Raw genomic sequence first — 57,308 nt, forward strand, 5'->3', positions numbered from 1 at the left:
TCGAGGATGCCTTCCGGTACTTCGTTGCCGTGTTTGTCGAGGATCGCGTCGATAGTCATCAGGTGGCCAACGTTGCGCACGAACAGCAACGAACGGCCGTGCAGCGTCACGTCCTGGCCGTCGACGCCGGTGTAGACGCGGTCGGCGTTCATGGTGCGGGTGAAGGTCTTGCCGCCCTTGGCCACTTCTTCGGCCAGGTCGCCCTTCATCAGGCCGAGCCAGTTGCGGTAGATCACCACTTTGTCATCGGCATCGACGGCGGCGACGGAGTCTTCGCAGTCCATGATAGTGGTAAGTGCAGCTTCCATCAGCACGTCTTTGACACCGGCGGCATCGGTCTGGCCAACCGGGGTGCTGGCGTCGATCTGGATTTCGAAGTGCAGGCCGTTGTGCTTCAACAGGATCGCGATCGGCTCGGCCGCAGGGCCCTGGAAACCAATCAGCTGCGCATCGTCACGCAGGCCGCTGTTGCTGCCGCCCTTGAGGCTGACGATCAGCTTGCCGTCGACGATCTTGTAGCCGGTGGAGTCGACATGGCTGCCGGCGCTCAGCGGCGCGGCTTCGTCGAGGAAGGCACGGGCGAAGGCGATCACCTTGTCGCCACGCACTTTGTTGTAGCCCTTGCCCTTTTCGGCGCCGTCGGCTTCGCTGATGGCGTCGGTGCCATACAGCGCGTCGTACAGCGAGCCCCAACGCGCATTGGACGCGTTGAGGGCGAAGCGGGCGTTCATCACCGGCACCACCAGTTGCGGGCCGGCCATGCGGGCGATTTCGTCATCGACGTTTTGGGTCGAGGCCTGGAAGTCTGCGGCTTCTGGCAGCAGGTATCCGATGTCTTGCAGGAAGGCTTTGTAGGCCACCGGGTCATGGGCCTGGCCGGCGTGGGTCTGGTGCCAGGTATCGATCCGCTCCTGGAAATCGTCGCGTTTGGCGAGCAGGGCTTTGTTCTTCGGTGCCAGGTCGTGGATGACCTTGTCGGCGCCGGCCCAGAACTGGTCGGCAGTGATGCCGGTACCGGGAATGGCTTCGTTGTTCACGAAGTCGAACAGGACTTTGGCGACCTGCAGGCCACCGACTTGAACGTGTTCAGTCATTGCTTGCCTCACTCTGCGGAGCTAATGCGCTGTTTCGGATTTTCATTATGTAGTGCACGGGAGGGCATACTACATGATGACTTGCGGTTGTGAAAATTAGACTAAATACGTCGTTTAGCGACCCACTTTGGTCGTACGGTCACAGCGGAGAACCGGATGTTCTCAAAAAACTATTAGATTGTTCCAGATAAATATAAAAATGGTACACGATTTGTTTTCGCGGGCCCCCGGGTCCACCTTGTAGATTGAATTCAGAGGGCTTCGCCATGGACCATCTTGTACTCACTATTATCGCCGCCGACAAACCCGGCCTGGTGGAACGTATCGCGCAGAACATCGCGGCCCACGGCGGCAATTGGCTGGAAAGCCGAATGGCGCATATGGCCGGGCAGTTCGCCGGGATCCTGCGGGTCAGCGTGCCTGCCGAGAGTCGTCAGGCCTTGGTGGGGGCTTTGGAGGATTTATCCACACACGGTATTCGCGTGCTGGTGGGCGAGGGCAGCAGTGGCCAGGCATCGGTGTCCAAGTCGATCGTGATGACGCTGCTGGGCAACGACCGCTCGGGCATCGTGCGCGAGATCACGGCGCTGTTGAGCAAGCAGGGCGTCAACCTGGAGCGCTTGAGCACCGATGTGCGCCCGGCACCGATGAGCGGTGATCCGCTGTTCAGCGCCGAGGCGCTGTTACAGGTGCCGTCGAGCTTGTCCTTGGAGGCGTTGCAGGAATCCCTGGAAACCCTGGCGGATGATCTCATGGTGGAACTGCACCACGAGGAATAACCACCCACAAGGTTATGCATGGAAATCTTGCATGGGCCTGTGGATAACCTGTAGAGACCCGGCGCCAGGCCACGTCCACCGGGCTTCTCCGCCAACTGAGCAAAAAACGAGCAGTTTCAAAGGCTTGTGCACAAATGGCGGGGACCAGGTTGTGGATAACCTTGGGGTGGATCTCTGCAAGCCAGGCCGGCTGGGGCTTGCAGAGGTTTGTACGTTATTTGATCAGCGTTTGCGCACGCTCAACCAGGCATCGACGCTGTATACCACCAACCCGGCCCAGATAAAGGCAAACGCGATCAGCGTGCTCGACGCCAGGTGCTCTCCGAACAGCAGCACCGCCTCCAGTAACACCAGGGTCGGTGCCACATACTGCAAAAAGCCCAAGGCGGTGTAGGGCAAATGCCGTGCGGCGGCGTTGAAGCACACCAGCGGGATCAACGTCACCGGGCCGGCCGCCACCAGCCACCAGGCTTCGGATGTGCTCCAGAACGCCAGTTGCGCACTGTGGGCCGACGGGTTGAACAACAACCAGGCCACCGCAATCGGCACCAGCATCCAGGTCTCCACCACCAGCCCCGGCAGTGCCTTGACCGGCGCCTGCTTGCGGATCAGGCCGTAGAAACCGAAGGTCAGCGCCAGTACCAACGATACCCACGGCAAGCTGCCTACCTGCCAGACCTGTTGCGCCACACCCACTGCGGCCAGCCCCACGGCCACCCATTGCAGGCGACGCAGGCGCTCGCCGAGCAACAGCATGCCCAGCAGCACATTCACCAGTGGGTTGATGTAGTAGCCCAGGCTGGCTTCGAGCATGCGCCCGCTGTTTACCGACCACACATAGGTCAGCCAGTTACCGGCGATCAACGAACCGCTGAGGGCCAGGATTGCTAGGCGCCTGGGGTTGTCGCGCAGTTCGCGGAACCAGCCCGGGTGCTTCCACACCATCAGCAGCAAACCACCGAACAGCGCTGACCACAGCACCCGGTGCACGATGATTTCGGCGGCGGGGACACTGGCGATGGCTTTGAAGTAGAGCGGGAACAGACCCCAGATGACATAGGCGCTCAGGCCCAGGATGTACCCCTTGCGGGGGTTGGCGGCTTGCATGCGGAATCCTTGCTTAGGCAGCTAACAAAGGGCGATTGTAAGGATATTTGTCAACCAATGGGATTACCCTTCTGTAGGAGCGAGCTTGCTCGCGAAGATCGTTAACGATAACGCGGGCATCCTGACTGCACGCGGCGCCCTCAGGTTTTTCGCGAGCAAGCTCGCTCCTACAGGAGCGAGCGGCGATTTCAGAAGAGTTTGAGGGGTTCTTCGTTGAGGGCTGAGAGTTGCTCGCGCAGCGCCAGCACCTGGTCGCCCCAATACCGCTCGCTGCCGAACCACGGGAAGCTGTGGGGGAACGCCGGGTCATCCCAGCGCCGTGCCAGCCACGCGCTGTAGTGCATCAGGCGCAACGCGCGCAGCGGCTCGATCAGCGCCAGTTCGCGGGGGTCGAAGTCGTGGAATTCCTGGTAGCCGTCCATCAGCTCCGACAGCTGGCCCAGGCATTCCTGGCGATCACCGGCGAGCATCATCCATAAGTCCTGCACCGCCGGGCCCATGCGGCAGTCGTCGAGGTCGACGATGTGGAACATCTCATCGCGGCACATCATGTTGCCGGGGTGGCAATCGCCGTGCATGCGGATGTTCTTGTGCGGCGTGGCTTTGTAGACCTCTTCCACGCGCTTGAGCAGGTCGCGGGCCACCGACTCGTAGGCTGGCAGCAGGCTCTTGGGAATGAAATTGCCTTCGAGCAAGGTATTGAGCGAGTCGTGACCGAAGTTCTTCACACCCAAGGCTTCGCGGTGTTCGAACGGGCGGGTGGAACCCACGGCGTGCAAGCGGCCGAGCAGTTGCCCAAGGCGATAAAGCTGGTCAAGGTTGCCCGGCTCCGGTGCGCGGCCGCCACGGCGGGGGAACAGGGTGAAGCGGAAACCGGCGTGTTCGAACAGGCTTTCGCCGTTATGAATCATCGGCGCGACCACCGGCACGTCGCACTCAGCCAACTCGAAGGTGAACCGGTGCTCTTCGAGGATCGCTTCGTTGGTCCAGCGCTGGGGGCGGTAGAACTTGGCGATCAGCGGTTCGGAGTCTTCGATGCCCACCTGATACACGCGGTTTTCGTAGCTGTTGAGCGCCAAGACGCGGGCATCGCTGAGGAAACCGATGCTTTCGACAGCGTCGAGTACCAGGTCGGGGGTGAGGGTTTCAAACGGATGGGCCATGCGAACTCCTGCGCGCAGCAGGGCGCCGCGTCCGGCCGGGTATGGTAACGCTGTAGGAGCGAGCTTGCTCGCGAAAAACCTGAGCACGCAGTTGGGTGTCAGGTTCCGCTGCGTTATCGTTGACGATCTTCGCGGGCAAGCCCGCTCCTACAGTGGGGCGGTCTATCAGGCACCGACTATCCCGCCATCATCCCGCCGAATCGCCATCACCGACGAACGCGGCTTGCCATTCGGCAGATGCTCCGGCCAGGTCGAACCCCCGGTTTCACCCGGGTGCTGAATCCCCACAAACAGGGTTTTCTGATCCGGCGAGAAGCTGATGCCCGTCACCTCACAGGCCACCGGCCCGACCATGAAGCGACGGATTTCACCGGTGCTCGGGTCGGCGCAGAGCATCTGGTTATTGCCCATGCCCGCGAAGTCGCCAGCGTTGCTGTAGTCGCCATCGGTGAGGATCCACAGGCGCCCGGCCTTGTCGAACCCCAGGCCGTCGGGGCTGTTGAACATGTTCTGCGGGTTGATGTTGGACGAGCCACCTTTTGGCGTGCCGGCATGCACACCTGGGTTGCCGGCCACCACAAACAGGTCCCAGCTGAAGTCCGCGGCGCCATGGTCATCGGCGTTGGCCTTCCAGCGCAGGATCTGGCCGTAGACGTTTTTCTCGCGCGGGTTGGGCCCGCCCACCGGTTGGCCGTCTTCGCCGCGCTTGGCGTTGTTGGTCAGGGTGCAATAGACCTGGCCGTCGGTGGGGCTGACCACGATCCATTCCGGGCGGTCCATGCGCGTGGCTTTGACCACACTGGCGGCCAGGCGCGCGTGGATCAGCACTTCGGCCTGGCTGGCGAAGCCGGTGCTGGCGTCGATGCCGTTTTTGCCATGGGTCAGCTCGACCCATTGCCCTTTGCCCTTCGGATGATCGGCGTTGCCATCGCCCGCATCGAAGATGGCCACGTACAAGGTGCCGTGGTCGAGCAGGTCTTTGTTGGCCTTGGGGTTCTTGTGGTTGATCTTGTCGCGGCTGACGAACTTGTAGATGAACTCGCCGCGTTCGTCGTCGCCCATGTACACCACGGCGCGGCCGTCACGGGTTTCTGCCAGGGCGGCGTTCTCGTGCTTGAAACGGCCCAGGGCGGTGCGTTTGGCCGGGGTGGATTGCGGGTCGAACGGGTCGATTTCCACGACCCAGCCGTGGCGGTTGAGTTCATTGGGGTTCTTGGCCAGGTCGAAGCGCGGGTCGTGCAGGTGCCAGTTGATCTCTTTGCTGGCGGCCACCACGCCGTAGCGTTTCTGCCCGGCATCGAAGGTTTGCTGGGGGTTGCTGCTGCCGAAGCAGTCGGTGAAGTTCTCTTCGCAGGTCAGGTAAGTGCCCCATGGGGTCTTGCCGTTGGCGCAGTTCTGGAAGGTGCCGAGGGCTTTTTTGCCGGACTTATCGGCGCTGGTTTTCAACCATTCATGGCCGGCGGCGGGGCCGCTCAGGCGGATCGGCGAGTTGCCGTGGATGCGGCGGTTGTAGCGCGAGTCCTGGACGAATTGCCAAGTGTCACCTTTGCGCCGTACTTCGATCACCGACACGCCTTCGCTGGCCTGGGCCTTGTGCACGTCTTCGGCCGATTGCGGCGCGCCGCCGTGGGCGAAGAGGTAGCGGTAGTTGGTGTATTCGTTGTTGATCGCCATCAGTGCGCGGTTGTCGTCGCCGGGGAAGGCGAACAGGCTCATGCCGTCGTTGTTGTCGCCGAACTGTTGTTCCTGGGCCTTGGCGGTGCCGTTGCCGGACGGGTCGAAGGCCGGCGCGCTCTTGTGCAGCGGCTGGCCCCAGCTGATCAGCACCGAAGCGCTGTAGCCCGGTGGCAGGGTGATGGTGTCGCTGGTGGCTGCGGCGATGCTGGTAAAGCCCAGCAGCGGGCTGGCGGAGGCGGCGTTGACGGCCAGGGCGCTGCGGCTCAGCAGGTTGCCACCGAGGAACATCGCCGCACCGCACAGGGCGCCGGCACCGATAAAGCGGCGGCGGGTGAGGCCGACCATCTGTTCGAGGTCGATGGCTTGGTTTTCTTCTAATAGGTTCATGTCAGGCTCCCTGCGGTTTTTGCAGACACCATAAGGAGCGGGCGTGACGAAATTGTTGCAGTTTGAAGAGCTACTCGGCTCAGACCGGCGTGCCGAGCAGCACATTGCTGGCGGCAAATTGCACTTGGAGCGTCCTGCCAGCGGCAGCGCCCAGGGCCTCGAGCGCGGCGGGCTGCGCCAAGGCGCATAAAACCTGGCCATTGGGCAGGGCGATGCGCACTTCGCTGGGGCCGTCCTCGGCGGCGAGAATCGCGTCGACGGTTCCGCTCATGCAATTGTGTCCAGGTGTTGCGGGTTCGTCGGGCGTCAGTAGTTCCAGCCAGCCGGCCTTGATCAGCGCGACAACTTCCACGCCGACCTCCAGCTCCAGCCGTTGTGTACTGTCATGGGTGATTTGCGCCGCCAGGGTCAGCCCTCCGGCGAGCTGCAAGTGAATCAGGTCGTTGCGGCCAAGCTGTTCAATCGCAATGACCTGGCCGTGCAACTGGTTACGGGCGCTGGTGCGCAGCATCAAGCGTCCGAGCAGGTTGAAGTCGCTGGCGGCCTCGTCCGAGCCGAGCACTTCGGCCTGCAACACTTGCAGGCGCTGGTAGAGGCGCAACACCCGTTCACCCTCGGCCGTGAGTTTGGCGCCGCCGCCGCCCTTGCCGCCGACACTGCGTTCGACCAAGGGTTTTTGCGCCAGGTTGTTCAGCTCGTCAATGGCGTCCCAGGCGGCCTTGTAGCTCAAGCCCGCACTTTTGGCGGCGCGGGTGATGGAGCCCTGCTCGGCGATATGCCCCAGCAGGGCGATACGCTGGGGGCGGCGGACAATATGTTGGCTGAGCAGCGTCGGTAGGGACATGGGCATTCGCTGTGGTGGGATGAGCGGACGTTGCAGCCGCGAGGCATGAGAGTCAAGTGCCAGGCTTTGGTGTGCGGGCCAGGCAGTACACGTCTACCTGTCGCGCGCCGGCGTTGATCAATAACCGCGCCAGGCTGTGGGCGGTGGCGCCGGTGGTGAGCACGTCGTCCACCAGCGCCAGGTGGCGGCCGCGCACCTCGGCACCCGGGGCCAGGGCGAAGGCGTTGAGCAGGTTGCGTTTGCGCGTCTTGGCGTCGAGGGCTTGCTGCGCGACGGTTTCATAAGGGCGTAGCAATAGATGTGCATCGTGGGGAAGGTCGAGGTCGGCGCTGAGCCAGCGCGCCAGCATCAGCGCCTGGTTATAGCCCCGTTCACGCAGGCGCCTGCGGGCCATGGGCACCGGCAGCAGCATGTCCGGGCGGGTGAGTGAGTGGTTGTCGAAGCGATGTTGCAAGTAGTGCCCCAGCAAGCGCCCCAGCATATGCCCGAGGGGCCAGCGTGCCTGGTGCTTGAAGCGACTGATCAGGGTGTCCACCGGAAAGCTGTAGGTCCAGGGGGCGATCACGTGTTTAAAGGCAGGCGGTTGTCTCAGGCACTGGCCGCAGACCAGGCCGTCCATCGCCAGAGGCAAGGCGCAGACTTCGCAATGCTCCATCAGCCAGGGCAGCTCGGTTTCGCAGACGTTGCACACACAGTCGGCGGTTTCAGTCGTCTCGTCGCAGATTAAACATTTCTGTGTGTTTTTTGACCAGATGTAAACTTCGTGTTTGCGGCTTGGTTGACAGTGCATGAATCTTCCTTAAATATGCCGAGCATCCGTGTCGTGTCTGTGGGTATTGCCCTTCCCGCAGCGCTTGCCAAAGCATAATCAAGGAATCGCCCATGAGCGCCAGCACCACCGCCACCTTGCGTCACGATTGGTCCTTAGCCGAAGTCAAAGCGTTGTTCGTGCAGCCGTTCAATGACCTGTTGTTCCAGGCGCAGACCGTGCACCGCGCGCATTTCGATGCCAACCGTGTACAGGTGTCGACCCTGCTGTCGATCAAGACCGGTGCCTGCCCGGAAGATTGCAAATATTGTCCGCAGTCGGGCCACTACAACACGGGCCTGGAAAAAGAAAAGCTGATGGAGGTGCAGAAGGTCCTCGAAGAGGCCGCTCGCGCCAAGGCCATCGGTTCGACCCGTTTCTGCATGGGCGCCGCCTGGAAACACCCGTCGGCCAAAGACATGCCCTATGTGCTGCAGATGGTCAAGGGCGTGAAGGCCATGGGCCTGGAAACCTGCATGACCCTCGGCCGTCTCGACCAGGACCAGACCCAAGCCCTGGCCCAGGCCGGCCTGGATTACTACAACCACAACCTGGACACGTCGCCGGAGTTCTACGGCAGTATCATCACCACCCGTACCTACAGCGAGCGCCTGCAAACCCTGGCCTATGTGCGTGAGTCGGGGATGAAGATCTGCTCCGGCGGCATCCTTGGCATGGGCGAGTCCCTCGACGACCGCGCCAACCTGCTGATCCAGTTGGCCAACCTGCCGGAGCATCCGGAGTCGGTGCCGATCAACATGCTGGTGAAAGTCGCCGGTACACCGTTGGAAAATGCCGAGGACATCGACCCGTTCGATTTCATCCGCATGCTGGCCGTGGCGCGCATCCTGATGCCGCAATCCCATGTGCGCCTGTCGGCGGGGCGCGAAGCCATGAACGAGCAGATGCAGGCCCTGGCGTTCTTTGCCGGTGCCAACTCGATCTTCTACGGCGACAAACTGCTGACCACCGCCAACCCCCAGGCCGACAAGGACATGCAACTGTTCTCGCGCCTGGGCATCCTGCCGGAAGCCCGTGAAGAGCATGCGGATGAAGTGCACCAGGCGGCCATCGAACAGGCGTTGGTGGAGCAGAAGAGCAGCGAGCAGTTCTATAACGCCGTTGTTTGATTCCCACCTGTTTTGACCGAGTTGCACCTGCCACCCCGAGGCCTGCATGTCTTTTGATCTCTCCGCGCGCCTCGCTGCCCGCCGTGCCGAACACCTTTACCGTCAACGCCCGCTGCTCCAGAGCCCCCAAGGCCCGGAGGTGGTGGTTGACGGTCAACCCCTCCTGGCATTCTGCAATAACGATTACCTGGGCCTGGCCAATCACCCGCAAGTGATCGAGGCCTGGCGCGCCGGGGCGTCCCGTTGGGGCGTGGGCGGCGGTGCCTCGCACTTGGTGGTGGGTCACGCCACGCCGCACCATGAGCTGGAGGAGGCGCTGGCCGATCTCACCGGCCGCCCGCGTGCTCTGCTGTTTACCACCGGCTACATGGCCAACCTTGGTGCGGTCACGGCGTTGGTGGGGCAGGGCGATACGGTGCTGGAAGACCGTCTCAACCATGCCTCGCTGCTGGATGCCGGCTTGCTGTCCGGTGCGCGCTTCAATCGCTATTTGCACAACGACGCGATCAGCCTGGCCAAGCGCCTGGAGAAAGCCACCGGCAATACGCTGGTGGTCACCGATGGTGTGTTCAGCATGGACGGCGATCTGGCCGACCTGCCGGCACTGGTCCGTGCAGCCAGGGCCAAAGGCGCCTGGTTGATGGTGGATGATGCCCATGGCTTTGGTCCGCTGGGTGCTAATGGCGGCGGGATCGTCGAGCATTTCGGCTTGAGCCAGGACGACGTGCCGGTATTGGTCGGCACCCTGGGCAAAGCGTTCGGCACGGCGGGCGCGTTTGTCGCGGGCAGTGAGGACCTGGTCGAAAGCCTGATCCAGTTTGCCCGGCCGTATATCTACACCACCAGCCAACCGCCGGCGCTGGCCTGCGCCACCCTGAAAAGCCTGGAGCTGCTACGCACCGAACATTGGCGGCGCGAGCACCTCGACCGCCTGATTCGTCAGTTTCGCCAGGGTGCCGAGCAACTTGGCCTGGACTTGATGGACAGCTTTACACCGATCCAGCCGATCCTGATCGGCGACAGTGCCAAGGCCGTGCGTCTGTCGCAGATGCTGCGTGAGCGCGGCCTGATGGTCACGGCGATCCGCCCACCCACCGTACCCGCCGGCAGCGCGCGTTTGCGCGTGACCTTGACCGCAGCCCACAGCGAAGCGCAGGTGCAGCTATTGTTAAACGCATTAGAAGAGTGTTTCCGCTTGCTTGGCGCCATGGAGCCCGACCATGCGTGATCGACTGATCCTGCTGCCCGGCTGGGGTCTCGGCGTATCGCCGCTGGAGCCTTTGGCCGCCGCCTTGCGTGGCCTGGACGCACACCTGCAGGTGCAGGTCGAGCCATTGCCGGCGCTTGCTTCCAGCGACCTCGATGAATGGCTCGACGAACTCGACGCTACCCTGCCCGACAACGCCTGGCTGGGCGGTTGGTCCCTGGGCGGCATGCTCGCTGCCGAACTGGCGGCGCGGCGCGGCGAGCGTTGCTGCGGCTTGCTGACCCTGGCGAGCAACCCGTGTTTCGTCGCCCACGACGGCTGGCCCCATGGGATGCCCGCCGCGACCTTCGATGCGTTCCTGGCCGGCTGCCATGCCGACTCCCAAGTCACCCTCAAGCGCTTCGGCCTGTTGTGCGCCAAGGGCGCCGAGGACCCGCGCGGGCTGTCGCGCCTGCTGGTCAGCGGCGCGCCGCATTCAGCGTCCAGCGTGTTGATGCCCGGCCTGGAACTGCTGGCCCAACTGGATACCCGCGAAGCCTTGCTGGCTTATCGCGGCCCACAGTTGCACCTGTTCGCCGGCATGGACGGATTGGTGCCCGCCGAAGCCGCCAGCGACCTGCTTAAGCTGCTGCCGGATGTGGAAATCGGCCTGATTGAACAGGCTGGTCACGCTTTTCTTCTGGAAGACCCCCACGGTGTGGCGGGGGCCATCCAGGCTTTTTTGCATGAGTGCGTCGATGACTGATTTATCCCAGCCCTTCCTGCCGGGCGCCTTGCCGGACAAACGTCAGGTGGCGGCGTCGTTTTCCCGTGCGGCGGCCAGTTACGACAGCGTCGCCGAGTTGCAGCGAGCCGTAGGGCATGAGCTGCTGGCCCGCCTGCCATCAGCGTGCGCGCCACAGCGCTGGCTGGATATGGGCTGCGGCACGGGTTATTTCAGCCGCGTGTTGGGCGAGTTGTTGCCCGCCAGCCAAGGTGTGGCGTTGGATATTGCCGAGGGGATGCTCGATCACGCCCGGCCTTTGGGCGGTGCTGAGTATTTCATCGCGGGTGATGCCGAGCGTCTGCCTTTCAAGGATGGTAACTGCGGGCTGATCTTTTCCAGCCTGGCGGTGCAGTGGTGTGCGAACTTCGAGGCGGTGCTCAGCGAGGCCTATCGCGTGCTGCAACCGGGTGGCGTGCTGGCGTTCGCCAGTTTGTGCGTCGGGACGCTGGATGAGTTGCGCGAAAGCTGGCGGGCGGCGGATGGCCTGGTGCACGTCAATCGCTTCCGCACTTTCGAGGCGTACCAGCAGTTGTGCGCGGCCAGTGGTTTGCGCGTGGTCAGCCTGGAACGACGTCCCCATGTGCTGCATTACCCGGATGTGCGCAGCCTGACCCATGAGCTCAAGGCGCTGGGGGCGCATAATCTCAACCCAGGCCGCCCGGGAGGGTTGACGGGCCGTGCGCGGATTGTTGCACTGGTAGACGCCTACGAGCAGTTCCGTCAGGCCGAGGGACTGCCGGCCACGTATCAAGTGGTGTACGCCGTCCTGGAGAAGCCCCTATGAGCGCCGCTTATTTCATCACCGGCACCGATACGGATGTCGGCAAGACCACTATCGCCGCCGGCCTGTTGCACGCCGCCCGGCTAACCGGCAAAAGTACTGCGGCGGGAAAACCCGTGGCTTCCGGTTGCCAGGTCACGGCCAAGGGCTTGCGCAACGCTGATGCCCTGGCGCTGCTGGCCGAGTGTTCATTGCCGTTGAGTTATGCCGAGGTCAACCCGCTGGCGTTCGAACCCGCCATCGCGCCCCATCTGGCCGCACGGGAGGCCGGCGTCGCGCTGACGGTGCAGTCGTTGTTGAAACCCATGCAGCAGATTCTGGCGCGTCAGGCGGATTTCACCCTCATCGAAGGCGCAGGCGGTTGGCGGGTGCCGTTGGCTGACCAGGACAACCTGTCGGACCTGGCCATGGCGCTGCAACTGCCGGTGATCCTGGTGGTGGGTGTGCGCCTGGGTTGCATCAGCCATGCCTTGCTCACCGCCGAAGCCATCACCCGGGACGGTTTGCCCTTGGCCGGTTGGGTGGCGAATATCATCGACCCCAAGACCTCTCGTCTGGAAGAAAACCTCGCGACCCTGGCCGAGCGTTTGCCCGCGCCATGCCTGGGCCGAGTGCCCAAGCTCAAGCACGCCGGTGCCGAGGCGGTAGCTGAGTACCTGCAACTGGACCTGCTTGACTGATTCTGGCTATCGGCACGGCATTATGCCATTAGTGTTTTTAACGGGCTTTTTGCCAGTATGTCTGCTTCAATTCAACTTCACGATTCTCTAAAGGCAGGTTAAAGCCATGGAAATCTCTGGCAGCAGCGCGTTTTACTCGGGGCTGAGCACTATTCAGGCCGGGCAGAGCCGTGTCGACCAGGCCGCCGGCAGGATTGCCAGCGCCGCGACCACCCAGCCGTCGGACGCACAGAGCGACCGGTTGCAAGCCAATGACCGCGCCCAGCCGACGAATTCGGCGAGCAATATGGTTGAAATGGCCCAAGGCAAGTTTCAAGTGGAGTTGGGCGCCAAGGTCGCCAAGGCTTCAGACGAAATGCTCGGTACCCTGATCGACACCTTCGCTTAACCCCTCTTTCGTACGACCGGCTTCTTCCTGGGGCTGGTCGCCTTTGTGCAATCCTCCATTTTCTTCTGAGCACCTTGTGGCATCCCGCCGCAGGCCTCGCCATGCCTGGCATTGACCCGCGTCATGACAAACGGTGTCTGGACGACGCTTGACATCCCCAGGTCGTAAACGTATGTTTCAAACACCTGTTTGACCGCCACAACACATCCACGCGGTTGTTCATTCCAGATACATCAGCAGAGGTTTATCGCTATGCCTGACTACAAGGCCCCCTTGCGTGATATTCGCTTCGTTCGTGACGAACTGCTCGGCTATGAAGCGCACTATCAGAGCCTGCCGGCTTGCCAGGACGCTACCCCGGACATGGTTGACGCCATCCTCGAAGAAGGCGCCAAGTTCTGTGAGCAAGTGCTGGCACCGTTGAACCGCGTGGGTGACATCGAAGGGTGCACCTGGAGTGAGTCTGGCGTAAAAACCCCTGCTGGTTTCAAAGAAGCCTACAAGCAATTTGTCGAAGGCGGCTGGCCAAGCCTGGCCCACGACGTAGAGCACGGTGGTCAAGGCCTGCCGGAATCCCTGGGCCTGGCCGTGAGTGAAATGGTCGGCGAAGCCAACTGGTCGTGGGGCATGTACCCGGGCCTGTCCCATGGCGCGATGAACACCATTTCCGAGCACGGCACCCCCGAGCAGCAAGAGGCTTACCTGACCAAGCTGGTGTCGGGCGAATGGACCGGCACCATGTGCCTGACCGAACCACACTGCGGTACCGACCTGGGCATGCTGCGCACCAAGGCCGAGCCTCAGGCTGACGGTTCCTACAAAGTCTCCGGTACCAAGATCTTCATCTCGGCCGGTGAGCACGACATGGCCGACAACATCGTCCACATCGTGCTGGCCCGCCTGCCGGACGCACCGGCGGGTACCAAAGGCATCTCGCTGTTCATCGTGCCCAAGTTCCTGCCCAACGCCGACGGCTCGATCGGTGCGCGCAACGCCGTGAGCTGTGGTTCCCTGGAACACAAGATGGGTATCCACGGTAACGCCACCTGTGTGATGAACTTCGACGCGGCCACCGGTTTCCTGATCGGCCCGGCGAACAAAGGCCTGAACTGCATGTTCACCTTTATGAACACCGCTCGCCTGGGCACCGCGCTGCAAGGCCTGGCTCACGCCGAGATCGGCTTCCAGGGCGGCCTGAAATACGCCCGCGATCGCTTACAGATGCGTTCCCTGACTGGCCCGAAAGCGCCGGAAAAGGCCGCTGACCCGATCATCGTGCACCCTGACGTGCGCCGCATGCTGCTGACCATGAAAGCCTTCGCCGAAGGTAACCGTGCGATGGTGTACTTCACCGCCAAGCAAGTGGACATCGTCAAATACGGCACCGACGACGAGGCCAAGAAACAGGCCGACGGCCTGCTGGCATTCATGACCCCGATTGCCAAGGCGTTCATGACCGAAGTCGGTTTTGAATCCGCCAACCACGGTGTGCAGATCTATGGCGGCCACGGCTTTATCGCGGAGTGGGGCATGGAGCAGAACGTTCGCGACAGCCGTATCTCCATGCTGTACGAAGGCACCACCGGCATCCAGGCACTGGACCTGCTCGGCCGTAAAGTGCTGATGACCCAGGGCGAAGCGCTCAAGGGCTTCACCAAGATCGTGCACAAGTTCTGCCAGGCCAACGAAGGCAACGACGCGGTCAAGGAGTTCGTGGCACCGCTGGCTGCGCTGAACAAAGAGTGGGGCGAGTTGACCATGAAGGTCGGCATGGCCGCGATGAAAGACCGCGAAGAAGTGGGGGCCGCTTCGGTGGATTACCTGATGTACTCCGGTTACGCCTGCCTGGCTTACTTCTGGGCCGAAATGGCGCGCCTGGCTGCCGAAAAACTCGCCGCCGGTACCAGCGAAGAAGCGTTCTACACCGCCAAGCTGCAAACTGCGCGCTTCTACTTCCAGCGGATCCTGCCGCGGACCCGTACCCACGTGGCCACCATGCTGTCGGGCGCCAGTAACCTGATGGACATGAAAGAAGAAGACTTCGGCCTGGCTTACTAAGCCTTACCGGGTTCATCTGAAACCGTCGCTTCCCTTGGGAGCGGCGGTTTTTTCATTGGGGGATAAAAAACACAGTGCAGCGCTCAGGGATTGCCTCCGGCTGCCGTTACAGTGATGGCAATGTGATACATGACGGGCAGGGTGTGCTTAACTGTTCGCATCAAGGCACAGTGCTACTACTTTTTGCGGGTCGGAGTTTTACCCTTGTCACGCGTGTCTGCTTTACGTTTCAGTCACTTCCTCCCTTCGTTGCTGCTGTTGCTGGCCGGGCTCTCGGCTGCGTACGTCAAGGACCTCAGTGTCTTTTTCACCTCGCTGTTCAATGTGCTGCCGACCCTGGTGCTGTTGCTGGGCGGTTCGTACTGCGCGGTTTATCGCCGCCAGCGTGAATTGTTCCTGATGATCACGGTGTACATCGCCTACTTCCTGCTCGATACCCAGACCGATTTCTATCGCGACAATGGCCGCGTGCGCGAAGACGCAGCCGTGGTGTTTCACCTGTGTTGCCTGTTATTGCCGCTGCTGTTCAGCATCTACGCGCTCTGGCAGGAGAAGACCCATCTGTTCCGCGATTTTGTTGCCCGTTGTGCGGTGCTGCTGGCAATCGGCAGTGTGGCGCTGGCCTTGGAGCAAAGTTATCCCCAGGCGCTGCTGAACTGGTTGGCGGAGATCCGCTGGCCCGCCCTGCATGGGACCTGGATGAGCCTGATCCAGCTGTCATACCCGATGTTCCTGGTCGGCTTCCTCACTCTGGCGGCGCAATATTGGTACCAGCCGCGCCCGCTGCATGCGGCGCAACTGGTCGGGTTGCTGGGGATGTTCTGGATGTTGCCGCAGACCTTCATCCTGCCGTTCACCCTCAACATCATGTGCAGCCAGGTCATGCTGATGATCGCCGCCGGTGTGGCCCATGAGGCTTATCAAATGGCGTTCCGCGACGAACTGACCGGCCTGCCGGGGCGCCGTGCCCTGAACGAACGCATGCAGCGGCTGGGGCGCAACTATGTGCTGGCGATGACCGACGTCGATCACTTCAAGCGTTTCAATGACACCCATGGCCACGATGTGGGCGACCAGGTGCTGCGCCTGGTGGCGAGCAAGCTGTCCAAGGTCAATGGGGGTGGGCGTGCCTACCGCTATGGCGGTGAAGAATTCGCCGTGGTGTTTGCCGGCAAGACCCTGGATGAGTGCATGCCGCACCTGGAGGAAATCCGCGAGATCGTCGCCAACTACGACATCAAGTTGCGCAACTCGGACCGCCCTCAGGATGATCAACAAGGCCGTCAACGCCGGGCGGGCAGCGGCGCGTCGAGTGTGTCAGTGACGGTCAGCATTGGCGTGGCCGAACGCCAGATCGACCAGCGCACGGCGGAAGAAGTGCTCAAGTCCGCCGACCAGGCGCTGTACGCCGCCAAGGGCGCGGGGCGTAACTGTGTGGTTGCGGCCGGGCAGACCCGCCGTGGCGCGGTGCGCATGCAGAGCGCTGCCGGTTGAGTGATGGCGCTGTATTCAGCGGTTCTACAATGATTGTCCGAGGCGCTGGCCGGCAGTAGGTTGAAAGGATCTGCCGCCGGAGACATCGCCATGCCTGAGTACAAAGCTCCCCTGCGCGACATGCGCTTTCTGATCGACAACGTATTTGATTTCCACGGCCACTACGCTGCCCTGGGCGCCACGGATGCCAGCCCGGACATGGTCAGTGCAATCCTCGAAGAAGGCGCCAAATTCTGCGAGAACGTGCTTTCGCCACTCAACCGCAGTGGTGATGAAGAGGGCTGCCATTTCGACAACGGCGTGGTGACCACGCCCAAGGGCTTCAAGGAAGCCTTCGCCCAGTACGTCGAGGGCGGCTGGCACGGGGTGGCGGCAGACCCGGCCTACGGTGGCCAGGGCCTGCCGCAATCGTTGGGCCTGGTGCTCAGCGAGATGATCGGCTCCAGTAATACCTCATGGGGCATGTATCCGGGCCTGACCCACGGCGCGATGTCGGCGATCCACGCCCACGGCACCGAAGAGCAGAAGGCCACGTTCCTGAGCAAACTCACCGCAGGCGAATGGACCGGCACCATGTGCCTGACCGAAGCCCATTGCGGCACCGACCTGGGCCTGATCAAGACCCGTGCCGTGCCCCAGGCGGATGGCAGCTACGCGATCACCGGCAGCAAGATCTTCATCTCGGCCGGTGAGCACGACATGAGCGCCAATATCATCCATCTGGTGCTGGCCAAGCTGCCGGATGCGCCGGCGGGCACCAAGGGTATCTCGTTGTTTATCGTGCCCAAGTTCCATGTGGATTCGGCTGAGCGCAATGCGGTGCACTGCGGCTCTATCGAGCACAAGATGGGCATCAAGGCCTCGGCCACGTGCGTGCTCAACTTCGACGGCGCCAAGGGCTTTTTGATTGGCGAGGCGAACAAAGGCCTCAACTGCATGTTCACCATGATGAACCACGCCCGCCTGGGCACCGGTATGCAGGGCCTGTGCAATGGCGAGGCGAGCTTCCAGGGCGCGATCAAGTACGCCAACGACCGCCTGCAAATGCGCGCGCTGACCGGCGCCAAGGCCCCGGAGAAAGCCGCCGACCCGATCATCGTGCACCCCGATGTGCGCCGTATGCTGCTGACCATGAAAGCCTTCAACGAAGGTAACCGCGCACTCACCTATTTCACTGCGCAGTTGCTCGATACCGCGCACCTGAGCAGCGACGCTGGCCAGCGTCAGGAAGCCGAAGACCTGTTGGCGTTCCTCACTCCCATCTGCAAAGCCTTTATGACCGACACCGGGCTGGAGGTGACCAACCACGGCATGCAGATATTCGGCGGCCATGGCTACATTCGTGAGTGGGGCATGGAACAACTGGCGCGCGATGCGCGGATTGCGCCGATCTACGAAGGCACCAACGGCATCCAGGCCCTCGACCTGCTGGGGCGCAAGGTGTTGGGCAGCCAGGGCAAGCTGCTGCGCGGCTTTACCAAAATCGTGCATAAGTTTTGCGCGGCGAATGCCGAACATGCGCAGCTCAAGGGCTATGTGGTGCAGCTTAATCAACTGAATCAGGAATGGGGCGAGCTGACCGCCCAGGTCGGTATGGCCGCGATGAAAAACCCGGATGAGGTGGGCGCAGCGGCGGTGGATTACTTGATGTACAGCGGTTACATCATCCTCGCCTACCTGTGGCTGCGGATGGCCATTGCAGCGCTGGCGCACGATGACACTGACTTCGCCAAGGCCAAGCTGGCGACCTGCGACTTCTACTTCAAGCGCCTGCTGCCACGTACCGCAACCCATCGCGCCGCCGTGGAAGCGGGCAGCGAATGCCTGATGAGTCTGCCTGCGGAGTCGTTTGCGTTGTGATGACTTAAAAATACCAATCAGTCACAAGTGGACCCTATGTGTCTGAAAAGTTGTTCGGGTACACTCGGAGCCTGTAAAACCGATCCTATCGAATCACTTTTCACGTTCTCACGAGGTTTGCCATGGCTGATTACAAAGCGCCGCTGCGTGATATGCGCTTCGTCCTCAACGAAGTCTTTGAGGTCGCCACCACTTGGGCCCAATTGCCGGCATTGGCAGACAGCGTTGACGCCGAAACCGTAGAGGCCATCCTCGAAGAAGCCGGCAAGGTCACCGCCAAATCCATCGCCCCGCTCAGCCGCGGCGGCGATGAACAGGGCTGCCGTTGGGATAACACCGCGGTGTTTACTCCGGAGGGTTATCCACAGGCCTACAAGACCTACGCTGAAGGTGGCTGGGTCGGCGTAGGCGGCGACCCCGTGTTTGGCGGCATGGGCATGCCCAAGGCGGTATCGGCCCAGGTCGAGGAGATGATCAACTCGTCAAGCCTGGCGTTCGGCCTGTACCCGATGCTGACCTCCGGCGCCTGCGTGTCGATCAACACCCACGCCAGCGAGGAACTCAAGGCCATCTACCTGCCGAAGATGTATTCCGGCGAATGGGCCGGCTCCATGTGCCTGACGGAAGCACACGCCGGTACCGACCTGGGGATTATCCGCACCAAGGCCGAGCCGCAGGCAGACGGTTCCTACAGGATCAGCGGGACCAAGATCTTTATCACTGGCGGTGAACACGACCTCACCGAGAACATCATTCACCTGGTACTGGCCAAACTGCCGGACGCACCGGCCGGTCCCAAGGGGATTTCGCTGTTCCTGGTGCCGAAGTTCATGGTCAATGCCGACGGCAGCCTGGGTGCGCGCAACCCGGTGAGCTGTGGCTCCATCGAACACAAGATGGGTATCCAGGCATCCGCCACCTGCGTGATGAACTTCGATGAAGCCGTGGGTTACCTGGTGGGCGAACCCAACCGTGGGTTGGCGGCGATGTTCACCATGATGAACTACGAGCGCCTTGGCGTGGGTATCCAGGGCCTGGCGTCCGGCGAGCGCTCCTACCAGAACGCGATTGAATATGCCCGCGACCGCCTGCAAAGCCGTGCGCCGACCGGTGCCCAGGCCAAAGACAAAGTGGCCGACCCGATCATCGTCCACCCCGATGTGCGCCGTATGCTGTTGACCATGAAAGCCGCCAACGAAGGCGGTCGCGCGTTCTCCACCTATGTGGCGACGCAGCTGGACATCGCCAAGTTCAGTGAAGATGCCGCTGCCCGTGAGCGGGCCGATAACCTGGTGGCCTTGTTGACTCCGGTCGCCAAGGCGTTCCTCAGCGACCTGGGCCTGGAAACCACCGTGCTCGGCCAGCAAGTGTTTGGCGGCCACGGTTACATTCGCGAATGGGGCCAGGAGCAACTGGTGCGTGATGTACGCATCACGCAGATCTACGAAGGCACCAACGGCATCCAGGCACTGGATTTGATGGGGCGCAAGATCGTCGGTAGCGGCGGTGCGTTCTACACCTTGTTCGCCGACGAGATTCGCCAGTTCATCGCCTCGGCGGGGCCTGAACTGGCTGAGTTCAGCCAACCGTTGAGCGCAGCGGTGGATAACCTGGACGAATTGACCGCCTGGGTGCTGGATCGCGCCAAGACCAACCCGAACGAGATCGGCGCAGCCTCGGTGGAGTATTTGCATGCATTTGGTTACATGGCCTACGCCTATATGTGGGCACGCATGGCCAAGGCCGCGTTGGGCAAGGAGGCTGAGGAAGACTTCTACGCCAGCAAACTGGGCACCGCGCGCTTCTACTTTGCGCGTCTGTTGCCACGTATTCACTCGCTGAGTGCGTCGGTAAAAGCCGGTAGCGAATCCTTGTTTTTGCTGGATGAGGCACTGTTCTAAGGGCTTGGAGGGCGTGTAAGCATTCTCTTACATGACGTACTGCTAATCGTCCTCTATCGCCAAATTGGATCCACGGATAATCTACTTCACATGGACGTCGCGCAGGAAGCGCAAAGCAACAACACGGACACGTAGGATTCTGCCAGGATGGCGGAGTGAAATGGATGTCAGGGAAACAGTCTGCAAAGCCCCGCTTCGGCGGGGTTTTCTTTTGCCTGCGAAAAAGTCAGGCGCCGAATTTCAGGGCAGGGCCTGCGGCGCATTCATCACGTCTTCCAGCAAGGTGCGCAGCAGCGCCATGGTTGCCTGCTGGCGCTGTACATCGCGACACACCAAACCTACCTTTAGTGGCACCCTGGGTTCACTCAAGGGCTTCCAGAGCAGCGACTGGCTGTTGTGTTCGTCCTGGGAGCGTCCCGGCAGCACCGTGGCCAATTTGGTGTTAGGCAAGCTGTCGAGAATCCCCACCATGGTATTCAACTCCGCCTGTACCTGCGGCCGGCGTCCGAGGTTGGATAACTGACCCTGCCAGATCTGTCGAACCTGGAACTCTTCCCCCAGCAACAACATCGGCAGTTCGGCGGCCTGTTTCAGCGAGACTTTCTTGAATTCGCGCAGGGGATGGTCCTCGGGGATGACTACCTTCAATTCATCTTCGTACAACAACACGCCGTGCAGCCCCGGCTGGCGTGGCGGCAGATAGCTGATGCCGATGTCCAGCGAGCCGTTAAGCAACCGCCGTTCAATCTCGATCCCGGTCAATTCGTAGATCTGCACCACCAGGTGCGGCTGGGCCTTGCGCACGCGCTCGAGCATTTGCGGGACCAGGCTGGTGTGCACGGTTTGCAACACGCCGATGGCCAGGGTGCACATGGCCTGGCCCTTGAAGTTACGCAAGGCTTCGACGGCTTGCTGCATGCCATCGATCAGCGGCAAGGCATGGTTGTACAGGGTATGGGCGGCCAGGGTGGGCAGCAGGCGTTTGCTGCTGCGTTCGAACAGGCTTACATCGAGGTTGCGCTCCAACTGGCGGATCTGTTGTGAGAGCGCCGGCTGGGAGATCGACAGGCGTTCAGCGGCACGGCCCACATGGCCTTCTTCATACACCGCGACGAAATAACGCAGTTGCTTAAAATCCATAAGGCTTACTTATCGAAAAAGCTGGAAAATCGAAATGGCCGGTAGCCCCCGAGGCGCCTAGTCTAGCGCCTATTCGCAGGGCTTACAGGGCCGGATCGGGCAATGAACAGCGTTTATGTTGATGGCGTTTACATAGGCAAGGCAACACACCCGCAGACAGTGATTGCAGGGAAAACCGACCAAGGTCCGGTTGCCACTGGGGACAAGCTGTGAATCTCTTCAATATGCGTCGCCCCGTGCCCAGCCTGGACGACCTGGTGCTGGAGGCTTCACCCGATACGCTGTCCAGCGAGGCGCTGATGCCCACCGTGGCGAGGCCGCCTCAGGTTTTCGTGCGTGGTCAGGGCTCCTGGCTGTGGGACAGCGACGACCGTGCCTACCTGGATTTCAGCCAGGGCAACGCTGCCAACAGCCTCGGCCACAGCCCGCAGGTCTTGATCAAAGCCCTTGCCGACCAGACCCAGGCCCTGATCAATCCAGGCCTGGGTCTGCATAACCGCGCTCAACTCAATCTTGTCGACCGCCTGTGCCATCGTACCGGCAGCGACCAGGCCTACCTGCTCAACAGTGGCGCAGAGGCCTGCGAAGCGGCGATCAAGCTGGCGCGCAAGTGGGGCCAACTGCATCGCGGCGGGGCCTACCGCATTATCAGCGCGAGCAATGGTTGCCATGGGCGCAGTTTCGCCGCACTGGCGGCGTCGGCCGGCAATCTGGAAAACCGCTTTGAACCGCAATTGCCCGGCTTCAGCCATGTGCCCTTCAACGACCTTCCGGCCCTGCATGCTGCGGTCGATGCACAGACAGTCGCCATCCTGCTGGAGCCGGTCCAGAGCGAAGCCGGTGTGATCCCCGCGACGGAACATTACCTCAAGGGGGTTGAACGGCTGTGCCGCGAACTGGGGATCCTGCTGATCCTCGACGAAGTGCAAACCGGCCTCGGCCGTTGCGGCACCTTGCTTGCCGAACAGCAATACGGTGTGCGAGCCGACATCATCACCCTCGGCAAAGGCCTGGGCGGCGGCGTGCCGTTGGCTGCGCTGCTGGCGCGCGGCAACGCCTGTTGCTTCGACGTGGGTGAGCTGGAAGGTACCCATCATGGCAACGCATTGATGGCATCGGCCGGGCTGGCGGTACTCGATACGGTGCTGGAGCACGGCTTCCTGGAACACGTACGTGAATCCGGCCTTTACCTGGGCGAAGGCCTTGCCCGACTGGCCTACCGCTACGACCAGGGCCCATTGCGCGGCCACGGCCTGATGTGGGGCCTGACGTTGTCGGATGATTCTGCAGATGCAGTGGTAAAAGCCGCCCTGCACGAAGGCCTGATCCTCAACGCCCCGCAACCTGACTGCCTGCGCTTCACCCCGGCGCTTACGGTGAGCAAAAGCAACATCGACGAAATGCTCCTGCGCCTGGCCCGCGCTTTTTCCCGGGTGCGCACCGCCCAGTTGCAATGCCGCAAGGGCATCGCCGTTTAACCCACATTCCTGAACCGTCTCGCGGTATACGCGGCGCCTCCAGCCTGATTTTTTCGGCTGGGGGCGTTTTTTTGCGTGTGAAATTTTTGGATTGAAAGCGTTGATTGATCGCCTGTGAAAACAATGGCTTTTTAGCGTGCGTCGATAAGGACTGTCGACGGAGCACGGGTTGCTCCACTTCTAATCTATACCACTGGGTGGTATGTTTGTGGGAAGGGATATCCATGAGGCTTAGGTTATTTAAAACACGGCAGTTTGCTGATGCGGCCAGCAAGTCCTGGATCTACGATTCGGAGTTGAGGGAGGCATTTGGCCAATTGCTGAGGGGGCAGGCAGATAATCTGGGAGGCGGTGTTTGGAAAAAGCGCCTCAACCAGAATAGGCATCGCTCCATAGTGTTGGCCAAGGGCAGGCAATACTGGGTTTATCAGTTGCTGTTCGCCAAGCAAGACCAAAGCAATATCAGTCAGAAAGATTTGGCTTGGTTTCGGGCGATGGCAAAAGTTTATGAAGGCTTAAACGAAACGCAGATCCAGCAGCTCTTGGATCTCAGGGAGTTTGTGGAGATACATCATGACCAAAAAATATGAAAGTGAAGCGCTGGAGTCCATTCACCAATCCGCCAAAGCGCTTTATTCCATCGGTGCCATTAGTAAAACTACCCTTCGTGAATACGACGAAGCGTGCTTCTCCGCCGTCCCGGAACAAATCCCTGCCGAACAGATCAAGCAGCTACGTGAAAGTAGCCATGTCAGCCAACCGGTGTTTGCTCGTTACCTGAATACCAGCGCCTCCACGGTGAAGAAATGGGAGTCTGGCGAGAAGCAACCCAGCGGCATGGCGCTCAAACTTCTTAGCATCGTGCAAAAGCATGGGTTAGAAATCCTGGCCTGAAGGATGGCCCGGTGCCAGATCCCACTGAACCCTCACGAACGCCCAAGGTCGATTAGCTACACGGCTCACACGAGCCGATTTTCTGGAGCTGACCCATGGACATCATTCGTATCATCATCGCCATTCTGCTGCCGCCACTGGGTGTGTTCCTGCAAGTGGGTTTCGCCGGCGCGTTCTGGCTGAATATTCTGCTGACCTTGTGCGGTTACTTCCCAGGCATCATTCACGCCGTGTACATCATCGCCAAGCGCTGAGCCCGTCAGCCTTTTGCGATGAGCCGTGAATTGCGCTCATTTCGAAAGGCCAGTTGCTCGATGGTCTGGGTAGCGTGCTCGGCTTCTTCCCGCGCCTTGAGGATGATGCCGTGCTGCTCGGACTTGCTGCACACCGGGTCGGCATTGCTCGCATCCCCCGTGAGCATGAAGGCCTGGCAACGGCAGCCACCGAAATCCTTTTCCTTTTCATCGCACGAACGACACGGCTCGGGCATCCAGTCGTAGCCGCGAAAGCGGTTGAACCCGAAAGAGTCGTACCAAATGTGCTGCATGCTGTGGTCGCGCACATTGGGAAACTGCACGGGCATCTGTCGGGCGCCGTGGCAGGGCAGGGCGGTGCCGTCTGGCGTCACGGTCAGAAAGATACTGCCCCAGCCGTTCATACAGGCCTTCGGGCGCTCCTCGTAGTAGTCCGGTGTCACGAAGATCAGCTTGCACGGATGGCCTTCGGCTTCGAGCTTGGCGCGGTATTCGTTGGTGATGCGTTCGGCGCGCACCAGTTGTTCCTTCGTCGGCAATAAACCCACGCGATTGAGTTGCGCCCAGCCATAGAACTGGCAGGTGGCAAGCTCGACAAAATCCGCTTCCAGCGCAATACACAGCTCGATGATGCGGTCGATCTTGTCGATATTGTGCCGATGGGTGACGAAGTTCAGCACCATCGGGTAGCCATGCGCCTTCACTGCGCGGGCCATTTCCAGCTTTTGCGCGAAGGCTTTTTTCGAACCGGCCAGCAGGTTGTTCACCTGTTCGTCGCTGGCCTGGAAGCTGATCTGGATATGGTCCAGGCCGGCTTTCTTGAAGTCGCTGATCTTCTGCTCGGTCAGGCCGATGCCCGAGGTGATCAGGTTGGTGTAGAACCCCAGCTTGCGCGCCTCGGCGATCAACTCGGCGAGGTCCTGGCGCACCAGCGGCTCACCGCCGGAAAACCCCAGTTGCGCCGCGCCCATCTCGCGGGCCTCGCGAAATACCTTGACCCACTGCTCGGTGCTCAGCTCCTTGCCCTGCTCGGCAAAGTCCAGCGGGTTGGAGCAATACGGGCATTGCAACGGGCAGCGGTAGGTCAGCTCGGCGAGCAACCACAGCGGCAGGCCGATGGCGGGTTTCTCAGGCAAGGGTGATCCAGTGCTCAGCACGGGCGACCTCCATGAATTGCTCGATGTCGTCACCCAGCTCAGGTACGCCGGGGAACTGTTCTTCGAGCGCGGCAATGATCGCCGCCACGTCGCGCTCACCGTCAATCAGGCCTCCAATCAGCGCGGCGCTTTCGTTGAGCTTGATCATGCCTTCGGGGTAGAGCAACACATGGCCTTTTTGCGCGGGTTCGTACTGGTAGCGGTAGCCCTGGCGCCAGGTCGGTTTTCTGCTGCGATCGAAGCTCATAGGGTGATCCCTTTATGCCACACCCGCTGCTCGGTCACGCTGTGATACGGCGGGCGTTTCAGTTCGTAGGCCATGCTCATGGCATCCAGCATGCTCCACAGGATGTCGAGTTTGAACTGGAGAATTTCCAGCATGCGCTCCTGGCCTTCACGGGTGGTGTAGTGCTGCAAGGTGATTGCCAGCCCATGCTCCACATCGCGCCGCGCCTGGCCCAGGCGCGTGCGGAAATACTCGTATCCGGTGGGGTCGATCCACGGGTAGTGCTGCGGCCAGCTGTCGAGGCGCGACTGATGGATCTGCGGCGCGAACAGCTCGGTGAGCGAGCTGCTGGCGGCTTCCTGCCAGCTGGCGCGGCGCGCAAAGTTGACGTAGGCGTCTACCGCAAAGCGTACGCCGGGCAGCACCAGTTCCTGGGAGCGCAACTGGTCGGGGTCGAGGCCGACCGCCTGGCCCAAGCGCAACCAGGCTTCGATGCCGCCGTCCTCACCCGGTGCGCCATCGTGGTCGAGCAGGCGCTGGATCCACTCGCGACGGATCTCGCGGTCCGGGCAGTTGGCCAGGATCGCCGCGTCTTTCAGCGGGATGTTCACCTGGTAATAGAAACGGTTGGCGACCCAGCCCTGGATCTGCTCGCGGGTGGCACGGCCTTCATACATCGCCACATGGTACGGGTGATGGATATGGTAGAAGGCGCCTTTGGCCCGCAAGGTGGCTTCGAACTCGGCGGTGCTCAATGGTGTGTCAGTCATGTCGTCTGCTCCTACAATTCAATGCTCATGCCGTCGTAAGCGACTTCGACATTGCGCCGCACCAGTTCCGCGCGCTCGGGAGAATCTTCATCGAGGATCGGGTTGGTGTTGTTGATGTGGATAAGCACCTTGCGCTGCTTGGGCAACTGCTCCAGCACTTCGAGCATGCCGCCGGGGCCATTTTGCGCGAGGTGGCCCATCTCACGGCCGGTGCGGGTGCCGACGCCACGGCGCTGCATTTCATCGTCGTCCCACATCGTACCGTCCACCAGCAGGCAATCGCTGCCGGCCATGATCTCCAGCAACGGCGCGTCGACCTTGCCCAGGCCCGGGGCGTAGAACAGTTTGCCGCCGGTGCGCAGGTCTTCGACGATCAGGCCGATGTTATCGCCTGGGTGCGGGTCGAAGCGGTGCGGCGAGTAGGGCGGGGCAGCGCTGCGCAGTGGCAGCGGGGTGAAGCGCAGGTTGGGGCAGGCCGGGATAGCGAAGCTGGCATCCAGTTCGATGCGGTTCCAGGCCAGGCCGCCGTTCCAGTGGGTGAGCATGGTGAACAGCGGGAAGCCGGTGCTCAGGTCTTCATGGACCATGTCGGTGCACCACACCTGGTGCGGGCAACCTTCGCGCAGGCTCAACAGGCCGGTGGTGTGGTCGATCTGGCTGTCCATCAGGATGATGGCACTGATGCCGGTGTCGCGCAGTGCGCGGCCTGGCTGCATCGGCGCAAAACCCTGGAGTTGCGCGCGGATATCCGGCGAGGCATTGCACAGTACCCAGTTCACGCCATCGTCGGAAATGGCGATGGACGACTGGGTCCGCGCCTGCGCCCGCAGGCTGCCGTCACGAAAACCTGCGCAGTTCACGCAGTTGCAGTTCCACTGCGGGAAGCCGCCGCCAGCGGCGGAACCTAGAATCTGGACAAACATGGCCGCTCCATCAAGCAAAGCTCAAAACAAAAACGCCCCGGGCGAACCGAGGCGTTGTATTACCCAGCGGCTTAGCGGCTGGCGAAGTACATGGTGACTTCGAAGCCGATGCGCAGATCAGTGTAAGCAGGTTTGGACCAGGTCATATTCTTACTCCTACGAAGGGATGGGACGTTTACTACCAAGTAATACATATAGTCCACCTCCAGTCGGAGATGTTCAGATGTGTGCGTGGGAATGTTACGCAATTCTTTTCAAGTTAGCGCTGTCTTGGTGGAAAAAGCCTGTTGCAGGGTTGGCAATGATCAGCTCGCTGGTTGCCAGCTCTCGTCGACAGGCGGGCCGTTGGCGATGCAGCGCCAGCCGCCGGTCGCATCCTGCAGCTGTTGGGCCGCGTGTTGCAGGTCCTCCCGTGTGCGGGCCTGGATCAGCTGTTGAAGCCGGTACAGGTAATCCGACGGATGGCCCGCCAGGCGCGCGTGCCAAAGCAGTTCGGCGCTTTGGGTGATCGGTAACGTCGCAGCGCAGAACTGCTGTGCCAAGGCGTGATTGCCCACGTCATCGGTGCCGTCGATCAACAACGGTAGGTGTTTCAGGAAGGTTTGCAGGTGATCGACGATACCTGCCAGTGAAACGCTGGGTGATTGCACACCCAACAGCAGGCCGGTTTGCCCGTTGATCTGTCGGACACCGCTGAATACGGCGTAGCCCAATTGCAACTCGACCCTCAGGCGTTGGTAGAACGGCCCTTGGAGCAGGTGCCCAAGCAGCCGCCATGAGGCTTCATCGGCCAGGGATTGGCTGGGTGCCGGGCAAAACAGCAGCACGGCGGCTTCGGTTGAGTGAGTTTTAACCGTATGCCACCCACGTTGACCGCCGAGGTGTTGAAGAGAAGGTTCGAAGTGTGCAGGTTGCCCAGGCAGACGGGCGGCGGCTGCCTTTATCAACGTTTCACATGCGGCGGGCAGACTCAGCCCCAGGCCGTGCCAGCGCGCAGTGGCCCAGGATCCAGGCTGTTCGCTGGCGTCGGCACGGCCGGTGGCGCAGCACGTGGGCAGGGCCTGGAGCAGTTCCCGGATAGCGATCATGGGCGCAGGTGCCGGGGCAGTTTCCTGCGGCAGGTTCAGGCGCTGCGCCAACGCCTCCAGCACGGCCGGCATCGGCTCGTGCAGCCCGGTCATCTTCACCAGCCAATCATGGCCGGTGGCTTCGAACGATAATTCGACGCCCGCCTGGCGCGCATGCTCACGCAATGGCTGCAAGGTGTTTTCCAGCCCGGCAGGCGCTGGCGCGTCGAAGCGCCACTGCACGTACAGCGCGCCTTCATCGCCGTCATCCGCCAAGGCCTGGCTGAAGGTCAGCGCCGATACGTCCCTTCGCCCCCGTGAACGATCCTGGGCAAACGTGCGCAAGCCTCGGTGAGCGCTGGTTTGGCCACGGATCAGGCCGGCGCGTTCTTCTTTGACCGGTGGGCGCAGGAACGGGTTGTTCGGGGGCAGTTGCCAACGGTGTTCGGCGGGCGGCAATTGCAGTGAATCAAGCAGGGCCTTGAGCGCAGCGGCGCCCTGTTCGCTGAGGTCTTCGCTGTCATTTCGAGCCAATGCCAGGGCGCCCTGGACCTGTTGTTGGCGAGCGTTCAGCAGGGCGAACTCTTCGCGCAGTGGCGTCCAATCACTGTGTGCGAAAAAGCTCAGCCAGTCGTGCAGCAGCGCCTCAATGGGTGTGGTCGGTTCGTCCTTGTTATCGAGTGTAAAGTCGATGTCCAGCACGGCTTGTCCGGCGAAGTGGTACAGCACCGATGCCTGCAGGGCGCTGGCCAAGTGTAGGGTTTTCAACTCGGCGAGCAGCCCGCCCGGCGCAGAGGCATTGAGCCAGGTGCAGAGGAAATCCAGGGCTTCACGGGGCGCGTCACAGGTGATGATGTGGTGCAGGTGGTTGTTGTCGATGTGTTGATAGCGCCAAGCCTGGCCTTGCATCAAGACCGGTGGTGAGGCCTGCGGATGCAAGGGGCCAGCGATCAGTGGCGCGCTGAAACGCTGCGCCAGGGCTTCCAGCTCATCCAGCGTCTGCGGGCCGGCGAGGCTCAAGGTCATCTGCCCGCTTTGATAGAAATGTCCGTGGAATTCCCTGAGTGCCTTTTGAAATTCCTCGCGCTCCACCGGCAGGCTGTCACGGTTGCCCGCGTGAAAACCGCGCAGCGGATGATCCGCTGCCAAGCCTTCGAGCAGCGCCACCTGCTGCTGTGCCTTGGCATCCTGGGACCAGGCGACGTACTCGGCGTGCAGCACTTCGCGCTCGCGCAGTTGATCTTCCAGAGTCAGGCGCGGATGGGTCAGCATGTCCGCCAGCCGCTCCAGCCCGTGGGCAAAGACTGAAACCGGTAGTTCAAAGAAGAAGTCCGTGGTGCGCTCGCGGGTGCTTGCATTCACTTGGCCGCCGTGGCGCTGCACGTAGGCCATCAGCCCTTCGCCTGCAGGAAATCGCTCGGTTCCCAGAAACAACAAATGCTCAAGAAAATGCGCCAGCCCCGGCCAGGCCAACGGCACGTCGTGGCTACCGGCAGCCACCCGCAGCGCCGCCGCGCAACGTTTTAAGCGCGGTGCATGGCGCAGGGAAACCCGCAGGCCATTGGCCTGGGTCAGGTGAACGGGATAAAGGTGGGCCGGGGCGGGCATGGGCACTTCCAGAACGGGGCAAGTGCCTATGCTAACAAACCCATTCAGTCAGGGCTTGTACAGCGGGCCGTAAAGCTCGGGACGCCGGTCTTGCAGGTAATGGTTGGCGGCGCGGGCGTCGAGGATCGATTGCCGGTCCACTGTCCCGACAATCAAGGCTTCATCCAGGCCCGCCAGGGCAATTCGCTGGCCATCCGGTGCGGCAATGCTGCTTTGCCCGCAATACTGGATATCGCCTTCGTGCCCGCAGTAATTGGCGTAGGCCACGTAGCACTGGTTCTCGAAGGCCCGCGCCCGCACGGTGACATCGGCGACAAAGTCGAACGGCACCATATTGGCGGTGGGCACCAGGATCAGCTCGGCACCGGCCAGGGCCAGGCGTCGGGTGTTTTCCGGGAACTCCAGGTCATAGCAGATCAGGAACCCCAACTTCCATCCGTTGAGTTCCACCAGCGGGAAATCATCGTCGCCGGCACTGAACATCGAGTGATCCAGATCCCCGAACAGATGGGTCTTGCGGTAGTTGCACTGGCGCTGGCCGTGGGCGTCGATCAACTGCACGGCGTTGTAGATCTGCCCGTCTTCGGCCCGCTCCGGATAGCCGTACAGAATGGCCCGCCCGGCGTTTTGTGCGATTTCGGCAATGGCTTGCGCAGACTCCCCATCCTGCGCTTCGGCCAATGCACCTACGGCTTCGGCGCCGATGTTGTAACCGGTGAGGAACATCTCCGGCAGCACCAGCACATCGGCATCGGTCGCTTCATGCGCGAGCTGGTGCAGGCGCTTGAGGTTCCCGGCTACATCCAGCGGTAGCGGCGGGCATTGGTACAGGGCGACACGCATGGCGTAACTCCTTAATCGGCCAGGGCAATCGGCCCGATCTCATCGAACACATCACCCGGCCCTGGGTTCTCGGGGTGAGTGCTGCCACCAAAGTGGGTCATGATGCCCCATACCGCGTTCAGCGAGGTTTGTACCGCACCCTCCACCCACGCCGGGGTCCAGGACACGTCGTCACCGGCGATAAAAATCCCACGCTGTTCGGCAGGCATGTCCTTCTGCATGAAGTGCGCATACATACGCTGGTTGTAGCGGTAGTGACCCGGCAACGCGCCTTTGAAGGCCCCGAGGAAATGCGGGTCGGCTTCCCAGGATACGGTGATCGGGTCGCCGATGATGCGCGCCTTGATGTCGACTTTCGGGTAGATCTTGTTCAAGGCGTCCAGCGCCAGTTTCACCCGCTTGTCGATGGGCTGCGGGAGCATTTTCAGCGCGTCGCTCATCCACGAGTACGACAGGCAAATCACCCCTGGTTTGTCGTCGCCATTGTCGAATAGGTAAGTGCCACGGGTCAGGCGATCGGTGAGGGTCATGCTCATCAGGTCGCGGCCGGTCTCCGGGTCTTTGTCTTTCCAGAACGGGTGGTCGACCATCACGAAGGTCTTTGACGATTGCATGTAGCGCGTGCGGTCGAGGGCCATCCACATCTTTTGCGAGAACAGTGTTTCATCGCACTCGATCTGGGTGGTCAGCAGCCAGCTTTGGCAGGTGGTGAGCACGGCCGCGTATTCGCGGGTATCGCCGTAATTGTCGGTCACCGCGAAACGGCCATCGGCAGCATGGGCAATGCGTTTAACCCCGGCCCTCGGTGCACCGCGGTGCAGCGAGCTCAGGCTGGTACCGGCGGGCCAGTGGGCGCATCGTTCCGGCACATGGCGCCAGATGCCCATCGGCACCTGGGCAACGCCGCCGACCACCAGGTGCTGGTGATCGTCACAGTTGGTCATGACAACGCGGAATATTTCCAGCATGGAGTTGGGGAAATCCGAGTCCCAGCCACCGGTACCGAAACCGACCTGGCCAAACACCTCGCGGTGGTGGAACGATAACTGTGCGAAAGCCTTGGAGGTCGCTACGAAGTCGTAGAAGGTGCGGTCGTCCCACAAGGGCACTAGCTTGTTCCACAGCGCTTTGAGGCGCGGCACATCACGGTCGCGGATGGCTTGCTGGATATCGCCGAACTGCGAGCCGGCTTCCAGGGCGTCGGCCCAGGCGTCAGCCACTTCCTGGAACAGCGCAGGCAGGTCGGACAGCTTTTGTGCGTAGTGGGTCTGGCCTTCCAGATCGATCACCGTACTGCCGGAAGCCGGCGTCAGCGGGTTGGGGAAGGGTTTGGTTTCCAGGCCCAGCTTGTCGACATAGTGATAGAACGCGGTAGATGACACCGGAAAACGCATCCCACCCAACTCGGCGATGATGCCTTCGGCGCCTTCGAAGGCCTGGGAACGCAAACGCCCGCCCATCTTCGAGGCCTCATACACTACGGGCTTGAGGCCCAGCTTCATCAGCTCGTAGGCGGCGACCAGCCCGGCGATACCGGCGCCGACGATGGCCACTTCAGCACCATGATGGGCGGCGGGGATACTGCCGAGTCCGGCGGGGTGTTCGATCCAGTCATCGAAGGCGAACGGGAAATCCGGGCCAAAGATGGTGATGGGTTTTTTACCGTCGGCAGGGTGGCGATGGGTCTTGCTGATGGTGCTGGACGGAATGCTCATGGCGGGCCCTTGCTGACGACTCGGCGGGAAGTGACCCGCTGAGTATAGGAAAAGATGGCAGCCAGTTTAGGGAGCGTTGCGTTCGTTAATAAGACGCAAAGTGTCGTCGGATTGGATTGTTTTTAGTCATAGTGACGGGATTGGTGGTCAGATTGGTTGGCCGCGATCCAATTTGTTACTGAGGATGATCGATGTGGTGGTTTTCTCCACGCCATCGACACTGCCGATCTGGTCCAGCAATTGATCGAGCTGCTCCGGCGAGTCGGTACGCAACCAGGCCACGTAATCGAACTCGCCGCTGACCGCGCACAGTTGTTGAACCTGAGCCATGGCGCTCAGCCTGCGCAGCACTTCTTTGCCCGAGCGCGGTTGCACGGTGATCCCCACATAGGCCTGCAAGCCCCCATCTACCACGCGTTGACCCAGGCGCACACCATAACCGGTGATCACCTGGGTTTTCTCCAGGCGCGCAAGGCGCGACGTCACCGTGGTGCGCGCAATGCCCAACTGCCGGGCAAGCATGGCCACGCTTTCGCGGGCGTTGATCTGCAGGGCGGCGATCAATTGACGATCGATTTCATCGAGGACGGCCAAGGGGGGCTCCAGTATGGGCAGTGAGGGGAGCCATATTACAATCTTCCAGATATGCAAAAGCCGCGCAATGCGCGGCTTTCGAATTGGTGGGCCCACACGGACTTGAACCGTGGACCAAAGGATTATGAGTCCTCTGCTCTGACCAACTGAGCTATAGGCCCTCAGTAGGTCGCGGATTATAACGATGGTTTCTCCACTGTGCTATCCGAAAAATCCTCAATGCTCCTGCGAAGGAAGGTCGTCGCAAAAAGCTCGGGCGGTAGCGGCAGGCTGACGATGTAGCCCTGCATCTGTTCGCAGCCTTCAGCAGCCAGGAAGGCTTGCTGCGCGGGGTTCTCCACGCCTTCTGCGATGATGGTGAATTGCATGCTGTGGCCCAGGGCGATGATGGCGCGCACGATGGCGGCGTCGTGGGGGTCGTCAGGCAGGCCGCGGACGAAGGACTGGTCGATCTTCAGGAAATCCAGGGGCAGGCGCTTGAGATAGCTGAGGGACGAATAGCCGGTGCCGAAATCGTCGATCGCCAGCTGTACGCCCAGGCGCTTGAGTTGGTGCAGGACTGCCAGCGCTTCTTCGGCCTGGCTCATGATGAAGTTTTCAGTGATCTCCAATTGCAGGCAGCCCGGTTCGAGGCTGTAGTCGCGCAGTAACTGTTCGATACGAGCCAGTAAACCAGGGTGGCGCAATTGCGCGCCGGCGAGGTTGACCGATAGGGGGCCAAAGTCATCGAAAGTGGTTTGCCAGGTGTGCATTTGCAGGCAGGCCTGTTCCAGGACCCAATCTCCAATCTGCAGGATAGTGCCGTTCTCTTCGGCGAGGGCGATGAAGTGTTCGGGCGGGACCTCGCCAAACATGGGGTGCCGCCAGCGAATCAGCGCTTCGGCGCCGATCAGTTCCTGGGTCGCCAGGCTCAGTTTTGGTTGGTAATACAGGCTCAATTCATCACGCTCAATGGCGCGGCGCAATTCGTGCTCCAACGCTACGCGCTCATTGGCCTGTACAGTCAGATCACGGGTATAGCTTTCGACCCGGTTACGCCCCTTGGCCTTGGAGCGGTACATCGCGGCGTCGGCGTTCTTGACCAGGGTGGCCACGTCGGTACCGTCCTGGGGGTACAGGCTGGTGCCGATGCTGGCGCTGATGAAGAACTCGTGTTCGCCGGCCTGGAACGGTGGGGTGAAGCAGGCCAGCAGCTTATTGGCCAGTTGCTCGGCGTCGCTGGCGTGTTGCAGGCCGGGCAGCAGGATGATGAATTCATCGCCGCCCAGGCGCGCGACGGTGTCGATGTCACGCAGTTGCTCCTTGAGGCGTACGGCGATGTCTTTGAGCAGCAGGTCGCCGATCGGGTGGCCGAGGCTGTCATTGATGTGTTTGAAACGATCCAGGTCGAGAAACAGCACCGCGCCTTGTTTGCCGGTTTCCTGATGGCCGTTGAGGGCCGCCTGCAGCCGACTTTCAAACAGCGTGCGGTTCGGCAGGCCGGTCAGTGGGTCGTGGTGCGCCTGATAGTCGAGGCGCGCCTGGGCCAGCTTGAGGCTGGAGATGTCGGCAAACACCGCGACAAAATGCGTGATCAACTGGTCGCGGTTGCGCACGGCGCTGATGGTCAGCCAGCTGGGGTACAACTCGCCGTTCTTGCGGCGGTTGGAGATTTCGCCCTGCCAATGACCTTGGGCCGTCAACTGGTGCCACATGGCGGCGTAGAAGGCGCTGTCATGCAGGCCGGAGGCGAGCAGGCGCGGTGTCTGGCCCAGGGCTTCGGCTTCACTGTAGCCGGTGATCTCGCTGAAGGCGCGGTTGACGGCGCTGATGTTCTGGCGCGTGTCGGTGATCAATACGCCCTCGGCGGTACTCTCGAATACCGTGGCGGCCTGTTGCAGTTTTTCCTGCATCAGCTGGCGCTCGGTGATGTCCCGGGCGATGGTGAGCATGCAGTCTTCACCGGCAATTGGCAGTGGGCGGCTGGAGACTTCGCACAGCCGGATCTGCCCGTCGCTGCGGCGTATATGGCAGATGAAGTCACGCACGTATCCATCTCGATGCATCAACTCCAGCATGTGCTTGCGTTCGTTAAGATCGACCCAGATGCCCAGGTCAAGGGTCGATTGGTCGAGGGATGTCGTACTGTTGAAGCCGGTGATGCGACTGAAACCATCGTTCACTTCAATCAGCAGGCCATCCCGCTGGCGGCTCAGCAGCAAGCCATCGGGAGAGGCGTGGAAGGCCTTGGCGAATTTCTCTTCGGAGATTTGCAGTTGTTGCTGGGTTTCCTTGAGTTGGGTGATGTCGCGGACCACCACCACAATGGCTTCAGTGGTGTCGAGTTGAAACGGTTCGGCGGAAATCAGCCCGATAAAGGCCTGGCCATTGCTGCGCAGAAAGGGCATTTCCAGGTTGCGAATGCTGGTGGTTTGCACGCGTTTCAACAGATCGGGGCCGATACCGGGGATGCCCCAGATATTCAGGGCGGTCGCGGTTTTTCCGATCACCTCTGCGGCTTTCAGGCCCACCTGGTCCTCAAATGCTTTGTTGACCTCAAGCAGGCAGCCATCGGACAGTCGCGCGATCACCAGGATGTCGGGGCATTGCTGAAACACGGAAGCAAACTTTTGCTCGGAAAGCTGCAGCGCCTCTTCAGTACGTTTGGCTTCGCTGATGTCGATCATCAAGCCCCGCAACACTGGTTCATGGCCGTGTTCGATCAGGCTCACAATGTCACGCACCCAAAGGCAGCGGCCGTCCGCCGTGATCACCCGATAGTCGATGCTGTGGTCGCGGTTGGCGCGGGTTTCCCGGTAGCAATAGGCTTCGGCGCGGATGAGGTCGGCGGGGTGAATGATGTTGCGCCAGAAGCCCGGAATCAGCCAATGGGCGCGCGGGTAACCGAGCAGGTCCTCGGCGTGGGGTGACACATAGCTGTAGGTGAAATCGGTAACGCTGGCTTCCCAGGCGATGGCGGACAGGCTCTCCACCAGGCCGCGATAATGGTATTCGCTGCTGCGCAGTTCCTGTTCGAGGGCGACGCGGCGGGAAATTTCCGAACTCAGCCGGCGATTGATCCGAATGACGATGGCCAATACGGTGCTCAACAACAGCACGGCGGGCAGGCCGTACATCAGCAGGTCGGTCCAGAACGTACGGTGGTCGGTGAGGCTGCCCACCCAGTGTTGCTGGATGGCTTCTGTTTCAGCGGGGCTGAGGTCGGCGAGAACCTTGTCCAGGATACCCACCAGTATTTTGTTGTCCCGTGGTACGCCCATCGCCAATTGATAGCGGTACGGCGTTTCGCCACTTACGTACAGGCCATCGAGCTTGAGCTGGCGCAGACTCCAGACGCTCGACGCGAGGTCGCCCACCACGGCGTCGACTTCGTCGGTGGCCAAGGCCTGCAGCGTCGAACTGACATTGGGCAGGGCCATCAGGTTGAGGTCTGGATGGTGGGTGCGTAGCAGTTCATGGGGGGCATAGTTTTCCACCACGGCAATCTTCAGCCCATAAAGGTCATTGAGGTTGCGTGGTCGGGCGCCGCCTTCATGGGCGAGGATGACAATGGGAAAGTCCAGGTAAGGGCGTGTGAATGCCATGAAGTCCTGGCGTTCGGGGGTAGACATGATGCCCGGCAGCAGGTCGAGTTGGCTGTGGCGTGCCTGCTCCAGCAAGGCACTCCAATTGACCGGCTCAATCAGTTTGATCCTGACCCCCAGGCGTTCCTGGATCAGGCGTACGTAGTCCGCCGCCAAGCCTTGGTAGCGGCCCTCTTCATCACGGTATTCGAAGGGTGGCCAGGAGGCGTCCACCCCCACGCGCAACTCCTGATGGTCCGCCAGCCAGCCACGCTCATCATCGCTAAGAGTCAACGCGCCAGCCGTTGCGGTCCAGGTCAGCAGCGACAGCAGTAACACAGTCGGCAATCTGGGCATAACGGTCTCGTTATGGCACGGGGAATGTTTCGAGTGTAGACGGGCATTGCGGGGGAGGGGATTTGCGCAGGATTTTATCTGCACAAAGCAAAACCCCCGGCCTGGGCCGGGGGTTCTGGTGTCACTCGTCGAGGAAGGAGCGCAGATGCTCGCTTCGCGTCGGGTGGCGCAACTTGCGCAGCGCCTTGGCTTCGATCTGGCGGATCCGCTCGCGGGTCACGTCAAACTGCTTACCGACTTCCTCAAGGGTGTGGTCGGTATTCATGTCGATGCCGAAACGCATGCGCAGTACCTTGGCTTCACGGGCAGTGAGGCCGGACAGTACGTCGCGGGTCGCTTCCTTAAGGCTCTCAACAGTGGCGACATCGATTGGCGACTGCATGGTCGAGTCTTCGATGAAGTCACCCAGGTGGGAGTCTTCGTCATCACCGATCGGGGTTTCCATGGAGATCGGCTCTTTAGCGATCTTCAATACCTTGCGGATTTTATCCTCAGGCATTTCCATGCGTTCGCCCAGCTCTTCCGGGGTCGGTTCGCGACCCATTTCCTGCAGCATCTGCCGGGAAATACGGTTGAGCTTGTTGATCGTCTCGATCATGTGCACCGGAATACGGATGGTGCGGGCCTGGTCGGCGATCGAGCGAGTGATCGCCTGACGGATCCACCAGGTGGCATAAGTCGAGAACTTGTAGCCGCGACGGTATTCGAACTTGTCCACAGCCTTCATCAAGCCGATGTTGCCTTCCTGGATCAGATCGAGGAATTGCAGGCCGCGGTTGGTGTACTTCTTGGCGATGGAGATCACCAGACGCAAGTTCGCTTCAACCATCTCTTTCTTCGCGCGGCGGGCCTTGGCCTCACCGATCGACATGCGACGGTTGATGTCCTTGATCTCGGCAATCGTCAGACCGGTTTCGGTCTCGAGTGCGGTCAGCTTCTGCTGGCAACGGATGATGTCCGGCTGCAGGCGGCCAATGGCTTCAGCGTACTTCGCCTTGCCTTTGGCCAGGGCGTCGCTCCAGCTTTCGTCCACTTCGTGGCCCGGGAACTGGCGCAGGAAGTCGGTACGCGGCATGCGCGCATCACGGACACAGAGCTGCATGATCGCGCGCTCTTGTGCACGCAGACGCTCAAGGGCGCTACGAACGCGTTCAACCAGGCCTTCGAATTGCTTCGGGACCAGCTTGATCGGCATGAACAGCTCAGCCAGCGCCAGCAGCTCGGCAATTGCCAGCTTGTTGGAGCGACCGTGCTTTTTCAGGGCTTTGCGGGTGATTTCCATTTGATCGGAAACCGCGCCGAAACGCTGGGCAGCAATGATCGGGTCTGGGCCGCTTTCGACTTCATCTTCGTCGTCGGTGCTGGCTTCGGCATCGTCGTCTTCGGTGTCATCGTCCGCTTTCGCGGCTTTGGCATCGACAGGCGGCGGTACTTCGGCAGCAGGCGGCGCGATGCCGTCGTCCGGGTCGATATAACCGCTCAGGACGTCGGACAGGCGGCCACCTTCGGTGGTGACGCGAGTGTACTCGGAGAGAATGTGGTCAACCGTGCCAGGGAAGTGCGCGATTGCGCCCATCACTTCACGGATACCCTCTTCGATACGCTTGGCGATTTCGATCTCGCCTTCGCGTGTCAGCAACTCGACGGTACCCATTTCACGCATATACATGCGCACAGGGTCAGTCGTGCGACCGATGTCGGTCTCCACCGCGGCCAACGCGGCAGCGGCTTCTTCAGCGGCTGCCTCGTCGGTATCGGCGTCGGCCAACATAAGGGCGTCCGCATCCGGAGCACTCTCGTGTACGGGGATCCCCATGTCATTAATCATGCGGATGATGTCTTCCACCTGCTCTGGATCTGAAATATCCTCAGGCAGGTGATCGTTGACCTCTGCGTAAGTCAGATACTTCTGCTCACGACCAAGGGTGATCAACTCTTTGATACGAGACTGCTGTTGCGCTTTTCCGGACATAACACCCTATCCACTGAAGGTCTTGGCGGGCAAAAAACAAGCCGAGGATTATACCCGAGCTATGACCTCACACGCCAGCTGAGGTCGGGTTTGATGCGGAAACATTCTGTTTTAAGAGGTCGCGCATCTGTTTTGCTATCTGAATTTGCTCTTCAGCCGATAATCCCGGCTGTCTTGCTCTCTTGATCAGTTCATCGAGGGTCTGCGTGTGCTGGCCCGCGGATAACCTAGTAATGGTGTCTAAAAACTGTTGTTCAAGGTTATCGCCGTCAATTAGCCACTCCTTTTCCGCGAGTGCCTTCAACAAACGACCCTGCTCTGTGCCATGCCAGCGAGCCATCAGTTGAATGGAGTTTAGCTTAGGATTTTTCTGCACGGCCTCGATCAGTGCGATCAGCACCTGAGCGTAGGTATTGCTCGCGTTGGCAAAATGGTCGGCGCTTTCAACCTTGCTCGCTAATTGCGGGTGGTGGATAAGCGTGCGCAGGGCAATCAATGTGGGCGCTTCTACGGCGACCGGTGTGCGCGGGGCGTAGGCCTCATCGCGATCACCGCGCTTGCCGTTTTTGCTCCAGGGTTTCTTGTCCCATTTCTTGCCGCCGGCACCGGGCTTCTTCGGCGTCCATTCCTGCTGGGGGGCATACGCCTCCTGGGGTTGATGGAAGTCGGCATAGTCCGGCATGGCGTCATAATCCATGCCTGGGTCGTAGGCAGGTGGTGCGTCCTGCGGTGCGCTGTGTACCAGCTGGCTGACGGCTTCGCCACTCAGCCCTGTAATTTCCAACAGGCGTTGGCGCATCAGGGTGCGCAGGTTCGCGCCTGGAACCTTGTCGATCAAGGGGGCCGCGAGCGTGGCCATATGGGCCTTGCCTTCGAGGGAGCGTGGGTCGGCTTCTTCGGTCAGTTGCTGGAAGAAATAATCCGCCAACGGCTGCGCATGTTGATTGATGCGGGCGCGAAATGCGTCGGTGCCTTCGGAACGCACCAGGGTATCCGGGTCTTCTCCTTCGGGCAGGAACAGAAAGCGCGCGCGGCGCCCATCCTGCAGGCTCGACAGGGTGGCTTCGAGCGCGCGCCAGGCGGCGTTGCGGCCGGCCTGGTCGCCGTCGAAGCAGAACAGCACGCTTGGCACGACGCGAAACAGGCGCTTCAAGTGTTCTTCGCTGGTGGCGGTGCCGAGGGTGGCCACGGCGTTGCGCAAACCTTGTTGGGCCAGGGCGATCACGTCCATATAACCTTCGACCACGATGATTTCATCGAGGTTTCGATTGTTCTTGCGCGCTTCGAACAGGCCGTAGAGTTCCTGGCCCTTGTGGAATACCGGGGTTTCCGGGGAGTTCAGGTACTTGGGTTTGTCATCCCCCAGCACCCGGCCACCGAAGGCGATGATGCGACCACGGCTGTCGCGGATCGGGAACATCACGCGGTCGCGGAAGCGGTCGTAGCGCTTGCCGGTCTCGGCGTTCTCAACCAGGAGGCCGGCGTCGATCATGGCTTTTTGCTGCAGGGTATCGCTGCTCAGGTGTTTGTACAGGTTGTCCCAGCCAGGTGGAGCAAAGCCGAGGCCGAAGTCGCGGGCGATTTCGCCGGTCAGGCCGCGTCCCTTCAGGTAGTCGACGGCGGCCTTGCGCTGCGGATGGCTTTTAAGGGCCTGACGGTAGAAGTCGGCAGCGGCAGTCAGCAGCGGGTACAGCGGCGAGTCGGTGGGTTGCCGTGGTTTATGCGGGCGGCCACTTTCTTCGCGGGGGACTTCCATGCCGGCGGCTTTCGCCAAGTCCTCGATCGCCTGGGGGAAGTCCAGGTTGTCGTGGTCCATCAGGAAGCCGAGGGCATTGCCGCCTGCGCCGCAGCCGAAGCAGTAGTAGAACTGCTTGTCGGGGCTGACGCTGAATGACGGGGTTTTTTCCTTGTGGAACGGGCAGCAGGCTGTGTAGTTTTTGCCGGCTTTCTTCAATTGCAGGCGCGAGCTGACAACATCGACAATGTCGGTGCGGTTCAGAAGGTCGTCAATAAAGCTCTGGGGAATCAGCCCGGCCATGGCGTTCTCGTCATCACTGCGTGTAAATGAGTGCCCGTGAAGTGCTCAAGCGCACGTATCGAATGGCTTGACCATCAATCGTCTGCTTGGGCTGTCAGGAAGTGTATCTGCCGAACATTCACTGACGTTAGTTTCAATCAGTGTTTCGGCCTGGAAATGTTGCCCTCGAGTCCGGCGCTGGCCAATCGTGGCCTCGGATGCTCGGTGTTGGGCACAGCCGATACAGTTGATCGCCTGCTTACAAAATGAGTGTGCTCGTCAGTAGCCTTGTTAGGCTCGTCAGAAGAGACGTGCACCGCTGGCAAAAGAGCCAGTCCTGACGTTTGAAGCAGGTGTATCAGTCGCGTGTGCGGCGTCAACGATGAAGCATCAAGCGATATCCGCAAATGCCAACAGCCCGGCTGAGGGCCGGGCTTGGCAGAAGCTTGCTACGAACGTCTGTGTATTAGTACAGACGAACGGCGCGGCGCTGTTCGCGCTGAACTTTCTTGGCGTGACGCTTAACAGCGGCTGCTGCTTTACGCTTACGCTCAGAAGTTGGCTTCTCATAAAATTCGCGGCTACGAACTTCAGCCAGAACACCGGCTTTTTCGCAGGAGCGCTTGAAACGACGCAGAGCTACGTCGAAGGGTTCGTTCTCTTTTACTTTGACGGCTGGCATCCAGAGCTACCTTCTTTCATTACCGGGAATCAACGTTCTCGTCGCAAAAAATTCGCGGCTGAGGTCGTCGGTTTTTAAGGGTTGCGGATGTTAACCCCTCATTGGCAGGAATGCAAAGCCTCTGATCGAAAACCGCTAGTCGGGAGGGGGAGTGGCGACTATTATGCGCGCCTTCGAATTCAGCCTCTACAAGGCGCAAACCCATGCTAGTACTGGGACTTGAAACCTCCTGCGACGAAACCGGTGTCGCACTTTACGACAGTGAACGCGGGCTTTTGGCCGATGCACTGTTCAGTCAGATCGACTTGCATCGGGCCTATGGCGGCGTTGTGCCGGAGCTGGCCAGTCGTGATCACGTCAAACGTATGCTGCCGTTGATTCGCCAGGTGTTGGACGAGGCCGGTTGCGTGCCGACCGAGATCGATGCGATTGCCTATACGGCGGGCCCCGGATTGGTCGGAGCCCTTCTGGTTGGCGCCTCTTGCGCCCAGGCGCTGGCTTTTGCCTGGGGCATTCCGGCCCTCGGCGTGCATCATATGGAAGGCCATTTACTGGCGCCGATGCTGGAAGAAAACCCGCCGCAGTTCCCGTTCGTCGCTTTGTTGGTTTCGGGCGGGCATACGCAGCTGGTCCAGGTCGACGGAATCGGTCAATACATGCTGTTGGGCGAGTCCTTGGACGACGCTGCCGGCGAAGCTTTCGACAAGACCGCGAAGATGATGGGCCTCAATTACCCGGGTGGGCCGGAAATCGCCCGCCTGGCCGAAAAAGGCGTTGCCGGCCGCTACACCTTCCCGCGCCCGATGTGCGATCGCCCTGGCCTGATGTTCAGCTTCAGCGGCTTGAAAACCTCCGCGTTGAATACCTGGCAGCAGAGTGTCAGCGCCGGGGACGACAGTGAGCAAGCCCGTTGCGACATCGCGCTGGCGTTCCAGCAGGCCGTGGTGGAGACTTTGACCATCAAGTGCAAGCGCGCCCTGAAACAGGCGGGCATGAAGCGCCTGGTGATCGCCGGTGGCGTCAGCGCCAACAAGGCGTTGCGCAGCTCATTGGAAAAGATGCTCGGTGATATGAAGGGGGATGTGTTCTACGCCCGTCCTGAGTTCTGCACCGACAACGGCGCGATGATCGCCTATGCCGGTTGTCAGCGTCTGCAGGCGGGGCAGCACGAAAGCCTGGCGATCAGCGTGCAGGCGCGCTGGCCGATGGAGCAACTGCCGCCCTTGTAAGTGTGCAACGTGAATCGGGCTCATTGACGGTATTTAAAAATGCCGTTCGCGCCCGGCAAACAGGTCGCGTAAATTGCCCCGGTGTCGCCAGACAATCAGCAGTGTCAGCACGCTCATCGGCAGCAGCGCCGCCGGTTCCTGCCAGGCCAGCAACGGCAGGGTAAGCGGTGTGGCGATCAGCGCCGCCAGCGAGCTGGTACGGGTCAGGTAGAACGTCAGTAACCAGGCGAGCACGGCCAGCAACGCCGCCGGCGGGTAGATCCCCAGCAGCATGCCGGCTGCCGTGGCGACACCTTTACCGCCGCGAAAACGGAAGTACAGGGGAAACAGATGGCCGAGGACGGCGCACACGCCCACCCAGGCCTGCTGCTGCAGGGTCAGGCCGGCGAGGTTGGCGATCAGTACGGGCAACAGGCCCTTGCATACGTCGCCCAGCAGCGTCAGTACGGCGAGCTTCTTGCCGGCCAGGCGCAACATATTGGTGGCGCCGGCATTGCCTGAACCACTCATTCGCGGGTCGGGATTTCCCGTCAGGCGGCTGAGCAAAATGGCGAAGGACAGCGAGCCGAGCAGGTAGGCGAGAATCGCCAGTGACCAAAACATGCTAACTATTCCGGGCGAGGACGCCCTGATTCTAACGGGGCATCGCGCCCTTGTCGTGCTGCGGAGAAGAGCTTGGACAGAGTGTTTATCGAAGGCCTGGAAGTCGACACCGTGATCGGGGCCTACGACTGGGAGCGCGGAATCCGCCAATGCCTGCGCCTGGACCTGAGTTTCGCTTGGGATAACCGCCCGGCTGCGGCTGGCGACGACCTGGCCCTGGCGCTGGATTACGCCAGCGTGTCCGCGCGGATCCAGGCCTTTGCCGAGCAGTCCCAGTACCAGCTGGTCGAGACCTTTGCCGAACGCCTGGCCGAAGTGCTGATGAGCGAGTTCCAGATTCCCTGGCTGCACCTCAAGCTGACCAAGCCCGGCGCAGTGCCGGCTGCCAAGGGTGTAGGCGTGGAGATTGAGCGCGGATGTCGCTGACTCAGGTTTACCTTGGCCTCGGTAGTAATATCGAGCGCGAACCCCATCTGTGCGCCGGGCTCGACGCGTTGGCGAGTTTCCTGACGGATATGCGTTGCTCGGCGGTGTTCGAGAGCCAGCCGGTGGGCATCAAAAGCGGGCCGTTCTTCAATCTGGTGGTGTCGGCCTATACCGACCTGTCGTTGGTGGAGTTGGATCGCCGGCTGAAATCCATCGAGGCCGAAAATGGCCGCTATGCGCCGGATCGCAAAGGCCTGCCGCTGGATATCGACGTGCTGCTGTATGGCGAGTTGGTGGGTGACTTCGATGGCTTGATCCTGCCGCGGGCGGAGATCCTGAAAAATGCCTTTGTGCTCTGGCCGCTGTCGATGATGGCGCCGGACCGGGTGCACCCTGAAGCGGGAAAGACGATGGCTGCGTTGTGGCGTGATGCTCAGATTGATCAGGTGCTGGCGCCTGTCGGATTTGAATGGCAGGGCCAGCAACTCACCCCGGACTCGCTCCTAAGAGGGTTTGTGTAGTTCCTTGTAGGCTTTGAGTGCCCTGAGTCGTTCACGCTTGAGCGCCTCGCCCAACTCCGGCCCCTTGAATCCCTGCTCAAGCAGTGGCGCCACGGCAACCTCGCGCGCTGCTTTCGCCGCACCGCGTAAGTAATCCGCCTGTGGATAACTTCTATGCTCCAATCCCTTGCGGCCCCGGGCATCCATTTCGCAGGCGACCACAAACTCCTCAAAGCGCTGTGGCCTGCGGTATACGTCAAAACTTTGCAGCAGCTCCAGCAGCGTCGAGGCTTTCAGCTCCAGCGCGCGATGACCGTGGGTGTGATACTGGCCCACCAACAGCGCCAATTCCTGGCAATCCCTTGGCACTTTGAAGCGCTCATTGACGGCCTTGATCAGCTTCAAGCCTCGATGCTCATGAGCAATGTGCTGCGGTAACTTATCCACAGGCGTCAGGCCCTTGCCCAGGTCATGCAGCAGGCAGGCCCAGCGTACGGTCAGGGGCTGTTTGTGCATGGCAGCTTGTTCCAGCACGCTCAAGGTGTGCACGCCAGTATCTATCTCGGGGTGATGGGCTTCGGGTTGTGGCACGCCAAAGAGTGCATCCACTTCCGGCATCAAGATCTTCAGCGCATTACAGTCCCGAAGTACCTGGATAAACACCTGAGGCTGATCTTCCATCAACGCCCTGGAGATTTCTTTCCAGCTGCGCTCTGGGGTCAGGGCTTCCAATTCGCCGGACTCGCTGAGTTGACGCATCAGCTCCAGCGTCTCCGGAGCTACCGTAAAACCCAGGTGTGCATAGCGCGCGGCAAAGCGGGCGACACGAAGAACTCGGAGGGGATCTTCGGCGAATGCGGGGGAAACATGACGAAGTATGCGGGACTCAAGGTCGCGCTGGCCGTGATACGGATCAGTCAGATTACCGTCGTCGTCTTCGGCCATGGCGTTGATGGTCAGGTCGCGACGGATCAGGTCTTCTTCCAGCGTCACCTCGGGGCTGGCGTGAAACACAAAGCCACCGTAACCCCGACCACTCTTGCGTTCGGTGCGGGCGAGGGCGTACTCATCGCCGTTTTTTGGGTCCAGGAATACCGGGAAGTCCGAACCCACTGGCTTGAAACCCTTGGCGAGCATTTCTTCGGTGCTCGCGCCGACGACCACGCGGTCGACATCGGTGACCTTGATGCCCAGCAGGCGGTCACGCACGGCGCCGCCGACTTTGTAGATTTTCATGAAAAAGCCTCCATTAGCGGCACAGGATACCGCCTGTGCCTGGCCAATGGAGGCTTTGCTGTTTCAGAGATGAACGACGGCCAAGTCCAGGCGGCCGTAGTCGTTGTCGTTATGATCGTTGCGCGGTGGCACATGGTGGGTCTTCATCACTTGGTCGCCTTGCAGGGTTTCCAGGTGGATGTCGAAGCCCCAGAGGCGATGCAGGTGCTTGAGCACTTCTTCGGTGGATTCGCCCAGGGGTTTGCGGTCGTGCTGCTGGTGGCGCAGGGTCAGCGAGCGGTCGCCGCGCACATCGATGCTGTAGATCTGCACGTTGGGCTCACGGTTGCCCAGGTTGTATTGCGCTGCCAGGGTTTCACGGATGGTGCGGTAGCCGGGTTCATCGTGGATGGCCGGCACCACCAGGTCATCCTTGAGGTCATCATCCAGGATGCTGAACAGTTTGAGGTCGCGGATCACCTGGGGTGAGAGGTACTGCAGGATAAAGCTCTCATCCTTGAAGCTGCTCATGGCGAACTTGATCGTCGACAGCCAGTCACTGCCGGCGATTTCCGGGAACCAGCGGCGGTCTTCATCGGTGGGGTGTTCGCACATGCGCCGAATATCGCGGTACATGGCAAAACCCAGCGCGTAAGGGTTGATCCCGCTGTAATACGGGCTGTCGAAGCCGGGTTGGAACACCACGCTGGTGTGGGACGTCAGGAACTCCATCATGAAGCCGTCGGTGACCAGGCCTTCGTCGTACAGGTCGTTCATCAGCGTGTAGTGCCAGAACGTCGCCCAACCTTCGTTCATCACCTGGGTCTGGCGCTGTGGGTAAAAGTACTGGGCGATCTTGCGTACGATACGCACGATTTCCCGTTGCCACGGCTCCAGCAGCGGTGCGTGCTTTTCCAGGAAATACAGGATGTTTTCCTGGGGTTCGGCGGGGAAGCGCGCATTGTCCTTGTCGCTGTTCTTGCCGGCGCGTTTGGGAATGGTGCGCCACAGGTCGTTGATCTGCTTCTGCAGGTGCTCTTCGCGCTCCTTCTGGCGCAGGCGCTCTTCCTCGGCAGAAATAGGGTACGGGCGCTTGTAGCGGTCGACGCCATAGTTCATCAGGGCGTGGCAGGAGTCGAGCAAGTCTTCCACGGCGTCGATACCGTGGCGCTCCTCGCACTGCATGATGTACTGCTTGGCGAACACCAGGTAATCGATGATCGAGCTGGCGTCGGTCCAGGTGCGGAACAGGTAGTTGCCCTTGAAGAAGCTGTTGTGCCCATAGCAGGCATGGGCCACCACCAGCGCCTGCATGCAGATGGTGTTTTCTTCCATCAGGTAGGCGATGCACGGGTCGGAGTTGATCACGATCTCGTAGGCCAGACCCATCTGGCCCCGGGTGTACGACTTTTCGGTACTGAGGAAATGCTTGCCGTAAGACCAGTGGTGGTAACCCAGGGGCATGCCGACGGAAGCATAGGCGTCCATCATCTGCTCGGCCGTGATCACTTCGATCTGGTTGGGGTAGGTGTCCAGGGCATAACCCGCCGCGATGCGGCTGATTTCCCGGTCATAGGCCTGGATCAGTTCAAAGGTCCACTCGGAACCGGTGGAAATGGGTTGGCGCTTAGTCTCTTTTTTGGCGGTCATGTCACTAACCTGCGCTGGAAGAGTTCACGGAAGACCGGATAGATATCGCCGGCCGAGACCAGTTGCTGCTGGGCGAACGTGTCGGCAAAGGCTTCGCCGATGCGCTCGTATTCGAACCACAGGGCCTGGTGCTCACGGGGGGTGATTTCGACGTAAGTGTAGTACTGCACAAACGGCATGATGTGGTTGATCAGGATGTCGCGGCAGATCGGCGAATCGTCGTTCCAGTTGTCGCCGTCGGAGGCCTGGGCCGCGTAGATATTCCACTCGTTGGCCGGGTAGCGCTCGGCCATGATCTCCTGCATCAGCTTCAAGGCGCTGGACACGATGGTGCCGCCGGTTTCCCTCGAGTAGAAGAACTCCTCCTCATCCACTTCCCGTGCGCTGGTGTGATGGCGGATGAACACCACGTCGATCTTGTCGTAGTTCCGCTTCAGAAACAGGTACAGCAGGATAAAGAAACGCTTGGCGATGTCCTTGGTCGCCTGGGTCATTGAGCCTGACACGTCCATCAGGCAGAACATCACGGCTTTCGAGCTGGGGTTGGGCTGCTTGACCAGCAGGTTGTACTTGAGGTCAAAGGTATCGAGGAACGGCACGCGGTGGATGCGTGCGCTGAGTTTCTCTATTTCCGCCTCGATTTCCTGGATATCGCCGAAGTTGTCCGGTTCCTCGCGCTTTAAACGCGCCAACTCTTCCTTTGCGATCCTCAATTTGGCACGACTGCTGCCCGAGAGGGCGATACGCCTCGCATGGGCTGAGCGCAACGTGCGGATGATGTTGATTCGAGAGGGGTTGCCTTCGTTGCTGATCCCGGCGCGTACGGTCTTGAAGGTATCGGTGCCGGTCAGGTTACGCTTCACCAGATTGGGCAGTTCCAGGTCCTCGAACATGAACTCGAGGAATTCTTCCTGGGTGATCTGGAACACGAACTCGTCCATGCCTTCCCCGGAGTTGCCGGCCTTGCCCGGGCCTTTACCGCCGCCACCGCCCTGCGGGCGCTGGATATGCTCGCCGGTGGTGAACTCTTTATTGCCGGGGTGCACGACAGTCTGCTTGCCGCCCCGGCCGTGGTGCAGCACCGGTTCGTCGATGTCGCGTCCGGGAATGCTGATTTGTTCGCCATGCTCCATGTCTGTAATGGAACGGCGGCTGACGGCCTCTTCAACGGCCTTTTTGATGTGGTCACGGTAACGCCGCAGGAAACGCTGGCGGTTTACCGTGCTCTTGTTCTTGCCATTAAGGCGTCGGTCGATCACATAGCTCATGAGGAGCCCTCCGGGCAGCTTCACGTTACAAGCTTCAAGCGGCGAGCTGGAAGCTTAGAGACAAGCGGTCAACTGCCAGGCCCGTGACCTGGCAGTGGACGCCCATCGCTGCCTTACTGCGATTTGCGTACCCGCAGGTACCACTCGGAGAGCAGTCGTACCTGTTTGTCGGTGTAGCCGCGCTCGACCATTCGTGTGACGAAGTCGTTGTGTTTTTGCTGGTCCTCCTTGCTGGCCTTGGCATTGAAGCTGATGACCGGCAGCAGATCCTCGGTGTTGGAGAACATTTTCTTCTCGATGACCACCCGCAGCTTTTCGTAGCTGAGCCAGGTAGGGTTCTTGCCGTTGTTGTTGGCGCGGGCACGCAGTACGAAGTTGACGATTTCGTTGCGGAAATCCTTCGGATTGCTGATGCCGGCGGGTTTTTCGATCTTCTCCAATTCTTCGTTGAGGGCTACGCGGTTGAGGATTTCGCCGGTTTCCGGGTCGCGGTATTCCTGGTCCTGGATCCAGAAGTCCGCATAGAGCACGTAGCGGTCGAAGATGTTCTGGCCGTACTCGCTGTAGGACTCCAGGTACGCGGTCTGGATTTCCTTGCCGATAAACTCGATGTAGCGCGGCGCGAGGTATTCCTTGAGGAAGCGCAGGTAGCGTTCGCGGGTTTCGGCCTGGAATTGTTCCTGTTCGATCTGCTGCTCCAGCACATACAGCAGGTGCACCGGGTTGGCGGCGATCTCATGGGGGTCGAAGTTGAAGACCTTGGACAGGATCTTGAACGCAAAGCGCGTCGACAGGCCGTTCATGCCTTCATCCACGCCCGCTGTGTCGCGATATTCCTGGATCGACTTGGCCTTGGGATCGGTGTCCTTGAGGTTCTCGCCGTCGTAGACGCGCATCTTCGAATAGATATTCGAGTTTTCCGGCTCCTTGAGACGCGACAGCACGGTGAACTGGGCGAGCATCTTCAGGGTGTCCGGTGCGCAATGGGCCTTGGCCAGCGAGCTGTTGAACAGCAGCTTGTCGTAGATCTTGATTTCATCGCTGACCCGCAGGCAGTACGGCACCTTGACGATGTAGATCCGGTCGATGAAGGCTTCATTGTTCTTGTTGTTGCGAAAGGTGTGCCATTCCGATTCGTTGGAGTGGGCCAGCAGGATCCCGGTGAACGGAATCGCGCCCAGGCCTTCGGTACTGTTGTAGTTGCCTTCCTGGGTGGCGGTGAGCAGTGGGTGCAGCACCTTGATCGGCGCCTTGAACATTTCCACGAATTCCATCAGGCCCTGGTTGGCCCGGCACAGTGCGCCCGAGTAGCTGTACGCATCGGCGTCGTTCTGCGGAAATTCCTCCAGCTTGCGGATATCGACCTTGCCCACCAGTGCCGAGATGTCCTGGTTGTTCTCATCGCCAGGTTCGGTCTTGGCCACGCCGATCTGGTTGAGGATCGACGGGTAGAGTTTCACCACGCGGAACTGGCTGATATCGCCGCCAAACTCGGCCAGGCGCTTGGTGGCCCAGGGCGACATGATGGTGTTGAGGTAGCGTCGTGGGATGCCGAAGTCTTCTTCGAGGATCGCGCCATCTTCCGTGGCGTTGAACAGGCCTAGGGGCGACTCGAAGACCGGTGAGCCCTTGATGGCGTAGAAGGGCACTTTCTCGATCAGTTGCTTGAGTTTTTCGGCCAGGGACGATTTACCACCGCCAACGGGGCCGAGCAGGTAGAGGATCTGTTTCTTCTCTTCCAGGCCTTGGGCGGCGTGGCGGAAGTAGGAGACGATCTGGTCGATGCATTCTTCCATCCCATGGAAGTCTTCAAAGGCCGGATAGCGGCGGATCACCTTGTTGGAAAATATTCGCGACAGGCGCGAATTATTAGCGGTTTCCACCAGCTCCGGCTCGCCGATCGCCAACAACAGGCGTTCGGCGGCAGATGCGTAGGTGCTGCGGTCCTGCTTGCACAGCTCGAGATACTCTTGCAGCGTGAGTTCTTCCTGCTGTGTGGACGCGAAGCGTTGTTGGAAGTGGCTGAAAATACTCATGACGTCGTCACCTCGCTCGATACGTGGAGCCGACGCCGGATCTATCAGTCGATGCTGGCAGTCATTGACGAACGCCAATGGCTGTTTTCCCCCCAGAACACCCTGAAACGCTACCGATGACCCGTACGCCGGTGTACCGGCTCTCCCCTGATTCGGATGGCCTGCGCTTAAGGATAGTTCGGAATCTGAGAGGGCAAGGCGCGATGCGCAATTAGTTTGGCTACGCCGTTCGTCAGAAACGGCGCGAGCCCAAGCGTCACGCGGGGTAGCGGGGTGTGAAAAAAATTATTGCGAATCGCCGGAGGCAATTTCTGCAGGATACGTCGTACGCCACAGCTCAAAGCCGCCGTCCAGGCTGTAGACGTCGGAGAAGCCCTGGCTGACCAGGTAGGCGGCTGCGCTCTGGCTGGAATTGCCGTGGTAGCAGGCCACGATCAGCGGTGCATCAAGGTCGGCGGCACGAATGAAGTCGGCGATGTTGACGTTGTCCAGATGCAGGGCGCCAGCGATATGGGCGGCGGCGTAAGTCGGCTGGTCGCGGATATCGACGACCACTGCACCTTGCTCGCGCAGGGCCTGGGCTTGTTCGGGAGGGATACGTTTGAATTCGCTCATGGCGGGCTCCTATGGCCTGGCTGCAGCCGGCAGGGTAACGGGAAGAGTGGGTGGGCACTGGCAGCCGTGACGCTCGCCGGTGTCGATGTTCATCAGGGTCATGGCGCCGCCCCATACGCAGCCGGTGTCGAGGGCAAACACGCCAGGTTCCTCGCACTTGCCTTCAAGGGCTGCCCAGTGACCAAAGATGATCCTGGTGTCGCGGGTCTTGCGTTCCTTGTGGGCAAACCATGGTTTGTAGCCGGGCAGTGCCGTGTCGGCGCCTTCCTTGCTCTTGAGGTCCAGCTTGCCCTCGGCGGTGCAGAAGCGCATGCGTGTGAAATAGTTGGTAATCACCCGCAGGCGGGCGACGCCGGTAAGGTCGTTGTCCCACTTCACTGGCTCGTTGCCATACATGCCGTCGAGGTAGGCGGTGTACAGGCTGTCATCGGCCAGGGCGTTTTCGACTTCGGCGGCGCACTTGAGGGCTTTTTTAAGCGTCCACTGCGGTGGGATACCGGCATGGACCAAGGCCATATTGCGGCTTTCGTCGTAATGCATAATCTTTTGCCGGCGCAGCCAGTCAAGCAGTGGCGCGCGATCTGGCGCTTCGAGGATTTCGCGCAGGGTATCGCCCTTTTTCAGGCGCTCGATGTTATTGCCGGCGGCCAGCAGGTGCAGGTCATGGTTGCCCAGTACGCATACCAGGGAATCCCGCAGGCTATACAGGTAACGTAGCGTTTCCAGGGACTCGGGGCCGCGATTGACCAGGTCGCCGACCAGCCACAGGCGATCGTTTGCCGGGTCGAAGGCCACCCGTTCAAGCAGGCACTTGAGGGGCTCCAGACAGCCTTGCAGGTCGCCGACCGCGTACGTTGCCATCAGTGCAGGGCGCCTGGTACGGCGAGGCGGAAAGGCTTGATGATGGCGTCGAACAGTTTGCCATCAGTGGCTTTCATCTGATACGAGCCTTGCATGGTGCCGACCTTGGAGGTCATTACCGTGCCGCTGCTGTAAGTGTGGCTGGCGCCAATGTCGATCAACGGTTGTTGGCCGACAACGCCTGCGCCGCGAACTTCCTCGACCTGACCGTCACCGTCGGTGATCACCCAGTGGCGTGACAGCAGCTTGGCCGGCACCTGGCCGTTGTTTTTCACCGTGATGGTGTAGGCAAAGGCGAAGCGGTTCTGTTCAGGTTGCGATTGGTCCGCGAGGAAGCGGGTGACGACGCTGACGTCGATCTGGTAGCGAGGATCGGACATGCAAGAGGCCTTAAAAGCAAAAGCGGAGGACAGCAGATGCGGATCAGTCTAGGCCAAGAGGTGGGCACTAGGCCAGACATGTGTCTGGCCATGCCTGGGTGTTTCAGTCGGCGACTGGCGCAGGCTGGATGGCAAGCTGGTCGGCCAGGCGCACGAACGCGGCCAGGTCCAGTTGCTCGGGGCGCAGGCTGCCGTCGACGCCGGCTGCTTCGATCTCGGCGTTGCTCAGCAGGGCCTTGAGTGTGTTGCGCAGGGTCTTGCGGCGCTGGTTGAACGCCTCACGCACCACGCGTTCCAGCAATTTGTGATCCTTGGCCGGATGTGGCAGCACGGCGTGAGGCACCAGTCGCACGATGGCCGAGTCGACCTTCGGTGGTGGGTTGAACGCACCTGGGCCGACATTGAACAGGTGTTCGACGCGGCAGTGGTACTGAACCATGATCGACAATCGGCCCCAATCACCACCACCAGGGCCGGCAGCCAGGCGTTCCACCACTTCTTTTTGCAGCATGAAGTGCATGTCGCGGATGATCCCGGCGTTATTCAGCAGGTGGAAAATCAGCGGAGTGGAGATGTTGTACGGCAGGTTACCCACCACACGCAGGCTGTTAGGCGCGGCGTTGAGGGTATTGAAGTCGAACTTCAGTGCATCGCCCTGATGCAGGTTGAAGTTGGGCTTGCCGGCGAACTGCTGGTTGAGGATCGGGATCAGGTCCTTGTCCAGTTCCACCACGTCTAGTTGGCCGCCACTGGCGAGCAAGCCTTGGGTCAACGCGCCCTGGCCCGGGCCGATTTCCAGCAGGCGGTCTTCTGGCTTGGCATGGATGGAGCGCAGGATACGGTCGATCACGCCAGCGTCGTGCAGGAAGTTTTGCCCGAAGCGCTTGCGCGCCCGGTGTTGGTAATGCTCGGTCATATACGGGTCTCGGCCATCTGATAGGCGGTTTCCAGGGCCACGTGCAGGCTGCCGGTATCGATCTTGCCGCTGCCCGCCAGGTCCAGGGCGGTGCCATGGTCGACGGAGGTGCGGATGATCGGCAGGCCCAGTGTCACGTTGACTGCGGCGCCGAAGCCTTTGTATTTCAGCACCGGCAGCCCCTGGTCATGGTACATCGCCAGCACTGCGTCGCAGTGCTCCAGATATTTTGGGGTAAACAGAGTGTCTGCTGGCAGTGGGCCGCGCAGGTCCATGCCTTCTTGGCGCAGACGCTCCAGGGTTGGTTCAATGATGTCTATTTCTTCATGGCCCAAGTGGCCGCCTTCGCCGGCGTGGGGGTTGAGCCCACAGACCAGGATGCGCGGTTGGGCGATGCCGAATTTTTGTTGCAGGTCGGCATGCAGGATGCGTGTAACGCGCTCCACACGCTCGGCGGTGATGGCGTCGGCAATGTCGCGCAATGGCAGGTGCGTGGTCACCAGGGCGACCCGCAGGCCGCGTGTGGCCAGCATCATGACGACTTGAGCGGTGTTGGTCAGCTCGGCCAGGAACTCGGTGTGGCCGGAAAATGCAATCCCCGATTCGTTGATCACGCCCTTGTGGACCGGTGCAGTGATCATGCCGGCGAAGTCGCCGTCGATGCAGCCTTGCCCCGCGCGGGTCAGGGTTTCCAGGACGAACGCCGCGTTGGCCTTGTCGAGTTGCCCGGCAACGACCCTGGCTTGCAGCGGGGTGTTCCACACATACAAGCTGCCGGCGGGCGCCGGCAGGTCGGGCCAGTTGCCCGGTGCCACGTCCAGCAGACTGACGACCACACCCAACTGCGCGGCCCGCTCAAGGAGCAGGTCGCGGCTGGTAATGGCAATCAGGGGGTGCGGCTGGGGTTGCGAGGCGAGCAGCAGGCACAGGTCTGGACCAATGCCGGCCGGCTCGCCGGGTGTCACGGCGAAACGCTGGGGTTTCACGGAGCTGCCTGGTCGGTGCCTGTTTGCTCGGCGCCTGGCAGCTTGTTTTCCACGTAGGCTTCGTCACGGATCTGACGCAGCCAGGTTTGCAGCTCTTCGTCGTATTTGCGGTTACGCAGTACGTTCAGCGCCTGCTGCTCGCGGGCCTGGCTGGTGTTGTCGGTGGCGCGACGGCCAAGGACTTCCAGTACATGCCAGCCATATTGAGTCTTGAACGGCTTGGACAGTACGCCTTGCGGAGTATCGGCCATTACCTGCTGGAACTCGGGCACCAGGGCTTTCGGGTCGATCCAGTTCAGGTCGCCGCCGTTGAGGGCGGAACCCGGGTCTTCCGAGAAGCTCTTGGCCAGGGTGGCGAAGTCTTCACCGCTTTCGATGCGGTCATAGATCTTCTGGGCCAGTTCCTTGGTTTGGGCCTCGGTGCGGATTTCGCTTGGTTTGACCAGGATATGACGAACATGCACTTCGTCTTTCAGCGAGGTCTCGCCACCGCGACGTTCCAGCAACTTCAGGATAATGAAGCCGCCTGGGGTGCGGGCTGGCTGGGTGATGCCACCCACTTCCATGGCGCTCAGTTCACGGTCGAACGGAGGTGGCAGTTGAGCCGCTTTACGCCACCCCATATCACCACCTTCAAGGGCGTTGTCGCTGCCGGACTGGGCAATGGCCATCTGGGCAAAGTCAGCGCCGGCTTTCAGGCGATCATAGATAGCCTGGGTTTTCGCCGCTGCCGCATTCAGTTGCTCGGAGTTGGCACTGTCCGGCGTCGGAATCAGGATATTGGCCAGGTGCAGTTCTTCGGAAAGCTGCATCTTGCCCAGGTCCGAGGCCAGGAAGTTCTTCACTTCCTGCTCGGATACCTGGACCCGCTCGGCAACGCGACGCTGGCGCACACGGCTGATGATCATTTCGCGGCGGATCTGGTCACGGGCGTCTTCATACGACAGACCGTCGTGGGCCAGGGCCGCGCGGAATTGATCAATGCTCATGTTGTTGCGCTGAGCGATGGTACCGACCGCCTGGTTCAGTTCTTCGTCCGAAATGCGGATGCCGGAACGCTCGCCGATCTGCAGTTGCAGGTTTTCGACGATCAGGCGTTCCAGTACCTGCTGGTCCAGCACGCTGGTAGGTGGCACGCCACCGCCACGCTTGGCGATGGTTTGCTGCACTTCCTTGACGCGCTGGTCCAGTTGGCTCTGCATGATCACGTCGTTATCGACGATGGCCACGACTTTATCCAGTTGCTGAACCGCAGCGTGAGCCGATACGGTGCCCAGGAACAGCGCGCCCAGCACTAGCGGGCGCAGACAATCAGAAAGCTTGGTCTTCACGTTCACGATAACCTTCAATGCCTTTGTCGAGGAAGCTCTCTACCTTGGCGCCGGTCAGGCCGCCGAGTCCTTTGAGGACGATCTGCAGGAAGAGCCCGTGGTCACCCTTTTCGTTAAGCGGGGCGATCTGGCTGTATTCGTCGTTGGAAACCCAGTAACGGTTGATGACGCGCAGTTTCCAGCAGCAGTTGTCGTACTCGAAACCACCGAAGGCTTCCAGGGTACGGTTGCGAGCGTAGTCATACTGCCAGCGGGTGATCAGGTTCCACTGGGGAATGATCGGCCACATCATCGAGAAATCGTGTTGTTGGATTTTGTAGTAATCCTTCACGTAGTTCGGATCGCCTGGTTGACCGTAGTCGCCACCGAACTGCCATTTGCCGGTCAACTGGTTGTAGACGACCTGGTCGTTACGATAGCGATAACCGACGTTGATGATCTTGTTCGGGTTGTCTTCCGGCTGGTAGTGAAGCATCGCGCTACCGGAACGAGGGCTGTGCTCCTCGGTGTCCCAGTTGTAGTCGGCCGTGGCGCGCCAGTCGCGGTTGAAGCGGAACTCGTAGTCCAGGGCAACGGGCGATACGTCGGACTGTGCATCGGCACGGTCGGCCGCCAGGATGCCAGGCAGTTGTACTTCACGATCCTTGAAGTACACAGCCTGTCCCACGGATACGCGTTGACGCTCGAAACCGTTTTCTTCGATCCACCGGCTGGTCAAGCCCAGGGACAGCTTGTTCTCGTCGCCGATACGGTCGGAGCCGCTGAAGCGGTTGTCGCGGAACAGGGACGCGTAGCTGAACGAGTACTCGCTGGTGTCGAAGACCGGGATATCGGCCTGGTCCTTGTTCGGCACGTACAGGTAGAACGCACGCGGCTCGAGGGTCTGGCGATAATCCTTGCCGAACCAGTTGGTGTTGCGATCGAAGTACAGGCCGCTGTCGACGCTGGCCACCGGAACCGCACGGTCCTGGGAGCTCTTGAAGGTGCCGCCGGCGTACTGGGTGCCGTTCTTCGCCGCAGCAGCTTGGGCGGCGATAATGTCATTTTTGCCAGTGCTATCCAGATCAAGATCGTACTTGGTGTACACGTACTTGAGCTTCGGCGTGATGAAACCGTAGGTCCAGTTCATCGGGTAGTCGACGGCCGGTGCAACATTCAGGCGAGTGCCGTTTGCACGGGTCAGGCCAGTGACGTAAGTGTCCAAGCGACGCTCGGAGCCACCGTTTTCATTGATGAAGTCGCCGTTTTGCAGATTGCGCTCAAACCGAACTGCTTCGGTCTCGTAGCTGAAGTTCAGCCCACCCGGATGGTACGGCAGCTGGCCGTTGAAGGTGATCTGCGGCAGGCGGTCATACGGTGTGACCTGGGAAATCGTCGCCAACTGATAAGCCTGGACATTCAAGCGCGCCTGGAACGAGTCGCCGCGGTAGGCCACGGAGCCCTGCTGGTTGACGAAGTCCTGACTCTCGACACCTTCCTGATAGGACTTGAGGTCCTGGAAGTAGTAGGGGTCGCTGATCTTGGTGTAGTCGACCTGGGTCAGTACGCGCGAATCCAGCCCGCCCTTGTGCTGCCAATTGAGCATGTAGCGGGTTTTTTCGTAGTCGGTCTGCTTCTTGCGTTCGTCGTTGTCGTCGTTCAGGTACGCGCCGCCGAACTGGCCTTCGCTGGACTTGGTGAGGTAGCGGAACTCGCCTTCCATCATCATGCCGCGCTTGGTCATGTATTGCGGGTACAACGTGGCGTCGTAGTTCGGCGCCAGGTTGAAATAGTACGGCGTGACCAAGGTAAAGCCGGTTTCGCTGCCGGTGCTGAAGCTTGGCGGCAGGAAGCCGGACTGACGACGGTCGTCGATCGGGAAGTAGATGTAAGGGGTGTACAGGATCGGAATGTTCTTGATCCGCAGCG

At 60.7% G+C, this 57,308-nt stretch carries 50 protein-coding genes, 1 tRNA gene and 1 pseudogene (2 of these 52 only partly in view); 19 read left to right on the forward strand and 33 right to left on the reverse strand.

Going from position 1 to position 57,308, the window contains the following annotated elements; genetic code table 11:
- Positions 1-1,094 carry the 5' portion of a malate synthase G gene (locus AC07OP_RS17695; protein WP_495101983.1) on the reverse strand. 1,084 nt of this gene lie to the left of the window's left edge, so 1,094 of the gene's 2,178 nt are visible here — the first part of the coding sequence; it begins with the start codon at positions 1,092-1,094; its stop codon lies off the left edge, out of view.
- Positions 1,095-1,360: 266 nt separating this feature from the next.
- On the opposite strand from AC07OP_RS17695, the gene AC07OP_RS17700 reads away from it, so the two are divergent.
- Positions 1,361-1,873, forward strand: a complete 513-nt coding sequence (locus AC07OP_RS17700) for a glycine cleavage system transcriptional repressor (protein WP_495101982.1) — start codon at positions 1,361-1,363, stop codon at positions 1,871-1,873.
- A gap of 222 nt (positions 1,874-2,095) precedes the next feature.
- On the opposite strand, the gene rarD is transcribed toward AC07OP_RS17700, so the two are convergent.
- A complete protein-coding gene (gene rarD, locus AC07OP_RS17705) occupies positions 2,096-2,980 on the reverse strand; it encodes an EamA family transporter RarD (RefSeq protein ID WP_027605956.1) in 885 nt (294 codons plus the stop codon).
- 85 nt (positions 2,981-3,065) lie between these two features.
- Between rarD and AC07OP_RS17710 the strand changes: the two are divergent.
- A pseudogene (locus AC07OP_RS17710) lies at positions 3,066-3,152 on the forward strand (outer membrane lipoprotein carrier protein LolA); the annotation flags it as partial.
- A gap of 16 nt (positions 3,153-3,168) precedes the next feature.
- On the opposite strand, the gene AC07OP_RS17715 reads toward AC07OP_RS17710, so the two are convergent.
- The 4 genes from AC07OP_RS17715 to AC07OP_RS17730 form a co-directional block, all read right to left on the reverse strand.
- Entirely contained in the window at positions 3,169-4,143 is a 975-nt protein-coding gene (locus AC07OP_RS17715; protein ID WP_015886213.1) for a serine/threonine protein kinase, read from the reverse strand.
- A 165-nt stretch (positions 4,144-4,308) separates the two neighbouring features.
- Entirely contained in the window at positions 4,309-6,207 is a 1,899-nt protein-coding gene (locus tag AC07OP_RS17720; RefSeq protein ID WP_495101981.1) for a PhoX family protein, read from the reverse strand.
- Positions 6,208-6,286: 79 nt separating this feature from the next.
- Complete coding sequence (locus AC07OP_RS17725) at positions 6,287-7,051, reverse strand: TOBE domain-containing protein (protein WP_495101980.1); 765 nt, start codon at positions 7,049-7,051, stop codon at positions 6,287-6,289.
- A gap of 52 nt (positions 7,052-7,103) precedes the next feature.
- Positions 7,104-7,841 carry a ComFC family protein gene (locus AC07OP_RS17730; RefSeq protein WP_495101979.1) on the reverse strand — a complete coding sequence of 246 codons (738 nt, stop codon included), beginning with the start codon at positions 7,839-7,841 and terminating at the stop codon, positions 7,104-7,106.
- A gap of 92 nt (positions 7,842-7,933) precedes the next feature.
- On the opposite strand from AC07OP_RS17730, the gene bioB reads away from it, so the two are divergent.
- The 10 genes from bioB to AC07OP_RS17780 all read left to right on the forward strand — a co-directional run bounded on the left by bioB (position 7,934) and on the right by AC07OP_RS17780 (position 20,124).
- Positions 7,934-8,989 carry a biotin synthase BioB gene (gene bioB / locus AC07OP_RS17735; protein WP_027605951.1) on the forward strand — a complete coding sequence of 352 codons (1,056 nt, stop codon included), beginning with the start codon at positions 7,934-7,936 and terminating at the stop codon, positions 8,987-8,989.
- Positions 8,990-9,035: 46 nt separating this feature from the next.
- Positions 9,036-10,217, forward strand: a complete 1,182-nt coding sequence (gene bioF / locus AC07OP_RS17740; RefSeq protein WP_495101978.1) for an 8-amino-7-oxononanoate synthase — start codon at positions 9,036-9,038, stop codon at positions 10,215-10,217.
- Positions 10,210-10,941 (forward strand): alpha/beta fold hydrolase, encoded by a 732-nt coding sequence (locus AC07OP_RS17745; protein ID WP_495101977.1) that lies wholly within the window; start codon positions 10,210-10,212, stop codon positions 10,939-10,941. The genes bioF and AC07OP_RS17745 overlap by 8 nt, the downstream gene beginning before the upstream one ends.
- Positions 10,934-11,746, forward strand: a complete 813-nt coding sequence (gene bioC / locus AC07OP_RS17750) for a malonyl-ACP O-methyltransferase BioC (protein ID WP_495101976.1) — start codon at positions 10,934-10,936, stop codon at positions 11,744-11,746. Before AC07OP_RS17745 ends, bioC begins: the two co-directional genes overlap by 8 nt.
- Positions 11,743-12,423 carry a dethiobiotin synthase gene (gene bioD / locus AC07OP_RS17755; RefSeq protein ID WP_495101975.1) on the forward strand — a complete coding sequence of 227 codons (681 nt, stop codon included), beginning with the start codon at positions 11,743-11,745 and terminating at the stop codon, positions 12,421-12,423. Before bioC ends, bioD begins: the two co-directional genes overlap by 4 nt.
- A gap of 106 nt (positions 12,424-12,529) precedes the next feature.
- The gene (locus tag AC07OP_RS17760) at positions 12,530-12,811 is read left to right on the forward strand and encodes a pyrroloquinoline quinone biosynthesis protein PqqE (RefSeq protein ID WP_065938217.1); all 282 of its coding nucleotides are present in this window, start codon (positions 12,530-12,532) and stop codon (positions 12,809-12,811) included.
- Positions 12,812-13,063: 252 nt separating this feature from the next.
- Entirely contained in the window at positions 13,064-14,869 is a 1,806-nt protein-coding gene (locus tag AC07OP_RS17765; RefSeq protein WP_495101974.1) for a phenylacyl-CoA dehydrogenase, read from the forward strand.
- Between the two features lie 204 nt (positions 14,870-15,073).
- Entirely contained in the window at positions 15,074-16,363 is a 1,290-nt protein-coding gene (locus tag AC07OP_RS17770) for a GGDEF domain-containing protein (protein WP_027605943.1), read from the forward strand.
- Between the two features lie 90 nt (positions 16,364-16,453).
- Positions 16,454-18,223 carry an acyl-CoA dehydrogenase C-terminal domain-containing protein gene (locus AC07OP_RS17775; protein ID WP_495101973.1) on the forward strand — a complete coding sequence of 590 codons (1,770 nt, stop codon included), beginning with the start codon at positions 16,454-16,456 and terminating at the stop codon, positions 18,221-18,223.
- Positions 18,224-18,345: 122 nt separating this feature from the next.
- Positions 18,346-20,124 (forward strand): acyl-CoA dehydrogenase C-terminal domain-containing protein, encoded by a 1,779-nt coding sequence (locus tag AC07OP_RS17780; RefSeq protein WP_495101972.1) that lies wholly within the window; start codon positions 18,346-18,348, stop codon positions 20,122-20,124.
- Between the two features lie 240 nt (positions 20,125-20,364).
- Here the strand turns inward: AC07OP_RS17780 and AC07OP_RS17785 are convergent, their stop codons facing one another.
- A complete protein-coding gene (locus AC07OP_RS17785) occupies positions 20,365-21,264 on the reverse strand; it encodes a LysR family transcriptional regulator (RefSeq protein ID WP_495101971.1) in 900 nt (299 codons plus the stop codon).
- A gap of 209 nt (positions 21,265-21,473) precedes the next feature.
- Here AC07OP_RS17785 and AC07OP_RS17790 point away from each other — a divergent pair, with 209 nt between their 5' ends.
- From AC07OP_RS17790 to AC07OP_RS17805, 4 genes are all read left to right on the forward strand, one after another.
- Complete coding sequence (locus AC07OP_RS17790; protein ID WP_495101970.1) at positions 21,474-22,742, forward strand: aspartate aminotransferase family protein; 1,269 nt, start codon at positions 21,474-21,476, stop codon at positions 22,740-22,742.
- Positions 22,743-22,966: 224 nt separating this feature from the next.
- Complete coding sequence (locus AC07OP_RS17795) at positions 22,967-23,332, forward strand: type II toxin-antitoxin system RelE/ParE family toxin (protein WP_065938221.1); 366 nt, start codon at positions 22,967-22,969, stop codon at positions 23,330-23,332.
- On the forward strand, positions 23,316-23,636 hold the full coding sequence (locus AC07OP_RS17800; RefSeq protein ID WP_495101969.1) for a helix-turn-helix domain-containing protein: 321 nt from the start codon (positions 23,316-23,318) through the stop codon (positions 23,634-23,636). The genes AC07OP_RS17795 and AC07OP_RS17800 overlap by 17 nt, the downstream gene beginning before the upstream one ends.
- A 95-nt stretch (positions 23,637-23,731) precedes the next feature.
- Positions 23,732-23,890: a YqaE/Pmp3 family membrane protein gene (locus tag AC07OP_RS17805; protein ID WP_010207008.1), complete on the forward strand. Its 159-nt coding sequence runs from the start codon at positions 23,732-23,734 to the stop codon at positions 23,888-23,890.
- Between the two features lie 5 nt (positions 23,891-23,895).
- Here the strand turns inward: AC07OP_RS17805 and pqqE are convergent, their stop codons facing one another.
- From pqqE to rpsU, 14 genes are all read right to left on the reverse strand, one after another.
- Positions 23,896-25,026: a pyrroloquinoline quinone biosynthesis protein PqqE gene (gene pqqE, locus AC07OP_RS17810; protein WP_051429358.1), complete on the reverse strand. Its 1,131-nt coding sequence runs from the start codon at positions 25,024-25,026 to the stop codon at positions 23,896-23,898.
- Complete coding sequence (pqqD, locus tag AC07OP_RS17815) at positions 25,019-25,294, reverse strand: pyrroloquinoline quinone biosynthesis peptide chaperone PqqD (protein ID WP_495101968.1); 276 nt, start codon at positions 25,292-25,294, stop codon at positions 25,019-25,021. The genes pqqE and pqqD overlap by 8 nt, the downstream gene beginning before the upstream one ends.
- Positions 25,291-26,043, reverse strand: a complete 753-nt coding sequence (pqqC, locus tag AC07OP_RS17820; protein WP_495101967.1) for a pyrroloquinoline-quinone synthase PqqC — start codon at positions 26,041-26,043, stop codon at positions 25,291-25,293. The genes pqqD and pqqC overlap by 4 nt, the downstream gene beginning before the upstream one ends.
- Before the next feature lie 11 nt (positions 26,044-26,054).
- On the reverse strand, positions 26,055-26,966 hold the full coding sequence (gene pqqB, locus AC07OP_RS17825) for a pyrroloquinoline quinone biosynthesis protein PqqB (RefSeq protein ID WP_141156153.1): 912 nt from the start codon (positions 26,964-26,966) through the stop codon (positions 26,055-26,057).
- Positions 26,967-27,037: 71 nt separating this feature from the next.
- Positions 27,038-27,112, reverse strand: a complete 75-nt coding sequence (gene pqqA, locus AC07OP_RS17830) for a pyrroloquinoline quinone precursor peptide PqqA (protein ID WP_003194766.1) — start codon at positions 27,110-27,112, stop codon at positions 27,038-27,040.
- Between the two features lie 159 nt (positions 27,113-27,271).
- Positions 27,272-29,641: a pyrroloquinoline quinone biosynthesis protein PqqF gene (pqqF, locus tag AC07OP_RS17835; RefSeq protein ID WP_495101966.1), complete on the reverse strand. Its 2,370-nt coding sequence runs from the start codon at positions 29,639-29,641 to the stop codon at positions 27,272-27,274.
- 48 nt (positions 29,642-29,689) lie between these two features.
- Positions 29,690-30,484, reverse strand: a complete 795-nt coding sequence (locus AC07OP_RS17840; protein ID WP_495101965.1) for a carbon-nitrogen hydrolase family protein — start codon at positions 30,482-30,484, stop codon at positions 29,690-29,692.
- 11 nt (positions 30,485-30,495) lie between these two features.
- Positions 30,496-32,178, reverse strand: coding sequence for a flavin monoamine oxidase family protein (locus tag AC07OP_RS17845; protein WP_495102046.1), 1,683 nt, complete (start codon positions 32,176-32,178; stop codon positions 30,496-30,498).
- Positions 32,179-32,346: 168 nt separating this feature from the next.
- The gene (locus AC07OP_RS17850) at positions 32,347-32,793 is read right to left on the reverse strand and encodes an Lrp/AsnC family transcriptional regulator (RefSeq protein ID WP_281113598.1); all 447 of its coding nucleotides are present in this window, start codon (positions 32,791-32,793) and stop codon (positions 32,347-32,349) included.
- An 84-nt stretch (positions 32,794-32,877) separates the two neighbouring features.
- A tRNA-Ile gene (locus tag AC07OP_RS17855) sits at positions 32,878-32,954 on the reverse strand.
- Between the two features lie 15 nt (positions 32,955-32,969).
- Positions 32,970-36,713 carry an EAL domain-containing protein gene (locus tag AC07OP_RS17860; RefSeq protein WP_495101964.1) on the reverse strand — a complete coding sequence of 1,248 codons (3,744 nt, stop codon included), beginning with the start codon at positions 36,711-36,713 and terminating at the stop codon, positions 32,970-32,972.
- A gap of 121 nt (positions 36,714-36,834) precedes the next feature.
- Positions 36,835-38,685 (reverse strand): RNA polymerase sigma factor RpoD, encoded by a 1,851-nt coding sequence (gene rpoD, locus AC07OP_RS17865; protein WP_027605925.1) that lies wholly within the window; start codon positions 38,683-38,685, stop codon positions 36,835-36,837.
- 67 nt (positions 38,686-38,752) lie between these two features.
- Entirely contained in the window at positions 38,753-40,723 is a 1,971-nt protein-coding gene (gene dnaG, locus AC07OP_RS17870) for a DNA primase (RefSeq protein WP_027605924.1), read from the reverse strand.
- A gap of 445 nt (positions 40,724-41,168) precedes the next feature.
- Entirely contained in the window at positions 41,169-41,384 is a 216-nt protein-coding gene (gene rpsU, locus AC07OP_RS17875; protein WP_002551877.1) for a 30S ribosomal protein S21, read from the reverse strand.
- A gap of 203 nt (positions 41,385-41,587) precedes the next feature.
- Here rpsU and tsaD point away from each other — a divergent pair, with 203 nt between their 5' ends.
- Complete coding sequence (gene tsaD / locus AC07OP_RS17880) at positions 41,588-42,613, forward strand: tRNA (adenosine(37)-N6)-threonylcarbamoyltransferase complex transferase subunit TsaD (RefSeq protein WP_495101963.1); 1,026 nt, start codon at positions 41,588-41,590, stop codon at positions 42,611-42,613.
- A gap of 33 nt (positions 42,614-42,646) precedes the next feature.
- Here the strand turns inward: tsaD and plsY are convergent, their stop codons facing one another.
- Positions 42,647-43,216 carry a glycerol-3-phosphate 1-O-acyltransferase PlsY gene (gene plsY, locus AC07OP_RS17885; RefSeq protein WP_053131126.1) on the reverse strand — a complete coding sequence of 190 codons (570 nt, stop codon included), beginning with the start codon at positions 43,214-43,216 and terminating at the stop codon, positions 42,647-42,649.
- A gap of 72 nt (positions 43,217-43,288) precedes the next feature.
- On the opposite strand from plsY, the gene folB reads away from it, so the two are divergent.
- Together folB and folK are read left to right on the forward strand one after the other, a co-directional pair.
- On the forward strand, positions 43,289-43,642 hold the full coding sequence (gene folB, locus AC07OP_RS17890; protein ID WP_046069798.1) for a dihydroneopterin aldolase: 354 nt from the start codon (positions 43,289-43,291) through the stop codon (positions 43,640-43,642).
- Positions 43,633-44,163: a 2-amino-4-hydroxy-6-hydroxymethyldihydropteridine diphosphokinase gene (gene folK / locus AC07OP_RS17895; RefSeq protein WP_141156148.1), complete on the forward strand. Its 531-nt coding sequence runs from the start codon at positions 43,633-43,635 to the stop codon at positions 44,161-44,163. The genes folB and folK overlap by 10 nt, the downstream gene beginning before the upstream one ends.
- On the opposite strand, the gene AC07OP_RS17900 is transcribed toward folK, so the two are convergent.
- The 11 genes from AC07OP_RS17900 to AC07OP_RS17950 form a co-directional block, all read right to left on the reverse strand.
- Positions 44,146-45,378, reverse strand: coding sequence for a multifunctional CCA addition/repair protein (locus AC07OP_RS17900; protein ID WP_495101962.1), 1,233 nt, complete (start codon positions 45,376-45,378; stop codon positions 44,146-44,148). The two genes, folK and AC07OP_RS17900, sit on opposite strands and share 18 nt — an antisense overlap.
- A 63-nt stretch (positions 45,379-45,441) precedes the next feature.
- Positions 45,442-47,007 carry a SpoVR family protein gene (locus AC07OP_RS17905; protein ID WP_027605917.1) on the reverse strand — a complete coding sequence of 522 codons (1,566 nt, stop codon included), beginning with the start codon at positions 47,005-47,007 and terminating at the stop codon, positions 45,442-45,444.
- On the reverse strand, positions 47,004-48,275 hold the full coding sequence (locus AC07OP_RS17910) for a YeaH/YhbH family protein (RefSeq protein ID WP_495101961.1): 1,272 nt from the start codon (positions 48,273-48,275) through the stop codon (positions 47,004-47,006). Before AC07OP_RS17910 ends, AC07OP_RS17905 begins: the two co-directional genes overlap by 4 nt.
- A gap of 113 nt (positions 48,276-48,388) precedes the next feature.
- Positions 48,389-50,311 (reverse strand): PrkA family serine protein kinase, encoded by a 1,923-nt coding sequence (locus AC07OP_RS17915; protein WP_003194732.1) that lies wholly within the window; start codon positions 50,309-50,311, stop codon positions 48,389-48,391.
- A gap of 285 nt (positions 50,312-50,596) precedes the next feature.
- Complete coding sequence (gene glpE / locus AC07OP_RS17920) at positions 50,597-50,926, reverse strand: thiosulfate sulfurtransferase GlpE (protein WP_098480834.1); 330 nt, start codon at positions 50,924-50,926, stop codon at positions 50,597-50,599.
- 9 nt (positions 50,927-50,935) lie between these two features.
- Complete coding sequence (locus AC07OP_RS17925; protein WP_065938233.1) at positions 50,936-51,787, reverse strand: symmetrical bis(5'-nucleosyl)-tetraphosphatase; 852 nt, start codon at positions 51,785-51,787, stop codon at positions 50,936-50,938.
- Complete coding sequence (gene apaG / locus AC07OP_RS17930) at positions 51,787-52,167, reverse strand: Co2+/Mg2+ efflux facilitator ApaG/CorD (protein WP_027605913.1); 381 nt, start codon at positions 52,165-52,167, stop codon at positions 51,787-51,789. The genes AC07OP_RS17925 and apaG overlap by 1 nt, the downstream gene beginning before the upstream one ends.
- 103 nt (positions 52,168-52,270) lie before the next feature.
- Positions 52,271-53,083, reverse strand: a complete 813-nt coding sequence (rsmA, locus tag AC07OP_RS17935; RefSeq protein WP_065925389.1) for a 16S rRNA (adenine(1518)-N(6)/adenine(1519)-N(6))-dimethyltransferase RsmA — start codon at positions 53,081-53,083, stop codon at positions 52,271-52,273.
- A complete protein-coding gene (pdxA, locus tag AC07OP_RS17940; protein WP_115485683.1) occupies positions 53,080-54,069 on the reverse strand; it encodes a 4-hydroxythreonine-4-phosphate dehydrogenase PdxA in 990 nt (329 codons plus the stop codon). The genes rsmA and pdxA overlap by 4 nt, the downstream gene beginning before the upstream one ends.
- Positions 54,066-55,406 (reverse strand): peptidylprolyl isomerase, encoded by a 1,341-nt coding sequence (locus AC07OP_RS17945; protein ID WP_027605910.1) that lies wholly within the window; start codon positions 55,404-55,406, stop codon positions 54,066-54,068. The genes pdxA and AC07OP_RS17945 overlap by 4 nt, the downstream gene beginning before the upstream one ends.
- Positions 55,381-57,308 carry the 3' portion of an LPS-assembly protein LptD gene (locus AC07OP_RS17950; RefSeq protein WP_495101960.1) on the reverse strand. The gene runs 886 nt beyond the window's last position, so only the last 1,928 of its 2,814 coding nucleotides appear in the window; the start codon falls outside the window, past its right edge; it ends in the stop codon at positions 55,381-55,383. Before AC07OP_RS17950 ends, AC07OP_RS17945 begins: the two co-directional genes overlap by 26 nt.

This window comes from Pseudomonas sp. GW821-FHT09D08 (assembly GCF_059416305.1).

Excerpts from the sequence above, each read along its gene's own strand:
- AC07OP_RS17700 (WP_495101982.1), top strand. The coding sequence starts at position 1,361 with ATGGACCATCTTGTACTCACTATTATCGCCGCCGACAAACCCGGCCTG.
- rarD (WP_027605956.1), bottom strand. The coding sequence starts at position 2,980 with ATGCAAGCCGCCAACCCCCGCAAGGGGTACATCCTGGGCCTGAGCGCC.
- AC07OP_RS17715 (WP_015886213.1), bottom strand. The coding sequence starts at position 4,143 with ATGGCCCATCCGTTTGAAACCCTCACCCCCGACCTGGTACTCGACGCT.
- AC07OP_RS17720 (WP_495101981.1), bottom strand. The coding sequence starts at position 6,207 with ATGAACCTATTAGAAGAAAACCAAGCCATCGACCTCGAACAGATGGTC.
- AC07OP_RS17725 (WP_495101980.1), bottom strand. The coding sequence starts at position 7,051 with ATGTCCCTACCGACGCTGCTCAGCCAACATATTGTCCGCCGCCCCCAG.
- AC07OP_RS17730 (WP_495101979.1), bottom strand. The coding sequence starts at position 7,841 with ATGCACTGTCAACCAAGCCGCAAACACGAAGTTTACATCTGGTCAAAA.
- bioB (WP_027605951.1), top strand. The coding sequence starts at position 7,934 with ATGAGCGCCAGCACCACCGCCACCTTGCGTCACGATTGGTCCTTAGCC.
- bioF (WP_495101978.1), top strand. The coding sequence starts at position 9,036 with ATGTCTTTTGATCTCTCCGCGCGCCTCGCTGCCCGCCGTGCCGAACAC.
- AC07OP_RS17745 (WP_495101977.1), top strand. The coding sequence starts at position 10,210 with ATGCGTGATCGACTGATCCTGCTGCCCGGCTGGGGTCTCGGCGTATCG.
- bioC (WP_495101976.1), top strand. The coding sequence starts at position 10,934 with ATGACTGATTTATCCCAGCCCTTCCTGCCGGGCGCCTTGCCGGACAAA.
- bioD (WP_495101975.1), top strand. The coding sequence starts at position 11,743 with ATGAGCGCCGCTTATTTCATCACCGGCACCGATACGGATGTCGGCAAG.
- AC07OP_RS17760 (WP_065938217.1), top strand. The coding sequence starts at position 12,530 with ATGGAAATCTCTGGCAGCAGCGCGTTTTACTCGGGGCTGAGCACTATT.
- AC07OP_RS17765 (WP_495101974.1), top strand. The coding sequence starts at position 13,064 with ATGCCTGACTACAAGGCCCCCTTGCGTGATATTCGCTTCGTTCGTGAC.
- AC07OP_RS17775 (WP_495101973.1), top strand. The coding sequence starts at position 16,454 with ATGCCTGAGTACAAAGCTCCCCTGCGCGACATGCGCTTTCTGATCGAC.
- AC07OP_RS17780 (WP_495101972.1), top strand. The coding sequence starts at position 18,346 with ATGGCTGATTACAAAGCGCCGCTGCGTGATATGCGCTTCGTCCTCAAC.
- AC07OP_RS17785 (WP_495101971.1), bottom strand. The coding sequence starts at position 21,264 with ATGGATTTTAAGCAACTGCGTTATTTCGTCGCGGTGTATGAAGAAGGC.
- AC07OP_RS17795 (WP_065938221.1), top strand. The coding sequence starts at position 22,967 with ATGAGGCTTAGGTTATTTAAAACACGGCAGTTTGCTGATGCGGCCAGC.
- AC07OP_RS17800 (WP_495101969.1), top strand. The coding sequence starts at position 23,316 with ATGACCAAAAAATATGAAAGTGAAGCGCTGGAGTCCATTCACCAATCC.
- AC07OP_RS17805 (WP_010207008.1), top strand. The coding sequence starts at position 23,732 with ATGGACATCATTCGTATCATCATCGCCATTCTGCTGCCGCCACTGGGT.
- pqqD (WP_495101968.1), bottom strand. The coding sequence starts at position 25,294 with ATGAGCTTCGATCGCAGCAGAAAACCGACCTGGCGCCAGGGCTACCGC.
- pqqC (WP_495101967.1), bottom strand. The coding sequence starts at position 26,043 with ATGACTGACACACCATTGAGCACCGCCGAGTTCGAAGCCACCTTGCGG.
- pqqB (WP_141156153.1), bottom strand. The coding sequence starts at position 26,966 with ATGTTTGTCCAGATTCTAGGTTCCGCCGCTGGCGGCGGCTTCCCGCAG.
- pqqF (WP_495101966.1), bottom strand. The coding sequence starts at position 29,641 with ATGCCCGCCCCGGCCCACCTTTATCCCGTTCACCTGACCCAGGCCAAT.
- AC07OP_RS17840 (WP_495101965.1), bottom strand. The coding sequence starts at position 30,484 with ATGCGTGTCGCCCTGTACCAATGCCCGCCGCTACCGCTGGATGTAGCC.
- AC07OP_RS17860 (WP_495101964.1), bottom strand. The coding sequence starts at position 36,713 with ATGCCCAGATTGCCGACTGTGTTACTGCTGTCGCTGCTGACCTGGACC.
- rpoD (WP_027605925.1), bottom strand. The coding sequence starts at position 38,685 with ATGTCCGGAAAAGCGCAACAGCAGTCTCGTATCAAAGAGTTGATCACC.
- dnaG (WP_027605924.1), bottom strand. The coding sequence starts at position 40,723 with ATGGCCGGGCTGATTCCCCAGAGCTTTATTGACGACCTTCTGAACCGC.
- rpsU (WP_002551877.1), bottom strand. The coding sequence starts at position 41,384 with ATGCCAGCCGTCAAAGTAAAAGAGAACGAACCCTTCGACGTAGCTCTG.
- tsaD (WP_495101963.1), top strand. The coding sequence starts at position 41,588 with ATGCTAGTACTGGGACTTGAAACCTCCTGCGACGAAACCGGTGTCGCA.
- plsY (WP_053131126.1), bottom strand. The coding sequence starts at position 43,216 with ATGTTTTGGTCACTGGCGATTCTCGCCTACCTGCTCGGCTCGCTGTCC.
- folK (WP_141156148.1), top strand. The coding sequence starts at position 43,633 with ATGTCGCTGACTCAGGTTTACCTTGGCCTCGGTAGTAATATCGAGCGC.
- AC07OP_RS17900 (WP_495101962.1), bottom strand. The coding sequence starts at position 45,378 with ATGAAAATCTACAAAGTCGGCGGCGCCGTGCGTGACCGCCTGCTGGGC.
- AC07OP_RS17905 (WP_027605917.1), bottom strand. The coding sequence starts at position 47,007 with ATGACCGCCAAAAAAGAGACTAAGCGCCAACCCATTTCCACCGGTTCC.
- AC07OP_RS17910 (WP_495101961.1), bottom strand. The coding sequence starts at position 48,275 with ATGAGCTATGTGATCGACCGACGCCTTAATGGCAAGAACAAGAGCACG.
- AC07OP_RS17915 (WP_003194732.1), bottom strand. The coding sequence starts at position 50,311 with ATGAGTATTTTCAGCCACTTCCAACAACGCTTCGCGTCCACACAGCAG.
- glpE (WP_098480834.1), bottom strand. The coding sequence starts at position 50,926 with ATGAGCGAATTCAAACGTATCCCTCCCGAACAAGCCCAGGCCCTGCGC.
- AC07OP_RS17925 (WP_065938233.1), bottom strand. The coding sequence starts at position 51,787 with ATGGCAACGTACGCGGTCGGCGACCTGCAAGGCTGTCTGGAGCCCCTC.
- apaG (WP_027605913.1), bottom strand. The coding sequence starts at position 52,167 with ATGTCCGATCCTCGCTACCAGATCGACGTCAGCGTCGTCACCCGCTTC.
- rsmA (WP_065925389.1), bottom strand. The coding sequence starts at position 53,083 with ATGACCGAGCATTACCAACACCGGGCGCGCAAGCGCTTCGGGCAAAAC.